55 protein-coding genes and 2 tRNA genes (1 of these 57 cut by a window edge) are annotated in these 53,929 nt (G+C 70.5%); 32 read left to right on the top strand and 25 right to left on the bottom strand.

Features of this window, described 5'->3' with window-relative positions:
• Positions 1–725: the 5' portion of an FIST N-terminal domain-containing protein gene (locus tag IT40_RS15645; protein WP_084197172.1), read on the bottom strand. The gene continues 457 nt to the left of window position 1, outside the view; only the first 725 of its 1,182 coding nucleotides appear in the window; its start codon is at positions 723–725; its stop codon lies beyond the left edge, outside the window.
• Entirely contained in the window at positions 722–1,432 is a 711-nt protein-coding gene (locus IT40_RS15640; RefSeq protein WP_036757120.1) for a response regulator transcription factor, read from the bottom strand. The genes IT40_RS15645 and IT40_RS15640 overlap by 4 nt, the downstream gene beginning before the upstream one ends.
• A gap of 190 nt (positions 1,433–1,622) precedes the next feature.
• Between IT40_RS15640 and IT40_RS15635 the strand changes: the two genes are divergently transcribed.
• The 3 genes from IT40_RS15635 to IT40_RS15625 are packed head-to-tail and all read left to right on the top strand — an operon-like array spanning position 1,623 to position 3,970.
• Positions 1,623–2,600 carry an ABC transporter substrate-binding protein gene (locus IT40_RS15635; protein WP_036757117.1) on the top strand — a complete coding sequence of 326 codons (978 nt, stop codon included), beginning with the start codon at positions 1,623–1,625 and terminating at the stop codon, positions 2,598–2,600.
• 7 nt (positions 2,601–2,607) lie between these two features.
• The gene (locus IT40_RS15630) at positions 2,608–3,390 is read left to right on the top strand and encodes an ABC transporter permease (RefSeq protein ID WP_116171084.1); all 783 of its coding nucleotides are present in this window, start codon (positions 2,608–2,610) and stop codon (positions 3,388–3,390) included.
• Positions 3,380–3,970 (top strand): ATP-binding cassette domain-containing protein, encoded by a 591-nt coding sequence (locus IT40_RS15625; protein WP_036757110.1) that lies wholly within the window; start codon positions 3,380–3,382, stop codon positions 3,968–3,970. Before IT40_RS15630 ends, IT40_RS15625 begins: the two co-directional genes overlap by 11 nt.
• Here the strand turns inward: IT40_RS15625 and IT40_RS15620 are convergent.
• The 6 genes from IT40_RS15620 to pqqA all read right to left on the bottom strand — a co-directional run bounded on the left by IT40_RS15620 (position 3,958) and on the right by pqqA (position 7,993).
• Positions 3,958–4,728 carry a quinoprotein dehydrogenase-associated SoxYZ-like carrier gene (locus IT40_RS15620; RefSeq protein ID WP_036757107.1) on the bottom strand — a complete coding sequence of 257 codons (771 nt, stop codon included), beginning with the start codon at positions 4,726–4,728 and terminating at the stop codon, positions 3,958–3,960. The two genes, IT40_RS15625 and IT40_RS15620, sit on opposite strands and share 13 nt — an antisense overlap.
• Positions 4,725–5,861 (bottom strand): pyrroloquinoline quinone biosynthesis protein PqqE, encoded by a 1,137-nt coding sequence (gene pqqE, locus IT40_RS15615; RefSeq protein WP_052096009.1) that lies wholly within the window; start codon positions 5,859–5,861, stop codon positions 4,725–4,727. The genes IT40_RS15620 and pqqE overlap by 4 nt, the downstream gene beginning before the upstream one ends.
• Positions 5,858–6,157: a pyrroloquinoline quinone biosynthesis peptide chaperone PqqD gene (pqqD, locus tag IT40_RS15610; RefSeq protein WP_036757092.1), complete on the bottom strand. Its 300-nt coding sequence runs from the start codon at positions 6,155–6,157 to the stop codon at positions 5,858–5,860. The genes pqqE and pqqD overlap by 4 nt, the downstream gene beginning before the upstream one ends.
• Positions 6,154–6,948, bottom strand: a complete 795-nt coding sequence (gene pqqC, locus IT40_RS15605; protein WP_036757088.1) for a pyrroloquinoline-quinone synthase PqqC — start codon at positions 6,946–6,948, stop codon at positions 6,154–6,156. Before pqqC ends, pqqD begins: the two co-directional genes overlap by 4 nt.
• Entirely contained in the window at positions 6,945–7,835 is an 891-nt protein-coding gene (gene pqqB / locus IT40_RS15600; protein ID WP_036757085.1) for a pyrroloquinoline quinone biosynthesis protein PqqB, read from the bottom strand. The genes pqqC and pqqB overlap by 4 nt, the downstream gene beginning before the upstream one ends.
• Positions 7,836–7,900: 65 nt before the next feature.
• Positions 7,901–7,993, bottom strand: coding sequence for a pyrroloquinoline quinone precursor peptide PqqA (pqqA, locus tag IT40_RS15595; RefSeq protein WP_036757082.1), 93 nt, complete (start codon positions 7,991–7,993; stop codon positions 7,901–7,903).
• Between the two features lie 138 nt (positions 7,994–8,131).
• Here pqqA and IT40_RS15590 point away from each other — a divergent pair, with 138 nt between their 5' ends.
• The 6 genes from IT40_RS15590 to IT40_RS15565 all read left to right on the top strand — a co-directional run bounded on the left by IT40_RS15590 (position 8,132) and on the right by IT40_RS15565 (position 18,993).
• Entirely contained in the window at positions 8,132–9,187 is a 1,056-nt protein-coding gene (locus IT40_RS15590) for a quinoprotein relay system zinc metallohydrolase 2 (RefSeq protein ID WP_036757079.1), read from the top strand.
• Positions 9,188–9,244: 57 nt separating this feature from the next.
• Positions 9,245–14,746, top strand: a complete 5,502-nt coding sequence (locus IT40_RS15585; RefSeq protein ID WP_052096008.1) for an alpha-2-macroglobulin family protein — start codon at positions 9,245–9,247, stop codon at positions 14,744–14,746.
• Between the two features lie 125 nt (positions 14,747–14,871).
• Entirely contained in the window at positions 14,872–15,870 is a 999-nt protein-coding gene (locus tag IT40_RS15580) for a helix-turn-helix domain-containing protein (protein WP_036757076.1), read from the top strand.
• A 106-nt stretch (positions 15,871–15,976) separates the two neighbouring features.
• Positions 15,977–17,503 (top strand): aldehyde dehydrogenase, encoded by a 1,527-nt coding sequence (gene adh / locus IT40_RS15575; protein ID WP_052096006.1) that lies wholly within the window; start codon positions 15,977–15,979, stop codon positions 17,501–17,503.
• A gap of 96 nt (positions 17,504–17,599) precedes the next feature.
• A complete protein-coding gene (adhP, locus tag IT40_RS15570) occupies positions 17,600–18,634 on the top strand; it encodes an alcohol dehydrogenase AdhP (RefSeq protein ID WP_036757073.1) in 1,035 nt (344 codons plus the stop codon).
• 2 nt (positions 18,635–18,636) lie between these two features.
• Positions 18,637–18,993 carry a DUF779 domain-containing protein gene (locus IT40_RS15565; RefSeq protein WP_036757070.1) on the top strand — a complete coding sequence of 119 codons (357 nt, stop codon included), beginning with the start codon at positions 18,637–18,639 and terminating at the stop codon, positions 18,991–18,993.
• Positions 18,994–19,268: 275 nt separating this feature from the next.
• On the opposite strand, the gene IT40_RS15560 is transcribed toward IT40_RS15565, so the two are convergent.
• The 3 genes from IT40_RS15560 to IT40_RS15550 form a co-directional block, all read right to left on the bottom strand.
• Positions 19,269–19,342: transfer RNA gene (locus IT40_RS15560), tRNA-Cys, on the bottom strand.
• A gap of 101 nt (positions 19,343–19,443) precedes the next feature.
• Positions 19,444–20,706 carry a class I SAM-dependent methyltransferase gene (locus IT40_RS15555; RefSeq protein WP_036757148.1) on the bottom strand — a complete coding sequence of 421 codons (1,263 nt, stop codon included), beginning with the start codon at positions 20,704–20,706 and terminating at the stop codon, positions 19,444–19,446.
• A 262-nt stretch (positions 20,707–20,968) separates the two neighbouring features.
• Positions 20,969–21,043: transfer RNA gene (locus IT40_RS15550), tRNA-Gly, on the bottom strand.
• Between the two features lie 199 nt (positions 21,044–21,242).
• On the opposite strand from IT40_RS15550, the gene IT40_RS15545 reads away from it, so the two are divergent.
• Entirely contained in the window at positions 21,243–21,863 is a 621-nt protein-coding gene (locus IT40_RS15545) for a DUF5671 domain-containing protein (protein ID WP_036757067.1), read from the top strand.
• Positions 21,856–22,308, top strand: a complete 453-nt coding sequence (locus IT40_RS15540) for a hypothetical protein (RefSeq protein ID WP_036757065.1) — start codon at positions 21,856–21,858, stop codon at positions 22,306–22,308. The genes IT40_RS15545 and IT40_RS15540 overlap by 8 nt, the downstream gene beginning before the upstream one ends.
• Here the strand turns inward: IT40_RS15540 and IT40_RS15535 are convergent.
• Together IT40_RS15535 and IT40_RS15530 are read right to left on the bottom strand one after the other, a co-directional pair.
• Positions 22,305–22,760 carry a GNAT family N-acetyltransferase gene (locus IT40_RS15535; protein ID WP_036757062.1) on the bottom strand — a complete coding sequence of 152 codons (456 nt, stop codon included), beginning with the start codon at positions 22,758–22,760 and terminating at the stop codon, positions 22,305–22,307. The two genes, IT40_RS15540 and IT40_RS15535, sit on opposite strands and share 4 nt — an antisense overlap.
• Positions 22,761–22,818: 58 nt before the next feature.
• A complete protein-coding gene (locus IT40_RS15530; protein WP_036757059.1) occupies positions 22,819–24,168 on the bottom strand; it encodes a condensation domain-containing protein in 1,350 nt (449 codons plus the stop codon).
• Between the two features lie 187 nt (positions 24,169–24,355).
• On the opposite strand from IT40_RS15530, the gene IT40_RS15525 reads away from it, so the two are divergent.
• Positions 24,356–25,978 (top strand): (2,3-dihydroxybenzoyl)adenylate synthase, encoded by a 1,623-nt coding sequence (locus IT40_RS15525; RefSeq protein WP_036757056.1) that lies wholly within the window; start codon positions 24,356–24,358, stop codon positions 25,976–25,978.
• Between the two features lie 11 nt (positions 25,979–25,989).
• Positions 25,990–26,232 carry a phosphopantetheine-binding protein gene (locus tag IT40_RS15520; protein WP_244274028.1) on the top strand — a complete coding sequence of 81 codons (243 nt, stop codon included), beginning with the start codon at positions 25,990–25,992 and terminating at the stop codon, positions 26,230–26,232.
• On the opposite strand, the gene IT40_RS15515 is transcribed toward IT40_RS15520, so the two are convergent.
• Genes IT40_RS15515 through IT40_RS15505 form a run of 3 tightly spaced genes read right to left on the bottom strand, consistent with a single transcriptional unit; the run spans position 26,229 to position 28,854 of the window.
• Positions 26,229–26,999: a 2,3-dihydro-2,3-dihydroxybenzoate dehydrogenase gene (locus IT40_RS15515; RefSeq protein WP_036757050.1), complete on the bottom strand. Its 771-nt coding sequence runs from the start codon at positions 26,997–26,999 to the stop codon at positions 26,229–26,231. The two genes, IT40_RS15520 and IT40_RS15515, sit on opposite strands and share 4 nt — an antisense overlap.
• Positions 26,990–27,646 (bottom strand): isochorismatase family protein, encoded by a 657-nt coding sequence (locus IT40_RS15510; RefSeq protein WP_036757047.1) that lies wholly within the window; start codon positions 27,644–27,646, stop codon positions 26,990–26,992. Before IT40_RS15510 ends, IT40_RS15515 begins: the two co-directional genes overlap by 10 nt.
• Positions 27,646–28,854: an isochorismate synthase gene (locus tag IT40_RS15505; RefSeq protein ID WP_243700156.1), complete on the bottom strand. Its 1,209-nt coding sequence runs from the start codon at positions 28,852–28,854 to the stop codon at positions 27,646–27,648. The genes IT40_RS15510 and IT40_RS15505 overlap by 1 nt, the downstream gene beginning before the upstream one ends.
• Before the next feature lie 377 nt (positions 28,855–29,231).
• On the opposite strand from IT40_RS15505, the gene IT40_RS15500 reads away from it, so the two are divergent.
• On the top strand, positions 29,232–30,194 hold the full coding sequence (locus tag IT40_RS15500; RefSeq protein ID WP_036757045.1) for a diacylglycerol/lipid kinase family protein: 963 nt from the start codon (positions 29,232–29,234) through the stop codon (positions 30,192–30,194).
• A complete protein-coding gene (locus IT40_RS15495) occupies positions 30,191–30,979 on the top strand; it encodes a metallophosphoesterase family protein (protein WP_036757042.1) in 789 nt (262 codons plus the stop codon). Before IT40_RS15500 ends, IT40_RS15495 begins: the two co-directional genes overlap by 4 nt.
• A 91-nt stretch (positions 30,980–31,070) precedes the next feature.
• On the opposite strand, the gene IT40_RS15490 is transcribed toward IT40_RS15495, so the two are convergent.
• Positions 31,071–31,865: a VOC family protein gene (locus tag IT40_RS15490; RefSeq protein ID WP_036757142.1), complete on the bottom strand. Its 795-nt coding sequence runs from the start codon at positions 31,863–31,865 to the stop codon at positions 31,071–31,073.
• 164 nt (positions 31,866–32,029) lie between these two features.
• Between IT40_RS15490 and IT40_RS15485 the strand changes: the two genes are divergently transcribed.
• Together IT40_RS15485 and IT40_RS15480 are read left to right on the top strand one after the other, a co-directional pair.
• Positions 32,030–33,229 carry a THUMP domain-containing class I SAM-dependent RNA methyltransferase gene (locus tag IT40_RS15485; RefSeq protein ID WP_084197176.1) on the top strand — a complete coding sequence of 400 codons (1,200 nt, stop codon included), beginning with the start codon at positions 32,030–32,032 and terminating at the stop codon, positions 33,227–33,229.
• A 97-nt stretch (positions 33,230–33,326) separates the two neighbouring features.
• Positions 33,327–34,076, top strand: a complete 750-nt coding sequence (locus IT40_RS15480; protein ID WP_036757039.1) for an SDR family NAD(P)-dependent oxidoreductase — start codon at positions 33,327–33,329, stop codon at positions 34,074–34,076.
• Positions 34,077–34,098: 22 nt separating this feature from the next.
• Here IT40_RS15480 and IT40_RS15475 read toward each other — a convergent pair whose 3' ends face one another.
• Positions 34,099–34,614: a L,D-transpeptidase family protein gene (locus IT40_RS15475; RefSeq protein WP_116171089.1), complete on the bottom strand. Its 516-nt coding sequence runs from the start codon at positions 34,612–34,614 to the stop codon at positions 34,099–34,101.
• 17 nt (positions 34,615–34,631) lie between these two features.
• Complete coding sequence (gene ribA, locus IT40_RS15470) at positions 34,632–35,693, bottom strand: GTP cyclohydrolase II (RefSeq protein WP_036757036.1); 1,062 nt, start codon at positions 35,691–35,693, stop codon at positions 34,632–34,634.
• 133 nt (positions 35,694–35,826) lie between these two features.
• On the opposite strand from ribA, the gene IT40_RS15465 reads away from it, so the two are divergent.
• The 9 genes from IT40_RS15465 to der all read left to right on the top strand — a co-directional run bounded on the left by IT40_RS15465 (position 35,827) and on the right by der (position 44,318).
• On the top strand, positions 35,827–36,513 hold the full coding sequence (locus tag IT40_RS15465) for a response regulator transcription factor (protein WP_036757032.1): 687 nt from the start codon (positions 35,827–35,829) through the stop codon (positions 36,511–36,513).
• Between the two features lie 318 nt (positions 36,514–36,831).
• Positions 36,832–37,617, top strand: coding sequence for an exodeoxyribonuclease III (locus IT40_RS15460; RefSeq protein WP_036757029.1), 786 nt, complete (start codon positions 36,832–36,834; stop codon positions 37,615–37,617).
• 109 nt (positions 37,618–37,726) lie between these two features.
• On the top strand, positions 37,727–38,638 hold the full coding sequence (locus IT40_RS15455) for a thioredoxin family protein (RefSeq protein ID WP_036757027.1): 912 nt from the start codon (positions 37,727–37,729) through the stop codon (positions 38,636–38,638).
• 1 nt (position 38,639) lies between these two features.
• Complete coding sequence (locus tag IT40_RS15450) at positions 38,640–39,278, top strand: LON peptidase substrate-binding domain-containing protein (protein WP_036757024.1); 639 nt, start codon at positions 38,640–38,642, stop codon at positions 39,276–39,278.
• Positions 39,279–39,313: 35 nt separating this feature from the next.
• Complete coding sequence (locus IT40_RS15445) at positions 39,314–39,469, top strand: Trm112 family protein (RefSeq protein ID WP_116171088.1); 156 nt, start codon at positions 39,314–39,316, stop codon at positions 39,467–39,469.
• 332 nt (positions 39,470–39,801) lie between these two features.
• Positions 39,802–40,713, top strand: a complete 912-nt coding sequence (rarD, locus tag IT40_RS15440; RefSeq protein ID WP_036757135.1) for an EamA family transporter RarD — start codon at positions 39,802–39,804, stop codon at positions 40,711–40,713.
• Positions 40,714–40,754: 41 nt separating this feature from the next.
• The gene (locus IT40_RS15435; RefSeq protein WP_036757017.1) at positions 40,755–41,450 is read left to right on the top strand and encodes a tetratricopeptide repeat protein; all 696 of its coding nucleotides are present in this window, start codon (positions 40,755–40,757) and stop codon (positions 41,448–41,450) included.
• Between the two features lie 82 nt (positions 41,451–41,532).
• The gene (locus IT40_RS15430) at positions 41,533–42,855 is read left to right on the top strand and encodes a PQQ-binding-like beta-propeller repeat protein (protein ID WP_036757013.1); all 1,323 of its coding nucleotides are present in this window, start codon (positions 41,533–41,535) and stop codon (positions 42,853–42,855) included.
• On the top strand, positions 42,852–44,318 hold the full coding sequence (gene der / locus IT40_RS15425) for a ribosome biogenesis GTPase Der (RefSeq protein ID WP_036757010.1): 1,467 nt from the start codon (positions 42,852–42,854) through the stop codon (positions 44,316–44,318). Before IT40_RS15430 ends, der begins: the two co-directional genes overlap by 4 nt.
• Positions 44,319–44,333: 15 nt before the next feature.
• Here the strand turns inward: der and IT40_RS15420 are convergent, their stop codons facing one another.
• The 3 genes from IT40_RS15420 to IT40_RS15410 form a co-directional block, all read right to left on the bottom strand.
• Complete coding sequence (locus tag IT40_RS15420) at positions 44,334–45,173, bottom strand: hypothetical protein (protein ID WP_243700154.1); 840 nt, start codon at positions 45,171–45,173, stop codon at positions 44,334–44,336.
• A 77-nt stretch (positions 45,174–45,250) separates the two neighbouring features.
• Positions 45,251–46,543, bottom strand: coding sequence for a serine--tRNA ligase (gene serS / locus IT40_RS15415; protein ID WP_036757004.1), 1,293 nt, complete (start codon positions 46,541–46,543; stop codon positions 45,251–45,253).
• Positions 46,544–46,618: 75 nt separating this feature from the next.
• Positions 46,619–46,978, bottom strand: a complete 360-nt coding sequence (locus tag IT40_RS15410) for a thioredoxin domain-containing protein (protein WP_036757001.1) — start codon at positions 46,976–46,978, stop codon at positions 46,619–46,621.
• A 139-nt stretch (positions 46,979–47,117) separates the two neighbouring features.
• On the opposite strand from IT40_RS15410, the gene meaB reads away from it, so the two are divergent.
• From meaB to IT40_RS15380, 6 genes are all read left to right on the top strand, one after another.
• Positions 47,118–48,128: a methylmalonyl Co-A mutase-associated GTPase MeaB gene (gene meaB / locus IT40_RS15405; protein ID WP_052096002.1), complete on the top strand. Its 1,011-nt coding sequence runs from the start codon at positions 47,118–47,120 to the stop codon at positions 48,126–48,128.
• Positions 48,125–48,715, top strand: coding sequence for a methylated-DNA--[protein]-cysteine S-methyltransferase (locus IT40_RS15400; protein ID WP_052096001.1), 591 nt, complete (start codon positions 48,125–48,127; stop codon positions 48,713–48,715). The genes meaB and IT40_RS15400 overlap by 4 nt, the downstream gene beginning before the upstream one ends.
• Before the next feature lie 155 nt (positions 48,716–48,870).
• Positions 48,871–49,146, top strand: coding sequence for a 50S ribosomal protein L28 (rpmB, locus tag IT40_RS15395; protein ID WP_011748713.1), 276 nt, complete (start codon positions 48,871–48,873; stop codon positions 49,144–49,146).
• A 259-nt stretch (positions 49,147–49,405) separates the two neighbouring features.
• The gene (locus IT40_RS15390) at positions 49,406–50,200 is read left to right on the top strand and encodes a hypothetical protein (RefSeq protein ID WP_036756997.1); all 795 of its coding nucleotides are present in this window, start codon (positions 49,406–49,408) and stop codon (positions 50,198–50,200) included.
• Between the two features lie 90 nt (positions 50,201–50,290).
• The gene (locus IT40_RS15385; protein WP_036756994.1) at positions 50,291–50,707 is read left to right on the top strand and encodes a DUF6484 domain-containing protein; all 417 of its coding nucleotides are present in this window, start codon (positions 50,291–50,293) and stop codon (positions 50,705–50,707) included.
• Positions 50,707–51,060 carry a hypothetical protein gene (locus IT40_RS15380; protein WP_036756991.1) on the top strand — a complete coding sequence of 118 codons (354 nt, stop codon included), beginning with the start codon at positions 50,707–50,709 and terminating at the stop codon, positions 51,058–51,060. The genes IT40_RS15385 and IT40_RS15380 overlap by 1 nt, the downstream gene beginning before the upstream one ends.
• Here IT40_RS15380 and IT40_RS15375 read toward each other — a convergent pair.
• The 3 genes from IT40_RS15375 to IT40_RS15365 form a co-directional block, all read right to left on the bottom strand.
• A complete protein-coding gene (locus IT40_RS15375) occupies positions 51,048–51,974 on the bottom strand; it encodes a beta propeller repeat protein (protein ID WP_036756988.1) in 927 nt (308 codons plus the stop codon). The two genes, IT40_RS15380 and IT40_RS15375, sit on opposite strands and share 13 nt — an antisense overlap.
• Before the next feature lie 15 nt (positions 51,975–51,989).
• The gene (locus IT40_RS15370) at positions 51,990–52,976 is read right to left on the bottom strand and encodes a DUF4150 domain-containing protein (protein WP_036756985.1); all 987 of its coding nucleotides are present in this window, start codon (positions 52,974–52,976) and stop codon (positions 51,990–51,992) included.
• The coding region (locus IT40_RS15365; protein ID WP_036756983.1) for a 3-oxoacyl-ACP synthase at positions 52,973–53,929 on the bottom strand (957 nt) is incomplete at its 5' end. The genes IT40_RS15370 and IT40_RS15365, both read right to left, overlap by 4 nt.

Genomic DNA, 53,929 nt, shown 5'->3' with positions numbered 1-53,929 from the left:
TCCAGGATGATGCGGTTGTGGCGGTCGGCGGCGGTGACGACCGCGCGCCGGTCGGTCGGGCTGAAATGCTGGAAGGAAACCTCGGCCGCCGCCAGGTCGGTCTCGACCAGCAGGAACAGCGCCGCGCCGGGATGGGCCACACCATCGACCATCTGGCAGGTCGGGCCGAAGCCCATGCCCTCGGCGCTGGAGCCGCCGACGATCGGCAGGCCGGGGATCGCCGCGTCCAGCGTCGCGGTCAGCACGTCCTCCTGCCGGGCCAGCGCATCGGCCAGCAGCACGCCGAAGCTGGAGCGGCGCAGGTCGGGGCGGAAATCGCCGTGAAAGCGGCGCAGCGTCGCCATCCATTCCGACACCGGCACCAGCGCCTGGTCGCGCAGCACGCAGACCCCGACCCGGAAGCTGGCCGAGGGGAACCCCAGCGCCGTCACCGTCTGCGCGCAATAGCCGCCGGGGCCGATCTCGCCGACCGAGGAACAGCCGACGATCCGGCAGCCCTGCCCCAGCGCCTCGCGCAGCGCGCCGCCCAGGGCGGGCAGCCCCTCGGCCGGCATGCCGAACAAAAGCACCAGCGCAGGGTCCAGCGGCGCCATGGCCGCGGCGATGCGCCGGGCGGTGTCGTCGCCGGCGGCCGGCACCGAGACGGCGACGGGCGCGGGCGGCGGCACGGCCGGCCGCGCCTCGGACCGCGCGCCGGGCCAGGGTTCGGGCGAGGCCGCGCTCATGCCGGTTCGAACAGCCTGACGCTATTGGCCAGCAGCACCGCCTGGGTGCGGCGGCGGGCGTTGATCTTGGACATGATCGCGGTGATGTGGGTCTTGACCGTCGCCTCGGCGATGGACAGCTCGTAGCTGATTTCCTTGTTCGCCTTGCCCTGGCAGATCAGCCGCAGGATCTTCATCTGCTGCGGCGTCAGCGTGGCGAAGCGGCGGGCCAGCTCGGCGCGGGCCGCGTCCTCGGCGCCGGCATGGTCGGGCTGGTAGCTGTCGGGCGTCACCCGCTCGCCCTCCCACATGCGGCGCAGGCTGTCCACCAGCGCCTCGCGGCCCAGCGACTTGCTGATATAGCCCTGCGCCCCCGCCGCCATCGCGGCCGAGATCATGGCGTTTTCCAGATCGGCCGAGATCATGGTGATCGGCACATCCGGGATCTGGCGGCGCAGCGTCACCAGCCCCTCGGCGCCCCTGGCATCGGGCAGGTTCAGGTCCAGGATCACCGCATCCGGCGCGCCCTGGTTGCGGATCTGTTCCAGCGCGGCGGCAAGGCTGCGGGCGGTGCGCACGTTCCTGAGCCCGAAGCTGATCTTCAGCGTCAGGGCCAGGGCGTCGCACATCAGCGGATGGTCGTCCACGATCAGGATCTCGCGGACGCGGTCGGCGGAAAGCCTTGGCGATGCGGCGCGGTCCTGCGACTGCATTTCGGCTGAGGCCATCGTTCTCCTCCCCAAGAAACGACAGGGGCCGGGGCCTTGGCGCTCCGGCCTTTATCCATCCATCTTAAGACCGCCGCCCGCCGGCGCAAGCCCGTTGGACGCCGGGGCGGGTTTCGGGCTACGACTTCGGTTGTATTGGCCGAAACCAAGGCACATGGCAATTTGACCGGGGCAAAGGGGGAAAATCACCATGCCGTTCAGCCGCAGAATCGCCCTGCTGGCGGGGGCCGCCGCCCTGGCCGGGCTGGCGCGGCCCGCCTTGGCCCAGACCCCCGCCATCCGCATCGGCACGCTGGAAAACGGCACCGTCACCTGGGAGATCGAGACGATCCGCAGGCGCGGCCTGGACACCGCCAACGGCTTTCGGCTGCAGCCGATGATCCTGGCCGGCAACCCCGCCACCCAGGTCGCCATGCAGGGGGCCGAAGTCGATACCATCGTCTCGGACTGGCTGTGGGTGGCGCAGCAGCGGGCGCGCGGCACGGGCTTTCGCTTCCTGCCCTATTCGACCGCCGTGGGCGGCGTGATGGTGCCGGCGCAAAGCCCGGTGCGGGTGCTGGCCGACCTCAGGGGCAAGAAGATCGGCATCGCCGGCGGGCCGGTGGACAAGAGCTGGCTGATCCTGCGCGCCTGGTCGCGCGAAAAGCTGGGCGAGGATCTGGCCGACGTGACGCAGCAGGTCTTCGGCGCGCCGCCGATGATCCTGAACGCCGCCGAGACCGGCGAGGTCGATGCCGCGATCAACTTCTGGCATTTCCAGGCCCGGATGCAGGCGCGCGGCATGCGCGAGATCATCTCGGTCGAGACGGCGGCGGGCGACCTGGGCCTCGACCCCTCGACGCCGCTTCTGGGCTATGTGCTGCGCGACGACTGGATCGCGGCCAACCCGGCGCTGGCGGCGGGGTTGGCGCGCGCATCCCGCGCGGCCAAGGATCTGCTGGCCCAGGACGATGCCGCCTGGGACGAGCTGCGCCCGATCATGCAGGCCGGTGACGAGGCCGAGTTCCAGGCGCTGAAGGCCGGCTGGCGCGCCGGCATCCCCGCCCCCGGCCCGGTCGATGCCGCGAACGCGCAAAGGATGTTCGCCACCATGGCGGAACTGGGCGGCGACGAATTGACCGGCGGCCTTTCCGCCCTGCCCGAGGGCCTGTTCTGGTGGCCGGAGTAGCCCCGCCTTGACCGGAGCGCCGAAACCCCCTGCGTTGCGTCCGGGCCTGGTGCCGGGGGTGCTGTCGATCCTGGCCATGCTGCTGGTCTGGACCCTGGCCTCGCAGCTGACCGACCGGCCGCAGACCCTGCCCGCGCCCTGGGACGTCGCCGCGCGCATCATGCGCCTGGCCGCGACCGGAGAGCTGTGGTTCAACGCCGGGATGACGATGTTCCGCGTCATCGCCAGCTTCGCGCTGGCCATGGCGGCGGGCATGGCGCTGGGGCTGTGGATGGGCCGCAGCCGCGGCGCCGACCAATGGCTGAACCCCGGCCTCATCATCCTGCTGAACGTGCCGGCGCTGGTGGTGATCGTGCTGTGCTATATCTGGATCGGGCTGAACGAGACCGCCGCCGTCCTGGCCGTCGCGCTGAACAAGATCCCGGTGGTCACGGTGATGATCCGCGAAGGCACGCGGGCGCTGCGCCCCGACCTGGACGACATGGCCCGCGCCTTTCGCATGCGGCCCTGGGCGCGGCTGCGCCATGTGGTGCTGCCGCAGCTGGCGCCGCATGTCGCCGCCTCGGCGCGGGCCGGGATCTCGCTGATCTGGAAGATCGTGCTGGTGGTCGAGTTCCTGGGCCGCTCGAACGGCGTCGGCTTCAAGATCCACCTGCTGTTTTCCAGCTTCGACGTGACCGGCGTGCTGGCCTGGGCGCTGGCCTTCGTCGCCGTCATGCTGGCCATCGACCTCATCCTGCTGCGGCCGTGGGAGCGCCGCGCCAACCGCTGGAGGCAGGATGCGGCTTGAGCTGGAGGCCAAGTCCTTCGGCCCGCGGCAGGTGCTGGGCCGGCTGGCGCTGGCGGTCGCGCGCGGCGAGCGGCTGGCGATCCTGGGCCCCTCGGGCATCGGCAAATCGACACTGCTGCGCATCCTGGCCGGGCTCGACGCGGACTATCGCGGCCGGCTGGAGGGCGCCGAGCGCCTTGCCGTGGTGTTCCAGGAGCCGGTGTTGCTGCCCTGGCGCGATGCGGTCGGCAACATCGCCATCCCGACAGGCTGCGACGCGGCCACGGCGCGGGACTGGCTGGCGCAGGTCGGGCTGGCGGGGCACGAGGCGAAGTTCCCGCGCCAGCTTTCGCTGGGCCAGCAGCGGCGGCTGGCGCTGGCCCGCGCCTTTGCCGCCGGGCCGGACATCCTGCTGATGGACGAGCCCTTCGCCTCGCTGGACGGGGACACGGCGGCGCGGATGCTGGCGCTGACCGATGCGCTGCTGACCCGCAGCGGCGCCGGGCTGGTGCTGGTCACGCATGACCCGGCCGAGGCGGCGGCGCTAGGCGCCCGCCCCCTGCATCTGGGCGGCGATCCGGCGCGGCTTCAGAAGGACTGATCCCAGACCCGGCCCTCGGTATCCTCGGCATGGACCGTCACCGGCCCCTCGCCCGGCGCATGGGCAAAGCGGAACACCGGGTCTTCGGAAATCGAGATCCCGGCCTCCATGGTGAACAGGGCCGCATCGCCCTGCCTGACCTCCAGCGTCTGGATGAACTCGGCCGGGATGGTCAGCAGCGTCACCTGGTCGCGTTGCAGGCCCGAGAAATTCGGGTGCCGGATCATCAGCGTGCCGACCTGCCGCCCCTCCTCCTCGGCCGCGCGAAAGCGCATCTCGCCCATGCTGGCGCGCACCTCGTCCATGCTTTTGCCGGCCGGGGCCGCGCAGCCGCCCGAGGCTTTCACGAAGCGGCCGGCCATGACCTTGCGCCCATCCGCCAGCGTGGCGATGGCGCGCAGGTCGGAATAATTGTCCACCCGCACCCGCACCTCGAAATCCAGCGGCATCAGCGCCTCGCCGAATGTGAACTCGGCCGCGACCGGCGCGGGATTGCCGTCCACCACCAGCGCCAGCGCCCGGATCGCCGGCGCGCCAGGCGGCTGGGTGATGCGCACCGGCACCAGCGCCGGGTTGTCGGCCCGCGGCGGCGCGTCGAGGTCGAAGACCGCCGGATCGACCGGCGGCTCCTCATCGGTGCCGATCACGGCAAGCCGCATGTCCTCCCACAGGGCCGAGGGCTGCATGGGATTGGCGACCTCGGCCGCCAGCGCCCCCGGCGCCAGCATCATCGCGGCAAGCAGGCAAGCCAGCCTCATCCCCGTTTCTCCCTTGTCATGCGGCGATAGACCAGCACGGTCGAATCGCTCGCCGCCTCGGCCTCGGCCGCCGCGCGCAACCGGGCGTGCAGGCTGGAGCGCGAACAGACCGGATCGGTCGCCCGCGCGTCGCCCGCCAGCGCCATCGCCTGGCAGCGGCAGCCGCCGAAGTCGATCTCGCGCCGCTCGCAGGAGGCGCAGGGCTCGGGCATCCAGCCGGTGCCGCGAAAGGCGTTGAAGGCCGCGCCGTCGTGCCAGATCCGGGCCAGCGGCACCGCGCGCACGTTCTCGAACGCCAGGCCCTTGATGGTCTGGGCGGCGTGGCAGGGCAGCACGGTGCCGTCCGGCGCCACGTTCAGCCCGGTCGAGCCCCAGCCGCCCATGCAGCTTTTCGGAAAGGCCGCCAAGTGGTCGGCGGGCACATAGTCGATGACCATGCGGCCTTGCAAGCGCAGGCGGGCGGCGTCCACCACCTCGCGCGCGCGGATCGCCTGGGCCTGGGTCGGCATCAGCGGCAGGCGGTTCAGCTCGGCCCAGCCATGGAACTGCACGGTCGCCACCTCGATGCGGCGGCAGCCGAGCCGCTCGGCCAGGTCGATCATCTCGGGCAGGCGGTCCAGGTTCTGGCGATGCACCACCGCGTTCAGCGTCAGCGGAAAGCCGATGGCGCGGACCCATTCCGCCACCTGCATCTTGCGCGCGAAACTGCCGCCATAGCCGCTGATCCAGTCGGCCATCTCGGCGTCGATGCCTTGCAGGGACAGCTGGACGTGATCGACCGCGCCGTCCAGCTCGCGCAGCCGCGACTCGGTCAGCCCGATGCCCGAGGTGATGAGGTTGACGTAAAGCCCGGCGTCGCGGGCCGCGGCGGCGATCTCGGCCAGGTCGCGGCGCGAGGCGGGCTCGCCGCCCGACAGATGCACCTGCAACACGCCCAGATCGGCGGCCTGGCGGAACACATCCGCCCATTCGGCCGCCTTCAGCTCGGCGCTGGCGCGGGTCAGCTCGACCGGGTTCGAGCAATAGGGGCAGGCCAGCGGGCAGCGATGCGTCAGTTCCGCCAGCATGGCCATGGGCAGGCCGACGCGGACCGGGTTGCCGTCGATGTCGCGGGGGGCGGGATCGTCTCTCATGCCGCCTCCCCCTCCAGGAACACCATGCGCCGGTCGATCAGGCCGCGCAGGAACTCCTGCACGTCGCCCTCGATCTGCTCGGCCGGCGCGTCGTAGCGGGTGCAGAGCGTCTCGATCACCTCGGCCAGGCTGCGCCTGCCGTCCAGTTCCGACAGGATCGCATGGCCCACCGGGTCGAGCTGGATCACCCGCTCGGGCGCCAGCAGCACGCGGATGCCGCGCACGCGGTCGTCGTGAAGCCGCACCCCGCGCGGCAGATAGGGCACCGCGGCGCCGCTGATGCGATCCGCGCTCATGAGGCCCCCGCGGCCTCGGGGGCCGGCTCGGGGATAGCCGCGTCCAGCAGCCCCTCGCCCGGACGCCAGGCGCCGGGGGGGATGTTGCCCTGCACATAGCCGTGCCACAGCGCGTCGAGCTGCGCCCAAAGCACGTCGGTCTTGAAGACCAGCGCCGCCGCCGCCGCGTCCTGCCGTTCCAGCGTATCGGCACGGTCCAGCACGTAGTTCAGCCCGAATTCCACGTCCTTCGGCGCCTCGGCCAGCCGGTTGCGGAAATAGGCGAGGCTGGCGTCGTCGGCGAAATCGTAATGCTTCAGCAACCCCTCGATCCGCTCGGCGTGGATCCTGGGCGCGAACATCTCGGTCAGGCTGGCGGCCACGGCATCCAGCAGCGGCATGTCGCGCACGAAGCGGACATAGGCATCGACGGCAAAGCGGGTCGCCGGCATCACGCCCACGCCGCTGGCGACGTAATCGGGGTCGAGGCCGACGGCGCGGGCCAGCGCCAGCCAGCGCCGGATGCCGCCGCCGTGATCGACGCCGCCGTCGTGATCCTCGATGCGACTGCGCCAGATGCGGCGCAGCTGCGGGTCTTCGACGCGGGACAGGAAGGCCGCGTCCTTCATCGGGATGCGCGACTGGTATTGCCAGCGGTTGACGACCCAGGCCCGCACCTCGTCGGGCGCGCATTCCCCGCCGTGCAGGCGTTTGTGGAACGGGTGGCGGTCGTGATAGCGCTCGGCGCCGATGCGACGCAGGCGCTCGTGGAACTCGGCGCGGGTCTGGGCGCGGTGGTCGGCAAGTTTCATGGCGCGATCTCCATTCCGTCATGGCCGACCTGCCAGCCCGCCGCCTGCGCCTGCGCACGCTCGGGGCTGGCCGGATCGACCAGCGGGTTCGAATTGTTCAGATGCACGTAGATGCGGGCACCCAGCGCCAGGTCGCGCAGCGCCTCCAGGCTGCCGCCGGGGCCCGAGACCGGCACATGGCCCATGCGCCGCCCGGTCTTGGCCCCAAGGCCCGCGCGCAGCATCTCGTCATCCGTCCACAGCGTGCCGTCGAAGAGCAGCGCATCCGCGCCGGCGATCCGGTCGCGCAGCCAGCCGGGGACCGAGGCGCAGCCGGGAATATAGAACACCCGCCGCCCGCCGGCGGCCAGTTCGACCCCCACGGTCTGCTCGCCCATCAGCTCGGTCTCGACCCGCTCGCCCTCCAGATAAAGCGGCACCTTGCCCGGCACGGCGAAAAGCCGCGCGACCAGGCCGGGCGCCAGGTCGAAGCCCTGCTCTAGCGCCACCGGGCGTCGGGCGACCAACCGCGGGTCCAGCGCGGCCAGCATCGGGTTGGCGGCCAGCACGTCATGGATCGCGGGCGTGGCGAACAGGTCGAACCCCTGCCCTTCGCGCAGGGTCAGCAGACCGGCGACATGGTCGATGTCGCCATTCGTCACCAGCACCGAGCGGATCGGTGAGCCGCGCAGCCCCCCAGGCCGCAGCGCCGGCGTCGCGGCCAGCTGCTGGCGCAGGTCGGGCGAGGCGTTGACCAGCGCCCAGTCCCGGCCATTCGCGGAAACGGCAATCCCGCTTTGGCTCATGGCGGGAATGCGTCCTGCGCGCGCGGCCTCGCAATTGCGGCAGCCACAGTTCCACTGCGGCACGCCGCCACCGGCGCCGCTGCCGAGAATCACGATACGCATGGGAAAGGCTCCGGCAGGCCCGGCCCCCGTCGGCCGGGGGCCGGGCCGGGGATATCGCCGGCGGGTTAGAACAGGACCGGCTCGTCCTCGGCCGGGGCATACATGTTGATTTCCATGCCGCAGGCGATTTCCCTCGGCGCGGGTTTGGTCCAGGCCATATAACCTCCTCCTCAAGACACCGCGGGAATGCGGCTGTTTCGATGCTAAGCCGACCGGGCCACCAGTCAACACGCCAAAGGTCGTAGATGGTCCCGGTCGCGGGCTTGTGTTAGCCTTGCGCCGCGAAAGGAAAGCGGATGTTCCATCTGGTCCTTGCCGCCTGCCTGGCGGCCCAGCCCGCCACCTGCCAGCCGCGCCTGCTGCCCGCCGGCGACGCCGCCACGCGCCAGGAATGCGAAGAGCGCGCCGCCCCCATCGCCCGCGACTGGCTGGCCCGGCATCCCGAACTGACCGGCGAGGGGCCGCGCTGCGTCGAGACCGCCGAACTGCCCGCCCTGAGCGTGCAGGAGGTGGCGGCGGGCGTGCATGTGCATCAGGGCGCGATGGCGCAGATATCAAGGCAGAACCGCGGGCGGATCGCCAACCTGTCCTTCGTCGTCGGCGATACCGTGGCGGTGATCGACGCCGGCGGCAGCCGCGCCGAGGCCGAGGCGCTTTACGCCACGATCCGCGGGATCACCGACAAGCCGGTCAGCCACCTGATCCTGACCCATATGCATCCCGACCACATCCTGGGCGCCGAGGTGTTTTCCGAGGCCGGCGCCACCATCGTCGCCGATGCCCGCCTGCCCGAGGCGGTGGCGCGGCGCGCGGAAAGCTGGATGCTGTCGACCCCGCGCCAGATCGGCGAGGATGCCTTTGCCGGCACGCGCATCGCCGGCGTGGACCAGACCGTCGCGGCGCCGCAGGTGCTGTCCTTGGGCGACCGGCAGCTGCGGCTGACGCCGGTGCCGCCGGCCCATACCGGCAGCGACATGACCGTGCTGGACGAGGAAACCGCCACGCTCTTCACCGGCGATCTGGTGTTTCTGGGCCTGACGCCCTCGCTCGACGGTTCGCTGGCCGGCTGGCTCGACTGGACCGGGCGCAAGCCCGACCCCGAGCCGGCGCTGATCGTGCCCGGCCATGGCCCGGTCGCGGAAAGCTGGGACGAGGCGGTGACGCCGACGCGGCAATACCTGACCGCGCTGCGCGACGCCACGCGCGAGGCGATCGGCGCCGGCCTGCCGCTGTCGCGGGCGATCCCGGCCATCGTCGCGGCGATGATGCCGGTATCCGAGGGCTGGGCCGATTTCCGCGACACCACGGCGCGCAATGCCGCCGCGGCCTATGCCGAGCTGGAATGGGAATAGATTGCCTCGCCCGCGCCCGGATGCCACAACTATGCCGAGCGCAGAAGGAGGAAGGCCATGGCACGTCCCGTCTGGCACGGTTTCATCGCGGCAGCCCTGGGCGGGCTTCTTATCGCGGGCGGCGCGCTGGCGCAGGACGACGCGCCCCTGCCCGAGCGGCGGCTGTCCCTGCAGGCCGATACCGACCTGCCCGGCGGCGACCTGGGCCCGATCTTCGACACCACGCTGCAAGCCTGCGTGCAGGCGTGCCTGGGCAACGACGACTGCCGCGCGCTGACCTATAACCAGCGCTCCCGCGCCTGCTTTCCCAAGGGCGGCGATGCGGGCGCGCCTTCGGCGTTCGCGGGCGCGATCTCGGGCCATGTCGCGACGGCTTCGGCCGAAGCGCGGCTGCGCGCCGAATCGCGCGCCGCCGCCGCACCCTTCGTCAGCGCGCAGGACCGCGAGGCGGCCCGGACCCAGGCGCGGCTGTTTCCCGCCATGCATCCGGCGCTGGGTCCGGGCGATGCTGGCGCCCAGGCCGCCGAGGCCGAACGGGCCGGCGACCTGGCCGGGGCGGCGCGGATCATGGCCTCGCTGGCGGCGCGCGACGACCGGGCCGAGGACTGGACCAACCTGGCGCGGCTGACGCTTTATGTCAGCGACCAGGACGACCGCGAGGCGTCGGCATCCATCGCCTCGATGGCGATCAACGGCTATCTGCGGGCGGGCGAGGATGCGGTGGCCGCCCGCGCGCTGTCCTGGCTGGCCATGGCGTGGGAGCGGCTGGACCGCGGCCGCGACGCGCTGCCGGCGCTGCGGCTGGCGGCGCAGCTTTCGCCGGGCGACAATGCCATCGCCCAGGCGCTGGAGGAATCGCAGGCCCGCAACGGGCTGCGCGTCACCGACACCCAAGTCGAATCCGAAGGCCGGATGCCGCGGTTCTGCGCGGTGATGTCGCGCAGCTTGGCCGAGGGCACCGATTACGCGCAATTCCTGCGCCTGCCCGGCCGCGACCTGACCGTCGAGGCCGATGGCGACCGGCTGTGCGTGGCCGGGCTGACCCATGGGCAAGAGGTCGAGCTGACCCTGCGCGCCGGCCTGCCCTCGGCCGATGGCGAGACGCTGGCCCGCGACGTGACGCTGAAAGGCTATGTCCGCGACCGCGCGCCCTCGGTCCGCTTTCCCGGCCGCGCCTATGTGCTGCCCGCCTCGGGCGACCAGCGGCTGGCGATGGTCACGGTCAATGCCGAGATGATCGACCTGCGGCTCCTGCGGATTTCCGACCGCAACCTGATCCGCGCCATGGCCGAGGACATGTTCGCCAAGCCCCTGGACAGCTGGCAGGCCGATTATTTCGGCGACCGCATGGCGCGCGAGGTCTGGAAGGGCACGGCGCAGGTGGCCCGGCCCATGGGGCAGGAGGTGCTGAACAAGGAACTGACCACCAGCCTTTCCATCCCGGCCAAGGCCGGCCCGCTGGAACCCGGCATCTATATCGTCGAGGCCGGGATCCAGAATCAGGACATCTCGGATACCGGGCTGGCGACGCAATGGTTCGTGATCTCGGATTTCGGGATCTCGACCCTCTCGGGCGCGGACGGGCTGACCGTCGCGGTGCGCAGCCTGGCCGATACCGCCGCCAAGGCGGGGGCCGAGGTGGCGCTGGTCAGCCGCTCGAACGAGGTGCTGGCCAGGGCCGTGACCGACGACCAGGGCCTGGCGCATTTCGCGCCGGGGCTTGCCATGGGCCGCGACGGCGCGGCGCCGGCGCTGGTCACGGTGACGGAATGGCAGGGCGAGGGCGCCGAGCGCGCACCGCGCGACATGGCCTTCCTGTCGCTGTCGGACCCCGAGTTCGACCTGTCGGACCGCGGCGTCGAGGGCCAGCCCCCCGCGCCGCCCATCGACCTGTTCGTGACCACCGACCGCGGCGCCTATCGCGTGGGCGAGACGGTGAACGCCACCGTGCTGGCCCGCGATGCCGATGCCCGCGCGCTGGAAAACCTGCCGCTGACCGCGGTGATCCTGCGCCCCGACGGGGTCGAGGCCACCCGCATGCCCGCAAGGGACGCGGGCGCCGGCGGCAGCGTGGTTTCCTGGCAGATCCCCGGCAACGCCCCGCGCGGCACCTGGCGCCTGGAGCTGCGCGCCGAGGCCGACGGCCCGGCGCTGGCCACCGCGCGGATGCTGGTCGAGGATTTCCTGCCCGAGCGCATCGACTTCACCCCGCGCCTGCCCGAAGGCCCGGCCCGCGCCGGCGCGACGCTGGAGCTGTCGCTTGACGCGCATTGGCTGTTCGGCGCCCCGGCCGCGAACCTGCCGGTCGAGGGGCAGTTGCGCCTGTCGCCGACCCGCAGCCTGAGCGGCTTCGACGGCTATGTCTTTGGCCGCCACGACGACGACAGCGCGCCGGTCACGGACAGCCTGCCCGCCGGCACCACCGATGCCAGGGGCCATTACCAGGCGCAGATCGACCTGCCGGAGGCCGCCCAGCTCGGCCCCCGTCCGGTCGAGGCCGAGGTGGTGCTGGACATCCGCGAAGGCGCCGGCCGCCCGGTCGAGCGCAGCGAGTCGCGCGTGGTCCTGCCCGAGGCCCCGGTCGCGGGCATCCGCCCGCTGTTCGAGGGCGACACGGTATCCGAAAACAGCGAGGCGCGTTTCGCGCTGGTCGCGGTCGGCCCGGACCTGAAGCCGGCGGCCGAGCCGCTGCGCTGGGTGCTGAACCGCATCGACACCGATTACCAATGGTATTCGCTGGGCGGGCAATGGAACTGGGAGGCGATCACCAGCCGCACCCGCATCGCCGAAGGCGTGGCCGAGCCGGGCGAGGCCCCGGCCGAGATCGCCGCCCCGGTCGAATGGGGCCAATACGAATTGGTGGCCGAGCCGGCATCGGGCCAGGGCGGGCAAAGCTCGGCGCAGTTCTATGCCGGCTGGGGCGCGGTCGCCAATGCGGGAACCGAGACGCCGGACCGGCTGCAGGTGGTGCTGGACAAGCCCGCCTATCGCAGCGGCGAGACGGCGCGAGTCCGGGTCGAGGCGGCGAGCGACGGGCTGGGCCTGGTCTCGGTGCTGTCGAACCGGCTGGTCTCGATGCAGACCATGGCGCTGAAGGCGGGCGAGAACCAGATCGACCTGCCCGTGACCGACGATTGGGGCGCCGGTGTCTATGTCACCGTCAGCGCCATCCGCCCCCTGGGCGAGGCGCGGCCGGGCGACCGCCAGCCGGTGCGCGCCCTGGGCCTGGCCCATGCCGCCGTCGATCCCGGCGACCGCAAGCTGACGGCCAGCATCACAGCCCCGGCCGAAACCCGCCCGCGCGGCACCGTCCCGGTCACGCTGAAGGTCGAGGGCGCGGCGGGCGAGACGGTCCACGCCACCGTCGCCGCCGTCGACCAGGGTATCCTGAACCTGACCCGCTTCCAGCCGCCGGACCCGTCGCAGCATTACTTCGGCCAGCGCCGGCTGGGCGTGGCGCTGCGCGACCTTTACGGCCGGCTGATCCTGCCGACCGGGGCGCCGGACGGCGCGCTGCGCGAGGGGGGCGATGCCAGCCTTGCCGGCAATGCCGAGGCGCCGCCGCCGACCGAAAAGCTGATGAGCTGGTTTTCCGGCCCGGTGACGCTGGGCGCGGACGGCACCGCCACCATCGAGGTGCCGGTGGGCGATTTCAACGGCGAGTTGCGGGTGATGGCCGTGGCCTGGTCGGAAAAGGGCGTGGGCCAGGCCGATGCCTCGGTGCTGGTGCGCGATCCGGTGGTGATGACCGTGACCGCCCCCGCCTTCCTTGCCCCGAACGACAGCGCCCGGCTGGGCCTGCGGCTGACCCATACCTCGGGCCCCGCCGGAGAGATGCGGCTGGCGCTGTCGCAGGTCGGCGGCGAGGGCGGGCTGACCTATTGGGTGGAGCCCCAGGTGCAGCTGGACGAAAAGGCCGAGGCGCAGGTGGACATCCCCGTCACCGCGACCGAGGCGCTTGGCACCGCCAACCTGCGGCTGGTGCTGACCACGCGCGATGGCGAGGAACTGACCAAGGACATCGCCGTCCCCGTCGCCCTGAACGAGGCCGACATCCAGCGCCAGGACCGGCTGGTCGTCGAGCCGGGACAAAGCCTGACCGTGCCCGCCAGCCTGACGCAGGGCCTGTTGCCGGGCGCCGAGGTGACGGCGGCGCTTGGCCCCTATGCCCGGCTGGACGTGGCCGGCGCGTTGATGCGGCTGGCGCGCTATCCCTATGGCTGCACCGAGCAGCTGGCCTCGGGCGCGATGCCGCTGATCTACCTGTCCGGCCTTGCCGCCGCCGAGGGGGTCGAGGGCGGCGATGCGGCCGAGCAGGTGGACAAGGCGATCACCCAGATCCTGACCCGGCAGGGCTCGAACGGCGGATTCGGGCTGTGGTCGGCCGATTCGGGCGACCTGTGGCTGGAAGCCTATGTCACCGACTTCCTGTCGCGGGCGCGGGCGGCGGGGCACCAGGTGCCCGAGACCGGCTTCCGCATGGCCATCGACAACCTGCGCAACCGCGCCAATTACGCCACCGAACCCGGCGCCGCCTCGGCCGAGGAAAACGCGGCGCTGGCCTATGCGCTGGCGGTGCTGGCGCGGGAACGGGCGGCGACGGTCGGCGATTTGCGCTATTACGCCGATACCGCCGCCGGGTCGTTCTCGACGCCGATGGGCGCGGCCAGCCTGGGGGCGGCGCTGGCCTCGTACGGCGACCAGGGGCGGGCGGACCGGATGTTTGCGCAGGCGCGCAACCTTCTGAACCTGGGCGCGCCCGAGCCCCATGCCTTCCGCGCCGATTACGGCACCCGGCTGCGCGACGCGACCGCCGTGCTGGCGTTGGCGGCCGAGGCGAGGACGCAGGCCGTCGATGCCACCGACCTGACCAGCCAGATCGCCGAGCGCATCGCGCAGGCCCAGCAGGACGGCCGCAGCCTGTCCACGCAGGAATCGGTCTGGACGGTGCTGGCGGCGCAGTCGCTGTTCGGCGCGGCCCCGCCCGCGACGCTGAACGGGGTGGCCCTGGCCCAGCCGGTCGCCAGCCTGCCCGCCGATGCCAGCATCGCCAATACCGGCGAGGACGCGCTGGAGGTGACGCTGACCGCGACCGGCAAGCCCTCGGGTCCGGTCGCGGCCGGGGGCAAGGGCTATGCCATCGCGCGGCGCTATTACAGCCTGCAGGGCGAGGCGCTGGACCCCGCGCAGCTGCGGCAGGGCACGCGCATGGTCGTGGTGCTGGAGATCGCGCCGCAATCCGAGGGCGGCGGCCGGCTGGTCGTCGCCGACCCCCTGCCTGCCGGGTGGGAGATCGACAACCCCAACCTGCTGCGCGCCGGCGACGTCTCGGCGCTGGACTGGCTGGAGGGCGAGACGGCGGCCGAAATGACCGAGTTCCGCGCCGACCGCTTTGCCGCGGCGCTGACCTGGACCTCGGCCGAAAGCTTCCGGCTGGCCTATATCGTCCGCGCGGTGACGCAGGGCGAGTTCCGCCACCCGGCCGCCAGCGTCGAGGACATGTATCGCCCCGAGTTCCGCGCCTGGTCGGACGGCGGCACCGTGACCGTCACGCCCTGAACCGTCGGCACCCCGGCCCCGAAGCGGCCGGGGTGTTTCGTCGCGGGCGCTTCACGAAAGCATTGCTTGCCCCGCAGCGCCGGGGCGGGCAATATCCCGCCATCGCGTAAGGAAGGGAGGACGCCTTGCCCGAGACCCGCCCGGCAACGCCCAGCGCAACCCGCCACGAAGATCGCGTGGTCCAGGCGTCGCAATCGCCCGGCGCCGTCACCCGGCTGGCGGCAAGCTGGCGCCGCTCGATGCTCAAGCACGGGCTGGACCCGACCCGGCCACCCGACCCCCGCCGCCTGACCGAGCGCGAACTGTCCGAGCGGGTCGAGCGCATGGACCGCTTCATCGCCGTCGCCCGGCCGCAGCTGGACCAGCTGTTCCAGCTGGTCTGCCCGACCGGCTGCAATCTGCTGCTGACCGACGCGCAGGGCATCGTGCTGGAACACCGCGTGAGCCAGGGCGACGCCGCCACCTTCCGCGGCTGGGGGCTGTGGCGCGGCATGGACTGGTCCGAGGAGGTGCAGGGCACCAACGGCATCGGCACCTGCCTGGCCGAGGGGCGGCAGGTCACGATCCACCGCGACGAGCATTTCTATGCCCGCAACACCGGGCTGTCCTGCATGGACGCGCCGATCTGGGGCCCGGACGGGCGGCTGATCGCGGCGCTGGACATCAGCTCTGCCCGCGCCGACCATACCGAGCGGTTGAACGCGCTGATCGCGGCGCAGGTCGCGCATAGCGCGCGGGCGATCGAAGCCGCCTTCTTCCGCGTCTCGTTCCCCGGCGCCCGCATCGTCACCCCCGAGGCCGTGGGGACCGAGGACGGCACGCTCTTGCTCGCCGTGGACAAGGACGACCTGGCCATCGGCGCCAACCGCGCCGCCCGCCGCGCCTTCGGCCTTGAGAAAGAGGGGCAGTTGCGCCCGCGCCCGGCCTCGGACCTGCTGGGCCGGCAGGACGAGGCGACCGGCTTCGAGCGCGCCGAACGCGCCGCCGTGATTCGCGCCCTGGCCAGGGCCGAGGGCAATGTCTCGGCCGCCGCCCGCGCGCTGGGGGTGGGACGCGCCACGCTATACCGCCGCATGGCGCGGCTGGGCATCGACGAAAATCCCGGCAAACTGTCTCGCCCCTGAAACACATCGGCCCCGCGGCGCGAAACCCCGCGTTGACCCCAGGGGGCCTCAGGGCACAGGCTCTTGTGCAACCGGCTGGAGGAGCCGGGCTGACAGGAGGAACATCATGCCGAACGATCAGACGCATCCTTTCCGGGGCGTGAACGCGCTGCCCTTCGAGGAACGCTATGACAATTTCATCGGCGGCGAATGGGTGGCGCCCGTCTCGGGCAAGTATTTCACCAACACCACCCCGATCACCGGCGCCGAGATCGGCCAGATCGCGCGCTCGGAGGCCGGCGACATCGAACTGGCGCTGGACGCCGCCCATGCCGCCAAGGACAAATGGGGCGCGACCAGCCCGGCCGAGCGCGCCAACATCATGCTGAAGATCGCCGACCGGATGGAGCGGAACCTGGAGCTGCTGGCCACCGCCGAGACCTGGGACAACGGCAAGCCGATCCGCGAGACCATGGCCGCCGACCTGCCGCTGGCCATCGACCATTTCCGCTATTTCGCCGGCGTGCTGCGCGCGCAGGAAGGCTCGATCAGCCAGATCGACAACGACACCGTCGCCTATCACTTCCACGAGCCGCTGGGCGTGGTGGGCCAGATCATTCCCTGGAACTTCCCGCTGCTGATGGCCTGCTGGAAGCTGGCGCCCGCGATTGCCGCCGGCAATTGCGTGGTGCTGAAACCGGCCGAGCAGACCCCGGCCGGCATCATGGTCTGGGCCAACCTGATCGGCGACCTTCTGCCGCCGGGCGTGCTGAACATCGTCAACGGCTTCGGGCTCGAGGCCGGCAAGCCCCTGGCCTCCAGCAACCGCATCTCGAAGATCGCCTTCACCGGCGAGACGACGACCGGCCGCCTCATCATGCAATATGCCAGCGAGAACCTGATCCCGGTGACGCTGGAGCTGGGCGGCAAGTCGCCGAACATCTTCTTTGCCGACGTGGCGCGCGAGGATGACGATTTCTTCGACAAGGCGCTGGAAGGCTTTGCCATGTTCGCGCTGAACCAGGGCGAGGTCTGCACCTGCCCGTCGCGCGTGCTGATCCAGGAATCGATCTACGACAAGTTCATGGAGCGCGCCGTGCAGCGCGTGCAGGCGATCAAGCAGGGCGACCCGCGCGAAAGCGACACCATGATCGGCGCCCAGGCGTCGAGCGAGCAGAAGGAAAAGATCCTCAGCTATCTCGACATCGGCAGGAAGGAAGGCGCCGAGGTTCTGACCGGCGGCAAGGCGGCCGACCTGGGCGGCGAGCTGTCGGGCGGCTATTACATCGAGCCGACGATCTTCCGCGGCCACAACAAGATGCGCATCTTCCAGGAGGAAATCTTCGGCCCCGTGGTCTCGGTCACGACCTTCAAGGACGAGGCCGAGGCGCTGGAGATCGCCAACGACACGCTTTACGGCCTGGGCGCCGGGGTGTGGTCGCGCGACGCCAACACCTGCTACCGGATGGGCCGCGGCATCAAGGCCGGCCGGGTCTGGACCAACTGCTACCACGCCTATCCGGCCCATGCGGCCTTCGGCGGCTACAAGCAGTCGGGCATCGGGCGCGAGACGCACAAGATGATGCTGGACCACTATCAGCAGACCAAGAACATGCTGGTCAGCTATTCCCCCAAGAAGCTGGGCTTCTTCTGAGGGAATGGCCGGGCGCGGGGTGACTCGCGCCCGGCACCCTTCCTCCCTCCCCCTCCCCTTTCCTCCCCCAAGAGCAACTGCAAGGAGTTCCCTCTCATGGCCAAGACCATGAAAGCCGCCGTCGTGCGCGCATTCGGCAAGCCGCTGACCATCGACGAGGTGCCGGTCCCCGAACCGGGACCCGGCATGATCCAGGTGAAGATCCAGGCATCCGGCGTCTGCCACACCGACCTGCACGCCGCCGAGGGCGACTGGCCGGTCAAGCCGAACCCGCCCTTCATTCCGGGGCACGAGGGCGTGGGCTTCGTCTCGGCCGTGGGCGCCGGGGTCAAGCACGTCAAGGAGGGCGACCGCGTCGGCGTGCCCTGGCTCTACACCGCCTGCGGCCATTGCCGCCATTGCCTGGGCGGCTGGGAGACGCTGTGCGAAAGCCAGCTCAACACCGGCTATTCGGTGAACGGCGGCTTTGCCGAATATGTCGTGGCCGATCCGAACTATGTCGGCCACCTGCCGAAGAACGTCGATTTCGTCGAGATCGCCCCGGTGCTTTGCGCGGGCGTCACGGTCTACAAGGGGCTGAAGGTCACCGATACCAAGCCCGGCGACTGGGTGGTGATCTCGGGCATCGGCGGGCTGGGCCACATGGCGGTGCAATATGCCAAGGCCATGGGGATGAACGTGGCCGCCGTGGACATCGACGACGAAAAGCTCGCGCTGGCGCGCAAGCTGGGCGCGACGGTGACGGTCAATGCCGCGACCGACCCCGACCCGGCCGCCGCGATCAAGCGCCAGACCGACGGCGGCGCACAGGGCGTGCTGGTCACCGCCGTGGGCCGCAAGGCGTTCGAGCAGGCCATCGGCATGGTCGCCCGCGGCGGCACCGTGGCGCTGAACGGCCTGCCGCCGGGCGACTTTCCGCTGGACATCTTCGGCATGGTGCTGAACGGCATCACCGTGCGCGGCTCGATCGTCGGCACCCGGCTGGACTTGCAGGAATCGCTGGATTTCGCCGGCGAGGGCAAGGTCAAGGCGACCGTGCATCGCGCCAAGCTCGAGGATATCAACGACATCTTCGGCCAGATGCACAAGGGCCAGATCGAGGGCCGCATGGTGCTGGACATGGCGGGCTGAACATGGAACCCGTCGCCAATCCCGAGGGGCTGGACCAGGTCGATGCCACCCCGGCCGCGCTGGCGCTTCTGGCCGAGATCGTCGCCGATCACGGGCCGGTGCTGTTCCACCAGTCCGGGGGCTGCTGCGACGGGTCTTCGCCCATGTGCTATCCGCAGGGCGATTTCCGCATCGGCCAGCATGACGTGAAGCTGGGCGAGATCGGCGGCATGCCGTTCTATATCTCGGCCAGCCAATACGAAGCCTGGAAGCACACCCGCCTGGTCATCGACGTGGTGCCCGGCCGCGGCGGCATGTTCAGCCTGGACAACGGGCGCGAGCGGCGCTTCCTGGTGCGGTCCGAGATCTGCCGGCTCTGACCGCGGCGCGGGCGCACGGCCTCCCCCAAGCCGTCCGTGCGCCCGCCCTGCCCCCCTGCCGCTTGCGGCAAGATCGGCAGCATGCAGGCACGCGCCCGCCCGTCCGGCGCCTGCGAATGTTCCATTCCTCCGGCCCAGGCCCGCCTTTTTCCGTCCCGGCCCCTGGGCGCTTGGCTGAAAGAAGGCGCGTTCGCGGCTGCGAAGGGGGCACCTTTCCGCAATGGCGGAAGGTGGCGCTTGCAGCAGCAAGAAAAACCCAAGAGCTTGAAAAGACTTGGAGGCGGGTACCGGAATCGAACCGGTCTTCACGGATTTGCAATCCGCTGCGTAACCTCTCCGCCAACCCGCCGGAGCCTTGCGTTTGCTAGGGTTTCCAAGGCGCGGGGTCAAGGGGGTTATTGCTGCGGCCGCCGCTTTCCCCCTTCGCCTGCGACCGGGTGACGGCCAGGATCAGCGATAGACATGGTCCCGGCGGAAGGGATAGGCGGATTGCGCCCCAGGCAGGTCCGGCGTCGCCAGCGCCGGGTCGGGATGGATCAGCAGGATCTGGTAAAGCGCCACCCAGCCCTGCTCGAAGGCCAGCGCGCAGCCTGCCAGATACAGCCGGTAGGCCTGCAACACCTCGGCCGCGCGATCGGGCGGCATCGAGCGCGCCAGCACTTGCTCGGCCTCGGGCAACTGCGCCTCCAGCGCGTCGGACCAGGCCCAGAGCGTGCGGGCGTAATGCGGGCGCAGGTTCTCGGTATCGACCATCTCCAGCCCGGATTGCGACAGGCTGCGGATGGCCTGGCTGACATGGACCAGCTCGCCGCCGGGAAAGATGTATTTCTCGATGAAATCGCCCAGGCCGCCGCCCACCATCGCGTCGTCCAAGCCCGAGGCGGCGATGCCGTGGTTCAGCGCCAGCCCGCCCGGCCGCAGCAGCCGGCGCAGCGTGTCGCAATAGATGCCCATCCGGGCGCGGCCGACATGTTCGAACATGCCCACCGACGCCAGCTTGTCGAAGGGCTGGTCGGGCACGAGGTCGCGATAGTCGCACAGCCGGATGCGCACCCGGTCGCCCAGGCCCTCCTCGGCGATGATCCGGCCGACATGGTCGAACTGGTTCTGCGACAGGGTGATGCCGGTGGCATCGACGCCGTAATGGCGCGCGGCATGCAGCAAGAGCCCGCCCCAGCCGGCGCCGATGTCGACGAAGCGCTCGCCGGGGCGCAGGTCCAGCTTGCGGCAGATCAGGTCCAGCTTGGCCTCTTGCGCCTGCGCCAGCGTCATCTGCGGCTCGGCGAAATAGGCGCAGGAATAGACCCGCCGCGGGTCGAGCCAGAGCGCATAGAACTCGTCCGAGACATCGTAATGCGCGCGGATCTGCCTTGCATCGCGGTCGCGGCTGTGGCGCAGCAGCGAATGCACGTGATAGAGCAGCCGCTGCCAGGGCTTGGGCTGGATCGGCTGGCCGTCGCTGGGCACCAGCGCCGCCACGATCCGCATCAGGTCGCGCATCGAGCCCTCGATGCGGGCGCGGCCGCGGACGATCTCGTCCCCCAGCCGGCCCAGCCGGGCCGAGGCCAGCGGCGCCAGCGCGCCCATGTCCTTGAAGGCGATGGTCACGCGCGCATCGGGCGGGCCCAGTTGCCGCCCCGAGGGCAGGCGGACCGCCAGCGGCACCGAGAGCTGTTGCAGTTTCCGTTCGATCAGAGCTTCCAGAGCCGGCATGATCACCTCACGCTTGGGCTGGCCGCGGTTCGGGGGATGCGTGGTTGCGAGGCGCGGCAGCTTGTTCCTGACGACTGTCCCGGACCTGGCTGCCGGGGCAACTCCGGTTGCCATACTAGCGCCGATTCGCCGAAAATGGCCAGAGGCAGGGTGAAGGGTCTGCCGCTGGTTGATCGCGCAGGGCCTTGGCCGGGCAAAACTTTGGCCCGAAAAGCCGAAAGCGGCCCGAAGGCCGCTTTTCGCCGTTCCCGAAGGAAGATTTTGGAGCGGGCGATGAGATTCGAACTCACGACCCTAACCTTGGCAAGGTTATGCTCTACCCCTGAGCTACGCCCGCGCTCCGTCCCGATGGCGCTTCGCCTTCGGTGAGGCGTCATTTATGGGAGCGCGCCGGGGGGTGCAAGGGGAAAAATCGCGCCGCCGGGAAAATTTTCGCAGGCGAGGCCCGGCGGGGAAAATTGCGCCCGGCTGCGGCCTTGGCGGGCTTGACCGCGCCGCCGGCTTGCCGAAACCTGCCGGCCAGACAGGGGGTGCCGATGAAACCGTCCGACCAGCTTTCCGAATATGTCCGCCGCGCCCTGGCACAGGGCGGCGAGCGCGAGGGCATCGCCCAGGCGCTGGCCCATGCCGGCTGGTCCGCGCCCGAGATCGACGAGGCGCTGGGGGGCTGGGAAACCGCGCCGGGCCTGCCGCCGGTGCCGCGGCCCCGCCCCTATGCCTCGGCGCAGGAGGCGCTGCTTTACGGCCTGCTGTTCCTGTCGCTGGGCATGATCGGCTGGCATGTCTGCGAATTGGGCATGGTGCTGATCGAGCGGCTGATCCCCGACCCGGCCGACAGCCGCTATTACGGACCGGGCAGCTCGACGCGCTGGTCCATCGCCTCGCTGATCGCCTTCGTGCCGCTGTTCATGATCCTCAACCGCAAGGTGGCGCGGATGAGCCTGGGCGACGGCGGCCGACGGCGGTCGCTGGTGCGCAAGTGGTTCGCCTCGGTGACTTTGCTGGTGGTGGCGCTGGTGTTCCTGGCGGACGGGATCTATGTCATCTACACGCTGCTCAACGGCGAGCTGACGGCGCGTTTCGCCGCCAAGGCGGCGCTGGTCGCCGGGGTCGCGGGGCTGGTCTTTGCCTATTACCGGGACGAACTGAATGATTAAGGGCTGGGCCACCATCGCCATCGCGCTGCTGGCCGCGGCGGCGGTCGTCGCCGGGCTGGCGCTGACCGGCGGCCCCGGCCATGCCCGCAAGGAGCGCCGCGACCGCGAGCGGGAAAGCGACCTGGCCAACCTGGCCCGGCTGGTGGTCTGCCTGGCGCGCGAGAACGGCGACCGCCTGCCCGAGACGCTGGCGACCACGCCGCAATGCGACTGGCAGGTGCGGCTGGCCGATCCCTTTACCGGCGCGCCCTATCGCTACGAGGTCACGGGGCCGCGCAGCTATCGGCTCTGCGCCGGGTTCGAACTGCCGCAGCCCCCGCGGTCCGGTCCTTGGGATCGCGACGCGGCGGGTTGCAGCACGCGCAGCTTCATCCCGACCGGGTCGCAGCGGCCGGGGGCCGAGGCGACGATTCCCTATCGCGACCAGGGCCCCTATCGCGACTAGGCCAGCGGCTTTTCCATATAGATGCGGTGCAGCCCGGCTTCGATCACCCGGCGGGTCTCGGCATAGCCGAGCCGGGCATAGATCGCCTGATTCTCGACCATGGCCACATGGGTGTAAAGCCGCAGCCGGGGCAGGCCAGCCGCGCGGGCGCGGGTTTCGGCGAAATCCATCAGCCGCCGGCCAAGCCCCAGCCCCTGCGCGGCGGGCGAGACGGCGACATTCTCGACCAGCAGCGCATCGGGCTGAGGGATCAGCACGATCAGGCCCAGCATCGCGCCATCCCGTTCCAGCAGATGCGTCTGCCCGGCCGCGATGCGCGCGGCATGGTCGTCCAGCATCGGTCCCGGCTTGCGGCCGATGCGGGCGATGTAATGCGCATAGGCGCTGTTCACCACTTCGTCGACCACGGCCAGGTCGCCGGCCGTGGCAAGGCGTATCACGTCGCTGTCCATCCCATCCCCTCCTGTCCGACGCAGGTTGCGCCGGGGGAAAGGGACCGGCAAGGGCATGTCAGCCCGGCAGGTCCGACAGCGGGCGCGACAGGTTCTCGGGCGCCAGCGCCGCGGCCAGGAAAAGCGGCAGGCCCTGGGCCAGCGCGGCGAAATCCTCGGGCGGGGTCAGGGTCGGGTCGGCCTCGACCAGCAGCTCCAGCCCGCGGGCCTCGCCATCGCCGCGGATGGTGATGTTGAACCCGTCGCCCGGCCCGTTCGACAGCACGTGCCGCGTCGTCTCGCAGCCGGCGAATCGCGCCTCGTCAAAGGGCAGCACGTTGATCAGCGGCGAGAAGAAGAAGCGGCTGCGCGGCTCCATGCCGTAATCCTCGGCGATCTGCTCGATGCGGTAGCGGCCATGGCGGCGCAGCTGGCGCAGCCGCCCGCCGAGCCGGGCCAGCGCCTCGCCCAGCGGCTCGCCCGGATGCAGCGTCACGTCCAGCGGCAGGATGTTCACCACCAGCGCCGGGACCGAGACGGCGACGCTGCCCATGCGGCTCATGTAGGGCAGCCAGACCGGCATCGCGATCCGGCCGCGGTCGTCGCACAGATGCGCGGCCGAGCCGTCGCGCAGATGCAAGGCCGCCCAGGCCGCGCAGATCACGGTCAGCAGGTCCGGCCAGCCCATGCCCGCCGCCTGCGCCTGCCGCATCAGCGCCGGGCGCAGGGCGGCAAGGTCGTGGGCGGCGCAAAGCGCCTCGGCCGGATAGTCCTCGGACCCCTTGCGCAGCACGCGCGGGCGGGGTTCGGCCGCCAGCACCCCGGCCCAATGGCGCGCGTCGGCGGCATGGCGCGGGCTGGCGCGATAGTCGGTTTCCTCGTTCAGATAGGCGGCCAGCGGGCGCAGCGGCTGGCCGGGATCGGCGCCCTCGGCCAGCGCGGCGTAAAGCTGGGCGCAGCGGCGTTCGACCAGGCCCATGGCATAGCCGTCCAGCGCGATGTGATGGCCGCGGTTGAACCACAGGTAATGCCCCTCGGCCAGCCGGACCAGCCATTGCGCCGCGATGGGCTGCTCCAGCAGGTCCAGCGCCGCATCGACATCCGCCTGCATCAGCGCAAAGGCATGTGCGCGCGCATCCGTGCGGTCCGACAGGTCGATGCGGCGCAGCGCGGGCCGCTCAGCGGGATCGACCCGCTGCACCGGCCGGCCGTCGGCGCCAAGGCCGAAGCGCAGCGCCATGATGTCGGTTTCGGCGATGGTGGCCTTTATGGCGCAGGCCAGCGCCTCGGGATCGGCAAGGCCGCGCAATTCGATGGCATGGGCGACGGTCGAGACCGCCTCGCCGGGATGGAACCGGAACTCTTCCCAGAAATCCAGCTGGGCCAGCGTCAGGGGCAACCACAACCCCTCGGCTTGATGATGCGTCATGAAATCCTTGTCCCTGTCGCAGGGTCTGGCATTCTGAACGAGAGAGGGCTGGCTTGGTTGCATCCGGCAAGGGACGCGGCTGGCTTGCTTCGAGAGAGAAAGCGGGATAAAAATACTCAACTATTGTCATCCGTCAAGGTGCCGCAAGCGCCTTGGGCGGCTCATTGCCGTAAAAGCAGGTATCCGCATGATTGAATTCAGCCCTTGGCCGCAAGACCTCGCCCGACGCTATCGCGAGGCCGGTTACTGGATCGACCAGCCGCTGACGCATATCCTGGACGCGCAGCTGGCCGCCAACCCCGAGGCCGAGGCGCTGGTCTGCGGTTCGCGCCGCTTCAGCTATGGCGACCTGGACCGGCTGTCGCGCAACCTGGCCGCGCGCCTGGCGCGGCAGGGGCTGGGCCATGGCGATACGGCGGTGGTGCAGTTGCCGAATGTGGCCGAGTTCTTCATCGCCTTCTTCGCGCTGTTGCGAATCGGGGTGGCGCCGGTGAACGCGCTCTACAGCCATCGCCGGCTGGAGCTGACCGAATACGTCCGCCAGATCGCGCCGCGGGTGGTCATCGCCGCGCGCGACCACGAACTGTTCCGCGACGACGCCTTTGCCGACGCGCTGCGCGCCGGCGGCGTCGCGCATCTGCTGCTTCTGGGCGAGGACGATCCCGCCCGCAGCCTGGCCCATTGGCTGACACCGGACGGCGACCTGCCCGAGGGCGCCGGGCCGACGCCTGCCGACCAGGTCGCCTTCTTCCAGCTGTCGGGCGGCAGCACCGGCACGCCCAAGCTGATCCCGCGCACGCATAACGATTACGACTACAGCATCCGCGCCAGCGTCCAGATCAGCGGCGTGACCTCTGCCACGCGGTTCCTGTGCGCCCTGCCGGCGGGGCACAACTTCACCATGAGTTCGCCCGGCACGCTGGGGGTGTTCCATGCCGGCGGCACCGTGGTCATGGCCCCCAGCCCCGAACCGCTGGGCTGTTTCCAGATCGTCGCGCGCGAGCGGATCACCATGGCGCCGCTGGTGCCGCCCGCCGTGGCCCTGTGGCTGCGCGCAGTCGAAGAAGATCCCGCCCGCCGCGCCATGCTGGACAGCCTGGAGCTGATGCTGGTCGGCGGTGCCAGCTTTGCCGAGGCGACCGCGCGGCGCGCGCCGGAACTGCTGGGCTGCCGCTTGCAACAGGTTTTCGGCATGGCCGAGGGGCTGGTGAACTATACCCGGCTGGACGATCCGCCCGAGGTGGTCTTTACCACCCAGGGCCGGCCGATCAGCCCGGACGACGAGGTGCGCATCGTCGACGAGGACGGCAACGACGTTCCCGACGGTACGCCCGGCGCGCTGGCGACGCGCGGCCCCTATACCTTCCGCGGCTATTACCGCAGCCCGGAACACAATGCGAAAGCCTTCGACGCCGAGGGGTTCTATTACTCGGGCGACGTGGTGGTGCGGCAGGGCGGCAACCTGCGCGTCGTGGGCCGCATCAAGGACCAGATCAACCGGGGCGGCGAAAAGATCGCCGCCGAAGAGATCGAGAACCTGCTGGTGCGCCATCCCGACATCACCCATGCCGCGCTGGTCGCCGCGCCGGACGCCCATCTGGGCGAGAAAAGCTGCGCATTCCTGGTGCTGCGCGAGGGGGCGGGCAAGCTTTCGCCGCCGGCGCTGCGCCGGCACCTGCTGGAGCTGGGCGTGGCCGAATACAAGCTGCCCGACCGCTTCCGCTTCGTGCCCGAACTGCCCTTGACGGCGGTGGGCAAGATCGACAAGCGCCGCCTGCGCGACAGCCTCGTGGCCGAAACCGCCGCCTGAAAGGACGAATGATGGATATTGCCGAAAAGACCGATCTCAGCCCCGAATGGCTGGCCGCCCGCGTGCGGAAGATGATCGAGGACGATTGCGAGATCGAGCCCGCCGAGAACCTCGTCCTCTACGGGCTCGACTCGATCGCGGTGATGACCTTTTCGTCCGAGCTGAAGCAGATGGGCGTCGAGGCCAGTTTCGAGGAACTGGCCCGCGAGCCGACGCTGGACAATTGGTGGGCGCTGATCGCGTCCCGGATCTAGGCGCGCAGCGTCGCGCCACCGTCGACGTAAAGGTCGGCCATGGTGACATGGCCCGCCTGGTCGGACAGCATGAACATCACCGCGCCGGCGATGTCCTCGGGCGTCGCCAGCTTCTTCAGCGGGATGCCGGTGCGATAGGCGTCCAGGCTGCCCTCGATCACCGCGCGCTCGCCGGCGCCGCCGTCCTCGGTCCACATGCCGGTCTGCATCGGCGTCAGGGTCGAGCCGGGGGCGACGATGTTGCAGCGCACGCCCTGCGCGGCAAGCTCCAGCCCCAGGCAGCGCACCAGCATGGTCGCCGCCGCCTTGGAGGCGGCATAGGCGCCCATGTTCAGCCGCGGAATCCCCGCCGCGTTCGAACTGACCGCGACGATGGCGCCGCCTGCGTTCCGCACCATGGCGCGGCCGAAAGCGCGGGTGACGTTGAAGGTGCCGCGGGCGTTGACGCCGATCACCCGCTCCCATTCCTCGGGCGCGAGGTCCAGCAGCGGCCCGATGGCCAGAACGCCGGCCGTATGGACGCCAAGGCCCAGCGGGCCATGCGTCGCCTCGACCTCGGCCACCAGCGCCTCGACGGCATCGCCGTCGCGCACGTCCAGCACCCGGTTCTCGGCCCCCGCGACGGGGTTGCCGGCCAGCGCGGATTCGGTGTCGGTGGCGACGACCCTGGCCCCCGCCTCCAGCAGCGCGGCGACCACGGCGCGGCCGATGCCGCCCGCCGCGCCGGTGACGATGGCGGTCCGGTCGTGGAATCCGGTCAGGCGCATGATTTCATCTCCTGCCCGCCAAGCGCCGCCAGCGCCTGCCGGGTGGACAGGGCCACGCCGCAGGTGGCGGCGATCCAGCCCATGGCCATGTCCTGCTTCTCGCGCGAGAAATCGGCCTGCGCATCGGCCACGGCAAAGGCCTCGATGTCGCGCTGGAACGCCTCGACGGCGGTGGCGAGGCAGCCGATATGGGCATAGACGCCGCAGATCATCAGCTGGTCGCGGCCGCGCGCCCGCATCAGATGCTCGAGGTTCGAGCGCTGGAAGGCGCTGTAGCGATGCTTCAGCAGCACGATGTCGCCCGTCGCCGGGGCCAGCTCGGGCAGGATCTCCTCATGCTCGGGGATGGCGCTCATCCCCGGCCCCCACAGGTCGGCCTGAAGCCCGCGATCCGGGCGGAACTGGTCGCCCTTCTGCGCGGTGTAAAAGATCGGAACGCCCGCCGCCCGCGCCGCGCCGATCAGCCGCGCGATATTGCCGACCACCGGCGCCAGGGGCGCGCCCTCGGGATAGATGCGGCAGAAATAGCGCTGCATGTCGTGGACCAGCAGCGCCAGCCGGTCGCGGCGGGGCTGCCAGGGACCGCGCGCCTTGGGCAGCTCGGCCTCGGTCGGGGGGACATAGGGGGCGATGCCGGGCAGGGCCATCAGGTCTCTCCGTTGCAGGGCACGCCCTGCAGGGCCGCATCCTGCGGCAGGCCAAGGGCGGCCAGAAGCGCGCCGAACTTGGCGCCGGTCTCGGCGGCCTCGGCCATCGGGTCCGAGCCGGGGACGATCCCCGCGCCCGCGTATAGCCGCGCCCGCCGGCCGCTGATCTCGGCGCAGCGGATGGCGACATGCCAGGCGCCGTCCCCGCTTGCGTCGCACCAGCCGACCGCGCCGGCATAGAAATCCCGCGCCACGGGTTCAAGGGCCTTGATGAAGCCGGCCGCCCGCGCCATCGGCACGCCGCAGACCGCCGGCGTCGGATGCAGCGCCGAGGCCAGCACGACCGAGGGCGTGTCCTCGTCCTTCAGCCGCCCCTCGATCCGGGTGCCCAGGTGCCACATGCTGCGGGTCGAGGTGATGCAGGTGCCCTCGGGGCAGCCCAGTTCGCGGCAATAGGGGGCCAGGATGTCCAGGATCGACTCGACCACCAGCGCATGTTCGCGGTGGTCCTTGGCCGAGCCGGACAGGGCCTGGGCGGCGGCGCGGTCGGCGGCCGCATCGGCCAGCCGCCGGGCCGAACCCGCCAGCGGATGCGAGGCGATGCGCCGGCCGCGCTTCTCGACCAGCAGCTCGGGCGTGGCGCCGCAAAGCGCGCGGCCCTGCGGATGCTCGGGCCCGGCGGGCAGCGCCACGCGAAAGGCGGTCACGCTGCGGTCGGCATGCAGCCGCGCCATCAGCGCCTCGACCGGGATCGGCGCGGTGGATTCGACCAGCAGCGTGCGAGCCAGCACGATCTTTTCCAGCGCGTCGCGGCTACCGGCCTCCTCGGCCATGATGCCAAGCGCGCGGGCGACGGCGCCGGCATAGTCGCGCGCGGCAGGCTCGGCCGTCAGGCGCCAGTCCGGCAGCGGCAGGCCCTGCGGCGCGGCGCCGCCGGACGCGGGCGCATCGCTGCGCCGGCATTGCCACAGGCAATCCCCGGCCTCGCGGTCAAAGGGCAAGGCGCCGCCGATCATCTCGTCCGGCGCCGCCCCGGCAAGGGCCGCGGCCACGCGCGTCTCCAGCGTCGCGGCACTGCCGGCGGCGATCCGCCGCGCGGGGCCGCGCCCCAGGATGCGCCCCGAAGGGCCGTCGAAACCGAAAAGAACCGGATCAGGCACGGGCGACGCCGTCTTGCTGGGCGCCTCGGAAAGGCGGATGTTCATCATGCATCTCGTTTCAAAGGAATTTCGTCCCCGATCCCGGCGGCGGCCAGCGGCTTTGGGACTGGCGCTGGCTGTGCAGACATGGATGATGCTGCGATCGTATCCGGGGCAGAACTCTCCTGCGCAGGGTTTGGCAACTGATGTCTCGGGTGGCGAACCGCCGCAATCCCCAAGGGGCACGGCCGGTCGGGCGGCGGTCTGGAAATCCCGCCCTTCAGCTTCCCGCCGGCAATCTGTCAAAGCGGGTCCAGAAAGGCAAGTAAAAAGATCAGGATTAGCGCCGGCCGGCGAATTGTCGCAACCCCGGCCCCGGCGAGAACCGGAACCGGGCGCCGGGGCCGCGGGTTCGGGGGGCGTGGCAATGCGGAAAGGACCAGGACATGAACGGCCAGGACGAGCCGGCAGCAAGCCCCGATTTCGACCTGGCCAGGGCGCGGGTCTGCGCTATCGTGAACATGGGCTCGGGGCGCGAGGCGGGCGACGACATCGCGGGCAAGCTGCGCGCGGCCTTGCAGGGCCGGGTGGCCGAGCTTCGGTTCCGCGGCACCGGCAAGGGTGCCGACCTGCCCGCCATGGCGCGCGAGGCGGTGGCCGAGGGGTTCGACCTGATCGTCGCCGCCGGCGGCGACGGCACCCAGGCGGCCGTGGCCGGCGCGGTTGCCGGCACCCCGGCGGCGATGGCGGTGATCCCCGGCGGCACCTTCAACTATTTCGCCCGCGACCTCGGCTCGGGCGAGACGGTCGAGGCGGCGCTGGCGATCTTCGACGCCCCCCGCATCCGCCGCGTCCATGTCGGCGAGATGAACGGCATGATCTTCCTGAACAATGTCAGCTTCGGCGCCTATCCCGAGATCCTGCGGCGCCGCGAAAGCATCTATCGGCGCTGGGGCCGGTCGCGGCTGGCGGCCTATTGGTCGGCGGTGGCGGCGCTGTGGACGCTGCGCCGCCCGCTGCGCCTAACCGTGCGCGCGAACGGCGAAGAGCGGCGCTTCACCACCGCCCTGGCCTTCGTGGCGAAAAGCGCCTACCAGCTCGACACCTTCGGGCTGGAAGGGGCCGATTGCGTGCGCCAGGGCCAGATGGCGCTGCTGCTGGCGCGGGCGAAGCGGCCGGGGCCGCTGGTGCGCTCGGCGCTGCGGCTGGCCCTGGGCAAGACGGCGCGCTATGCCGATTTCGACCTGATCTGCGCCGATGAATTCGAGCTGGAGACCGTGCCGCGCCATGAATATGTCGCCCATGACGGCGAAAAGACCTGGATGGATTCGCCCTTTCGCATCCGCGTGCGCCGGGGCGCGCTGAAGGTGCTGGTCCCGGCCGATAGCGGCGGGCGGGATGCCGGATGACGCGCATCCTGCATCTCTCGGACCTGCATTTCGGCTTGGAGCGCAAGCCGCTGGTCGAGCCGCTGATCGACCGCATCAACGCCGCCCGCGCCGATCTGGTGGTGGTGACGGGCGACCTGACCCATCGCGGCCGCTCGGCGCAATTCGCGCAGGCCGCGGCCTTCCTGCGCCGGATCGAGGCGCCGCTGCTGGCGGTGCCCGGCAACCACGACATCCCGCTCTACAAGCTGGCGGACCGGATGATGCGCCCCTGGCGCCGCTGGCGGCGCGCCATCGCCGAGAACCTCGAGCCCGTGGGCCATGTCGGCAACCTGCGGGTGCAGGGCATCAACAGCGTGGACCCGATGTCCTGGCAGCGCGGCATCGTCACGCCCGCGCAGGTGGCGCGGGTGATCGCCGGGCTGGACCCCGCCTGCATCAACATCGTCGCGCTGCACCACCCGATGCAGCAGCGCCCGCAGGTGGACAAGGCGCTGATGCAGGGCGCCGCCCCGGCGCTGGCCGGCTTTCAGGCCGAGGGCGTGCAGCTGGTCCTGACCGGCCACCTGCACCTGTGGTCGATCGGCGCCTTCCTGGGCGAACGGGGGCGGCCGATCCTGCAAGTCCAGGCCGGCACCGCGCTGTGCGACCGGCCCGGCGACCGGCAGAACGAATTCGCCGTGCTGGAGTTCGCCGGCCCCGACCTGCTGGTCGAGCGCCACGTCGCGCCCATGACCGAGCCCGGCTTCCGACCGCCCGAACAGCTGCGCTTCACCCGCCGCGAGGGGCTCTGGCGCCCGGCCTGATCTTCTTCGTTGCATGAATACCCTGGGGGAGCGCCTCCCGGACCCCATCGAGGGGTCCGGGAGGCGCGGGGGCAAAGCCCCCGGCCCCGGCTCAACCCTTGGGCTCGACGCGGAAGACGGTGCCCCAGGGATCGCGCAACGCCGCCGCTTCCAGCGCCCGCAGCCGGTCGGGATCGGCGGCCAGCACCACCTCGGCCAGCCCGGCCGAACCGGGGCTGCGCAACCCCGCGCCGCGGCTGTTCCAGACATTGCCCGCCAGATGGTGATGATAGCCGCCGGTGGCAAAGAAGCTCGCGCCGAAGCGATGCGCCATCCGCTCCATGCCCAGGCGGTTCATGCAGAAATCCTCGGCCGCGGCCACGTCGCCCACCTGCAGGTGGACATGGCCCACCACGCTTCCCTCCGGCGCGCCGGTCCAGGCGCCCGCATCCGCCGCCAGCAGGTCCGCCATGTCCAGCGCCAGCGCGTCCATCCGCACCTCGGCCCCGTCATGCTGCCAGGCGCTGCGGGGACGGTCGGCATAGACCTCGATGCCGTTGCCCTCGGGGTCGCGCAGATAGAGCGCCTCGCTAACCAGGTGGTCCGAGGCCCCGTCGAGCCCGATCCCGCGCCCGGCGACAAAGCGCAGCCAGCGTCCCAGCGCCGCGCGGTCGGGCAGAAGGAAGGCGGTATGGAAGAGCCCCGCCTCTTGCGGGCGCGGGCGGGCGGCCCGGTCGCGGCGCAGCTCCAGCAGCGGCTTGTCGCCCGCGCCCAGCACCAGCTCTTCGCCGCTGCCGGAAATCCGCTCCAGCCCGATCACCGAGCGGTAGAAATCCCCGACCCGGTCGAGGTCGTTGACGATCAGGGCCACCCGGCCGATCTGGATGGGGGCGTCACTCGTGGCCATCATGCTCTCCTTATATCCTGTTGCGCCCAAGATAGGGGCGATGCGCATGGCACGAAATGGCGCCAATCGGGGAATACTGCCGCCGCAACGGCGACAATGGCCACGGATTGCCTTCGCCCGCGCCCCGGCGCATGATGCGGGGCCCTTTCGCCAGCCGGAACCCGATGAAGCCCCGCACCACCAAGACCCAGCCCGCCAAGACCCGATCCGCCCCGACCCCGCCCCGGCCGCAGCCTGACGCCGCGCCGCTGGCCGCCGATCCGGCGCGGATGGAGATCTTCCTGGTCGCCACCCCCGGCCTTGAAGAACCGCTGGCGGCGGAAGCCCGCGCGCTCGGCTGGGACGCGCAGGCCCAGCCCGGCGGCGTCACGTTCACCGGCGGCTGGGCGGATGTCTGGCGGGCGAACCTGGAAATCCGCGGCGCGACCCGCGTCCTCGCGCGCATCGGCGCCTTTCGCGCCCTGCATCCGGCGCAGCTCGACAAGCGCGCGCGCCGCTTTCCCTGGGCCGACTGGTTGCGCCCGGACGTGCCCATCCGCATCGAGGCCAGCAGCCGCAAGTCCCGCATCTATCACGCCGGCGCCATCACCCAGCGCATCGAGGCCGCGATCCGCGACAGCCTGGGCGCCCCCGTGGCCGAGGACGCGCCGGTCACGCTGAAGATCCGCATCGAGGACGACCTTTGCACCATCAGCCTGGACACATCGGGCGAATCGCTGCACCGGCGCGGCCACAAGCAGGCGGTGGGCAAGGCGCCGATGCGCGAGACCATGGCGGCGATGTTCCTGCGCCAATGCGGCTTCGACGGGGCCGAGCCGGTGCTGGACCCGATGTGCGGCTCGGGCACCTTCGTCATCGAGGCGGCCGAGATCGCGGCGGGCCTCAGCCCCGGACGGATGCGGCCTTTCGCCTTCGAACGGCTGCCAAGCTTCGACGCGCAGGCATGGCAGGCGATGCGCAACGCCCCTGCCCCGCCCGCGCCGGCCGAGCCCCGCTACCACGGCAGCGACCGCGACCCCGGCGCGATCCGCATGAGCCGCGAAAACGCCGCCCGCGCCGGGCTGGACGGCTGGACCAGCTTCGAAAACCGCGCCATCGGCGATCTCCTCCGCCCCGAAGGCCCGCCGGGCCTGGTCATGGTCAACCCGCCCTATGGCGCGCGCATCGGCAACAAGGGTCCGCTTTTCGGCCTGCACGCGACGCTGGGCGAGGTGCTGCGCGAACGCTTCCGCGGCTGGCGCGTCGGCCTTGTCACCAGCGAGGCGCCGTTGGCCCGCGCCACCGGCCTGCCCTTTCGCGAACCGGGCCCCTACGTCGCCCATGGCGGGCTGAAGATCCGGCTGTGGCAGACCGGGCCGCTGTAACGGGAACCCAGGCCGCCGCCGCGCATTGATACGGTTGGTCGCAGGGACGGGTTCCCGGCGGATGATATGCTGTCCCGGAACCGCGCAGGAGAATCGCATGGATATTCGTTTCGACAACCAGATCGCCCTTGTCACCGGCGCCGGTTCGGGGCTGGGCGAGGCGATCGCGCTGGAACTGGCCGCCTCGGGCGCCACGGTGGTGGCGGCCGACCTGCACGAAGCGACGGCCCGCGCCACCGCCGAGCGGATCGTCGCCGCGGGCGGCCGGGCCGAGGCCGTGGCGGCCGACGTCTCGGACCCCGAGCAGGTGCGCAAGGCCGTCGAGGTCGCCAAGGGGCTGGGCGGGCTGCACCTGCTGGTGAACAATGCCGGCATCGGCGGCCCCAGCGCGCCGGTCGGGGAATACCCGCTGGACGGTTGGCAAAAGGTGATCGACGTCAACCTGAACGCGGTCTTCTATGGCATGCGCTACGGCATCCCGGCCATGCTGGAATCGGGCGGCGGGGCGATCGTGAACATGGCCTCGATCCTCGGCTCGGTCGGGTTCAACGGGGCCGGGGCCTATGTCTCGGCCAAGCATGCCGTGGTGGGCATGACCAAGAACGCGGCGCTGGAATATGCGGCGCAGGGCATCCGGGTGAACTCGGTCGGCCCGGCCTTCATCGACACGCCGCTGCTCGACCAGCTGGACCCGGAGGTCAAGCAGGCGCTGGTCGCCCGCCATCCCGTCGGCCGGCTGGGCCGGGCGGACGAGGTGGCGGGGCTTGTCCTGTTCCTGCTTTCGGAGCGCGCCAGCTTCATCACCGGCAGCTATCACCTGGTGGACGGCGGCTATACGGCGCTCTGACGCGCCTCAGCCCTTGCCGTCCTCAGTCCTTGCCGTGCCGCACCGTGGCCTTGCGCCCCGGCCAGCGCGGCAGGGCGGGGATGTCCAGCACATCCCCCGGCGCGACGGCCGAGGCGAGCCAGGCCAGGTCGCGCCGCGCCATGGCGATGCAGCCTGCGGTCGGAAACCCCGGCCGGCGCCATTGATGCAGGAAGATCGCGGACCCCGCGCCCGGCCGGGCATCGGGCCAGTTCCAATCCGTCACCAGCACGATGTCGTAAAGCGGATCGGGGCGCCGCATCGCCTCGTGGCTGGGGCCGAAGGGCGCGCGCACCGGATGGTTATAGGCCGGATGGTCTGATGCATCGCACCACAGGTCGCCCGGCAGGATCGGCCGCGCCCAGGCCGCCGGCCGCGTCACCCGGTCGGGACGATAGAGCAGCCCGACGATGCGGTGCCGGCCCACGGGCGTCGCGCCGTCGCCTTCGCGCTTGTCGGTGCGGATGCCGCCGCGCCCGACCGCGCAGGGAATGACCCGCGACCCCGCCCGCAGCCCCATGGGCGTCAGCAGCAACCTCACAGCAGATGGCCCGATTTCGCGGCCTTCACGTCCAGATAGCCGGTATTGTGGCGGTTGCGCGGCGTGATCAGCGGCACGCGCTCGGCCACGCGGATGCCGTGGCCCTCCAGCATGGCGACCTTTTTCGGATTGTTGGTCATCAGCCTCACCGCGCCGAAGCCCATCTTCTTCAGGATGCCGGCGCCGATGCGGAAATCGCGCTCGTCATCCTCGAACCCCAGGCGGTGATTGGCCTCGACCGTGTCGAAACCCTGGTTCTGCAGGGCATAGGCGCGCATCTTGTTGGCCAGGCCGATGCCGCGCCCCTCCTGGTTCAGGTAAAGCAGCACCCCCTCGCCCGCCTGGCCCATGGCGGCCAGGGCGGCATGCAGCTGCGGCCCGCAATCGCATTTCAGGCTGCCAAGCACGTCGCCGGTGAAGCAGGCCGAATGCAGCCGCGCCAGCACCGGCGCCGCGCGCGAGGGGGCGCCGATCTCGACAGCGTAATGCTCGGCCTCGCCGGTGTCGGGGCGGAAGATGTGCAGCTTGGAATTCTCGGCCGCCAGCAGCGGCAGGCGCGCGGCGGCGACGGGGGCCATCGCGGCCTCGGTCGCCATCTGCGCCAGCGCGGGACCGGGCGACAGCCGCGTCAGCCCCTCGGCCGGCCCGGCCGCCGGAACCACCAGAACGGCGGGCAGAAGCTGCGCCGATTTCGCCAGCGCGATGCCGGCGCGATGGGCGTCCACATCGCCGCCGCGCGGGCTGCGGAAGGGGCCCTTCATCGGCGTCATCAGGTCGCCCGCCGGATCGGCCACCGCGCGCAGCCAGGCCAGATCGGCATCGCCCGGCACCTCGATCCGCGCCAGGTCGCCGTCATAGACCCGGACCTTCAGCGTCTCGGCGCGCGGGCCGGTGATGGCCAGCACGGCCGGGCCAAGCGCGCGCATCGCCTCCAGCCGGGGGGCGGCCAGCGTCTCGGCCGCCGCGACAAGCTGGTCGCCGATCACCACGGGCAGGCCGATGCGCAGATCGGCGCGGGCGCGCGACAGGGTCTCGGTCAGGGTCGGGATCAGGGTCATCGGGCCAGCATGGTTGAAACAATCTGAAACATAGGGCGGATTTCCGACAACTCCATGTGAGAATTGCTGCAAACCGCTGGACGCCTGCCGCGCCGCGCCACAGTTTTCCGCCATAACGCCAAAGGAGGCAAGAATGGCCGGACTGAAAAAGATCCTGCTGGTCGATGACGAGGATGACCTGCGCGAGGCGCTGGCCGAGCAATTGGTCGCCACCGAGGATTTCGAGGTGTTCGAGGCGGGCTCGGGCCATGAGGCGGTCGAAAGGACCAAGGGCGCGATCTTCGACCTCGTGGTGCTGGACGTGGGCCTGCCCGATACCGACGGGCGCGAGCTGTGCAAGCGGCTGCGCAAGCAGGGGGTGAAATGCCCCATCGTCATGCTGACCGGCCACGACACCGATGCCGACACCATCCTGGGCCTGGATTCGGGGGCGAACGACTATATCACCAAGCCGTTCAAGTTCCCGGTGCTGCTGGCGCGGCTGCGCGCGCAGCTGCGCACGCATGAGCAGTCCGAGGACGCGATCTTCCAGCTTGGCCCCTATACGTTCAAGCCGGCGATGAAGATGCTGATCGACCAGAAGGACCGCAAGATCCGGCTGACGGAAAAGGAAACCAACATCCTGAAATTCCTGTATCGCGCCCAGGACGGGGTGGTGCCGCGCGACGTGCTCTTGCACGAGGTCTGGGGCTACAATGCCGGCGTGACCACGCATACGCTGGAAACCCATATCTACCGCCTGCGCCAGAAGATCGAGCCCGACCCCTCGAACGCGCGCCTGCTGGTCACGGAATCGGGCGGCTATCGCCTGGTCGCCTGATCCGCGCCGATCGGCGGAACCCGCACGCGGCTTGCGGGTTCTGCTTGCGAAGCCCGGTGGTCGGAGGATGCGGCCACATGATGACCCGGTCCCGGCCCAGCCCGGCGGCCGGGTTTTCCATGGGCGCCGTCCCGCGGGGGCGCTTCGCCCCCCGCACCCCCAGAGGATATTTTTCCACGAAAGAAGCAGCCTCTCGGTGCTGTTCTTCTGTGTCCAAATATCCCACGGGGGTCCGGGGGTGTGAAACCCCCGGCCCGGCAGCGATGGACAAGCCGGGCCTTGCCCCCTAGGGTCGCGCCCGGAATAAGGAGCCTGCCCGTGTTCACCATCGCCACCTGGAACATCAACTCGGTCCGCCTGCGCGAGGGCCTCGTCGCCCGCCTGCTGGCCGAGGAAGCCCCGGACATCCTGTGCCTGCAGGAGACCAAGAGCCCGGTCGAGAAGATCCCGCTGGAGGCGTTCCGGGCACTGGGCTACCACCATTTCGTCGCGCGCGGACAGAAGGGCTACAACGGCGTCGCCATCCTGTCGAAGCTGCCGATCGAGGATGCGGGCGACCGCGACTATGCCGGGCTCGGCCATGCCCGCCATGTCGCCGCGCGGCTGGAAAACGGCGTCACCATCCACAATTTCTATGTCCCGGCGGGCGGCGACATTCCCGACCGCGAGCAGAACGTCAAGTTCGGCCAGAAGCTGGATTTCCTGACCGAGATGCGCGACGTCTTCCATGCCGACCGGCCTGCGCGCTCGATCATGGTGGGCGACCTGAACATCGCCCCGCGCGAGGACGACGTCTGGAACCACAAGGCGCTGCTGAAGATCGTCAGCCACACCCCCGTCGAGGTCGAGCACCTGGGCGCGGCGCAGGATGCCGGCAAATGGGTGGACATCACCCGCAAGGACATCCCGCAGGGCCTGCTCTACAGCTGGTGGAGCTATCGCGCGCGCGACTGGGACGCGGCCGACAAGGGCCGGCGGCTGGACCATATCTGGGCCACGCCCGACATCGCCAATGCCGGCCACGACAGCCGCATCCTGCGGCCCCTGCGCGGCTGGCAGCAGCCCAGCGACCACGTCCCGGTGCTGGCCAGCTTCGATCTCTGACCCCTCCGCTGCGGCGCATCGCCGCAGGGGCGCGCGGGGCGCGGCCAATCTTGCATCGCGCCGATCGCTGCGCCATCTAGGAGGCGACCCTTTCGCATGAGGATACCCGATGCTCGAGCTTGGCTCCGCCCCCAAAGATGCCGCCCCTGCCGATTTCATCAAGGACGTGTCCGAGGCGACCTTCATGGCCGAGGTGGTCGAAGCCTCGATGCAGGTGCCGGTCATCGTCGATTTCTGGGCGCCCTGGTGCGGCCCCTGCAAGACGCTTGGCCCGCAGCTGGAGGCCGAGGTCGCCCGCCACAAGGGCCGCGTCCGCATGGCCAAGGTCAATGTGGACGAGAACCAGATGATCGCCGGCCAGTTGCGCGTGCAGTCGATCCCGACCGTCTATGCCTTCTTCCAGGGCCAGCCGGTCGACGGTTTCCAGGGCGCGATCCCGCAAAGCCAGATCAAGCAATTCGTCGAGAAGCTGGTGGCGCTTGGCGGCGATGACGGCGGGCTGGCCGAGGCGCTGGATGCCGCCGAGGCGATGATCGCCGAAGGCGCGGCCGAGGATGCCGCCGAGACCTTCTCGGCCATCCTGGGCGAGGAGCCCGAGAACGCCGCCGCCTGGGGCGGACTGATCCGCGCCCATCTGGCCGCCGGCCATGCCGACCGGGCCGAGGAAGCCCTGGCGCAGGTGCCCGCCGCCATCGCCAGTGCCGCGCCCGTCGAGGCGGCGCGCGCGCAGCTGCAGCTGGCGCGGCAGGCCGCGAGCGCCGGCCCCCTGGACGAGCTGCGCCAGAAGGTCGAGGCCGATCCCGCCGACCAGCAGGCGCGCTTCGACTATGCCACCGCGCTGCATGCCGCCGGCGAGGTCGAGGAGGCGATCGACCAGCTTCTGGAGGCCTTCCGCCGCGACCGCGACTGGAACGAGGGCGCGGCCAAGACGCAGCTTCTGACCATCTTCGATGCCATGAAGCCCACCGATCCGCTGGCGCAGAAGGGGCGCCGCCGCCTGTCCTCGCTGATCTTCGCCTGACATGGCGCGCGGCATCGACCTGCCCGAGACCGTCCCGCTGTTCCCGCTGCCGGGCGCGGTGCTGATGCCCCGCACCCGCCTGCCTCTGCAGATCTTCGAGCCGCGCTACCTGCAGATGGTCGAGGACGTGCTGAAGACCCCCTCGCGGCTGATCGGCATGATCCAGCCGGCCGAGGGCGGGCTCGATTCGCTGGCCTCGGTCGGCTGCGCGGGCCGGATCGTGGCCTTTTCCGAGTTGGATGACGGCCGGCTGATGATCTCGCTTCGGGCGCGTTCGCGGTTTCGGCTGAACGAGGTGCGGCCCGGCTTCACCCCCTATCTGCGCGGCCAGGTCGACTGGTCGGGCTATGAGGGCGACCTGGCCCTCCAGCCCGAGGAAGACCCGCGCTTCGACCGCAAGGGCTTCATGGCGCGGCTGGGCCGCTACATGGAGCAGCGCGGCCTGTCCACCGACTGGGATGCCGCCGAGGCTTCGGAGGCGGAGACGCTGGTCAATTCGCTGTCCATGCTGCTGCCCTTTGCCCCCGAGGAAAAGCAGGCCCTGCTGGAGGCGCCGGTGCTTGCCGGCCGCCGCGAACTGCTGGAGGGGCTGCTGGAATACGCCCTGCATGGCGGCGACAACGAGGAGACGATCCAGTGACCGACAACACCGCCGAACGCGGCTACGACCGCCACATGCTCGAGGCGCTGGTCTGCCCGGTGACGCATACGACGCTGCGTTATGACGCGCAGGCGCAGGAGCTGGTCTCGGAAGCGGCCGGGCTGGCCTTTCCGATCCGGGGCGGCATCCCGATCATGCTGCTGAACGAGGCGCGCCAGATCCGCGCCTGAGGGAAAGCCCGCGCGGCCGGCTGGCTGCATGTCCCCTGGGCCTCGCAACCGTGGATCGGGCCGGGCCTCGGCCTCCCTCCCTCGCGCCCGGCGAAGGCCGCGTGGCCTTGCGGGGCCAAGGCCCGGCGGGAAGCCAGGGGAACCGGCCCCGCGCACCCTTGCCCATGCGCTGCGGCCGCGGCGTCGGTCGCCGCCTGGCCAAGGCCCGGCCGGAAGCCTGCGCAACCGGCCTCTTGCCCGTCGGCGCGGCCGGCCCTGACCGGATCGTGGGGGCCCGGCCTTGCCCTTGCCGCGAATCGGACGCATGGCTGGCGGGACGAAAGGAATCGCGCATGAGCGAATGGACCAAGGGCTTCTGGGCGATGATCGCGGTCTGCGTGACCTGGGGCCTGTCGCCGATCTATTATCGCGCGCTGGCCGGCGTGCCCACCGTCGAGGTGCTGGCGCATCGCACCATCTGGTCGCTGGCGCTGTTCCTGGCCATCCTGGGCGTCCAGGGCCGGTTGGGCCAGCTGCGCGCCGCCCTGAGCGGCCGCCAGCTGGGGCGGATCGCCTTTGCGGCGCTGACCGTCTCGACCAACTGGGGCATGTTCATCTGGGCGGTGCAGTCCGGCCACGTCGTGCAAAGCTCGCTTGGCTATTACATCTTTCCCCTGGCCGCGGTGGTGATGGGGGTGCTGCTCTTCGGCGAAAGCCTGACCCGCGTGCAGGCGCTGGCGGTCCTGCTGGCGGCGCTGGCGGTGGCGCTGCTGACCTGGGGCCTGGGCGTCGCCCCCTGGATCAGCCTGGGGCTGGCGCTGACCTTCGTCCTCTACGGCGCGGTCAAGAAGGCGCTGCCGCTGGGGCCGGTGCTTTCCGTCGCGGCCGAGGTCGCGCTGCTGGCGCCGCTGGCGCTTGGCTGGCTGGTCGCCCAGTCGCTGGGCGCGATGCCCGCGCCTCTGGCCGAGCCGCTGGGCTTCGGCGCGAATCTGCCGGACACGCTGCTGCTGGTCGCCTCGGGCGCGGTGACGGCGGTGCCGCTGATCCTGTTCAGCTATGCCGCGCGGCGGGTGGGCATGGCCACGCTGGGGCTGATGTTCTACCTGAACCCGACGCTGCAATTCCTGTGCGCCGTGCTGCTTTTCGGCGAGCCCTTCACCGGCTGGCACATGATCGCCTTTGCGATGATCTGGGCGGCGCTGGCGATCTATTCCGCCTCGGCCCTGCGCCAGTCCCGGCACGCCCCGCCATTGGCAAACGGGTGAAACCGCGTATAGAACAGCGCGAAAGAACATCCGGGGGCGACATGGCCAATCAGAACGACAGCTTCATCGACGAGGTCACCGAGGATCTGCGCCGCGACCGGCTGTTCGCGCTGTTCCGCCGCTATGGCTGGATCGCGCTCCTGGTGATCCTGGGCATCGTCGGCGGCGCCGCCTGGCGGGAATATTCCGGCAGCCAGGCCGAAAGCCGGGCCGAGGCCTGGGGCGACGCCGTCCTGGCCGCGCGCCAGGGCCAGGATCCGATCGCCGCGCTTTCCGCCGTCGATCCCGCCGGCTCGGCCGGCCGCAAGCTGCTGGCCGAGATGCTGGCCGCCGGCGCAGAGGCCGAGGCCGGCCTGCCGCAGAAGGCCGCCGAGCGGCTGAAGGCCGCGGCCGAGGGGCTGCGCAACGATGCGGTGCTGCGCGATCTTGCGCTGCTCAAGGCGGTGATGGTGGCGGGCCCTGCGATGGATGCGGCCGAACGCGACCGGCTGCTGGCGGATCTCTCCAAGCCCGGCGCGCCCTTCGAGCTTCTGGCGCTGGAGCAGAAGGCGGTGGCGCTGATCGGCGCCGGCCGCACCGAGGATGCGGTGATGCTGATCGGCCAGATCCAGCAAAAGGACGGGCTGTCCGAGCCCTTGCGCCGCCGCCTGTCCGAGATGATGATCACCCTGGGGGTCGAGCCCGAGCCCGCCGAAGGCCCCGTGCCCCAGACCATGCCGGCCCCCGCCGCGAACTGATGGCCGGTCCCGCCGGCAAACCGAACCAACGCGCCCGCGGCCGAAACCCGATGTCACCCCGGCCCGGATAAAGGAGAAAGCGATGACGAGGCTGTCCCTGATCGCCGCTCTGGCTGGCCTGACCGCCCTTTCGGCCTGCGCCGAGCGCGACACCATCCTGCCCGGCGAACGGCTGGACCCGCGCGCCGTGCTGTCCCCCGACAGCCCCGCGACCGAGGGCGCGCAGGCGCCGACCACCGCCGCCCTGTCGCTGCCGCCGGTGCGCGCCAATGCCGACTGGCCGCAGCGCGCCGGCAATGCCGCCCATGCGCCGGGCAATGCCGCGCTTGGCGCCGGCACGCAGCGGATCTGGGCCGCGCCCATCGGCGCGGCCTCGGACAAGCGCCACCGCATCACCGCCGACCCGGTGGTCGCGGGCGGGCTGGTCTTTGCGCTGGACAGCCAATCCACCGTCACCGCCACCACCACCGGCGGCGGCCGGGTCTGGAGCGTGGACCTGCGCCCGGCCGGCGAAAGCGACCGCAGCGTCTCGGGCGGCGGGCTGGCCTTCGAGGGCAACCGCGTCTTCGCCTCGACCGGCTATGGCGAGCTGGTGGCGCTGGATGCCCGCACCGGCGGCGTCGCCTGGCGGCAGAAGGTCGGCTCGACCATCGGCGGCGCGCCCACGGTCGCGAATGGCGTGGTCTATGTGATGGACCGCGAACAGACCGGCTGGGCGGTGCGCGCCAATGACGGCAAGGTGCTGTGGCGCAGCTTCGGCAACAAGGACATGGCCGGGGTGATGGGCGCCCCCTCGCCCGCGGTCTCCGGCGGCACGGTGGTCTTTCCGTCGAACACCGGCGCGCTGGCGGGCGTCGACGCCGGCGACGGCAGCCAGCTTTGGGTCGCCAATGTCGGCGGCACCCGGCTGGGCCGCGCGGTCAGCTATTTCCGCGACATGACCGGCGACCCGGTCATCCTGGGCAATACGCTTTATGCCGGCACCAGCGCCGGCGGCGTCGGCGCCTATGACCTGACCACCGGCACGATGAAATGGCACGCGCGCGAGGGCGCGGCCAGCCCGGTGCTGGCCGCCGGCAACTCGGTCTTCCTGGTCAACGACCAGGCGCAGCTGATCCGGCTGGACGCGGCCAACGGCGGCCGGGTCTGGGCGCAGAAGCTGCCCTATTTCACCGAACAGGTCATCCGCAAGCAGGACCGGGTCTGGAACCATTACGGCCCGGTGCTGGCCGGTTCCAAGCTTTACCTTGCCTCGTCGGACGGCTATCTGCGCGTCTTCGATCCCGCCTCGGGCGCGCTGATCGGCACCGCCCAGATCCCCGGCGGCGGCGCGGCAGGCCCGGCCGTCGCGGGCCAGACCCTTTACGTCGTCACCCATGACGGCCAGTTGATCGCATACAGATGAGCTTTACCCTCGCCATTGTCGGGCGCCCCAATGTCGGCAAGTCCACGCTGTTCAACCGCCTTGTCGGCAAGCGCCTGGCATTGGTCGACGACCAGCCCGGCGTGACCCGCGACCTGCGCGAGGGCGCGGGACGGCTGGGCGACCTGCGCTTCATCGTGGTCGATTCGGCCGGGCTGGAGATCGCCGAGGACGACAGCCTGCAAGGCCGCATGCGCCGCCTGACCGAACGCGCGGTGGACGAGGCCGATGTCTGCCTGTTCGTGATCGACGCCCGCGTCGGCGTGACCGCGGCCGACGAATATTTCGCCGACATCCTGCGCAAGCGCGCGAAGCACGTCATCCTGGCCGCCAACAAGGCCGAGGGCCGTGCCGGCGAGGCGGGCGCGATGGAGGCCTATGCGCTTGGCCTGGGCGAGCCCCTGCGCATCTCGGCCGAGCATGGCGAGGGCATGGACGACCTCTACCGCGCGCTCTTGCCCCTGGCCGAGCAGTTCGAGGCGCAGAACGTCCAGCAGGCGCCGGAAACGGATGTCGCCGTCGAGGATGGCGACGAGGACGAGGACTGGCGCCCCAGCCCGCAGAAGCCCTTGCAGATCGCGGTGATCGGCCGGCCGAATGCCGGCAAGTCGACGCTCATCAACAAGATCCTGGGCGAGGACCGGCTGCTGACCGGCCCCGAGGCCGGCATCACCCGCGATTCGATCAGCGTCAGCACGAATTTCATGGGCACGCCGGTCCGCATCTTCGACACCGCCGGCATGCGCAAGAAGGCGCGCGTGACCGACAAGGTGGAAAAGCTTTCCGTCGCCGACGGCCTGCGCGCCGTGCGCTTTGCCGAGGTGGTGGTGGTGCTTCTGGACGTCGGCATCCCCTTCGAGCAGCAAGACCTGCGCATCGCCGATTTCGCCGAGACCGAGGGCCGCGCCGTGGTCGTCGCCGCCAACAAATGGGATCTGGAAGAGGACAAGCCCGAAAAGCTCAAGGAACTGCGCGAGGCCTTCGAGCGGCTCTTGCCGCAGCTGAAGGGCGCGCCCCTGGTCACGGTCTCGGCCCGCACCGGCAAGGGGCTGGACCGGCTGCACAACGCCATCCTGAAGGCGCATGAGGTCTGGAACCGCCGCATCCCCACCGCCCGGCTGAACCAGTGGCTTTCCGCCATGACCGAGGCGCATCCGCCGCCCGCGCCCGGCGGCCGCCGCATCCGCCTGCGCTATATCACCCAGGTCAAGACCCGGCCGCCGGCCTTCGTGGTCATGGCGACCCATACCGACAAGCTGCCCGACAGCTACCAGCGCTATCTCGTCAACGGGCTGCGGGCCGATTTCGACATGCCGGGCACGCCGATCCGGCTGACCTTCCGCGACCAGGGGACCAAGAACCCCTACAAGGACAAGGCCAGCAAGATCAGCCAGTCCGGCGCGCTCTCCAAGCACAGGCAGCGGCAAAAGCCCAAGGGCAGCTAGGCGGGCGGCCGCCGCCTAGGTCAACACCCGCACCAGCGCCACGGCAATGATGGCGATGGCGATGACGGTCATGGTGGCAATGGCCGCGGCGCTGGTGACGGTGGCCGCGGCGATGCCGATCAGCCCCCAGATCAGCGCCACGCTGAAGCCGATCCGCCGTCCCAGCCGCAACTGCACGCTGACGGCGGCGACCGAGCCGATCAGCAGCGCGACCACGGCCGCCACCTCCTGCGGCACGCCCAGCCGGTCGCGCAGCAGCCCGGCAAAGACGGCAAAGCTGACCAGCAGCCCCCAGCCCGCCACGAAGCCCAGCGCCGAGCTGCGCTGCACCAGGCTGCCGACCCGGACCCCCCGCAGCGCCGCCGCCAGGAAGCCCGCCAGCATGGCCGCCGACAGCAGGAAGGCGGCGACGGGATGGCTGCGCAGCAGCCAGGGCCAGACCGCGCCCGCCAGCAGCCCGACGATCAGCGGCGCATGTTCGGCCAGGCTGTCGTCATGGCGATGCAGCCGCAGCAGGTGGCCGGCGGTCGGCGGGCCCAGGCTTTGCGGCGGCAGCTCGCTTCCCTCTTCGGGCGCCGCCGCCTGCGCCAGGCGCATCCGCCGCAGCTCAAGCCAGCGCCGCCCGGCGTGATAGGCCAGCGCCAGCCAGGTCATGCCCAGCAACCCGGCCATGCCGGGGCCCCGAGGCTGCAGGAACAGCGCCGACAGATCGACCGAAGGGGCGGGAAAATCGCCCAGGCCCTGCCAGGGCGACAGGCCGTAGCCCCCATCCGCCAAGGCCGGCATCGGCGGGCCGGGCTGGACCGCATGCAGCAGCGTGCTGGCAATGAAGACCAGCACTGCCAGGATCAGCAACAGGGCGCCCGCGCGAGACATGGGCAGGAAACGCCGCCCGCTCGCGGCGGGTTTCGCGCGATCTATCTTTTGTTAATTCACGCCAGCACGCCGTCCGCGCCCAGCCGCGTCCGGCCGCCCAGATAGGGGTGCAGCGCCTCGGGCAGCAGGACCGAGCCGTCCGCCTGCTGGCCGTTCTCCAGCACCGCGATCAGCGTGCGCCCCACCGCCAGGCCCGAGCCGTTCAGCGTATGGACGAACTCGGGCTTGCCGCCGCCGGCCGGGCGATAGCGCGCATTCATCCGCCGCGCCTGGAAATCGCCGCAATAGCTGACCGAGGAAATCTCGCGATACCGGCCCTGCCCCGGCAGCCAGACTTCCAGGTCATGGGTGATGCGGGCGCCGAAGCCCATGTCGCCGCCGCACAGCACGATGGTGCGATAGGGCAGGCCCAGCCGCTCCAGCACCGTCTCGGCACAGCGGGTCATGCGGGCATGTTCCGCCACCCCCGATTCCGCATCGGTGATCGAGACCATCTCGACCTTCTCGAACTGGTGCTGGCGCAGCATTCCCGCGGTGTCGCGCCCGGCACTGCCGGCCTCGGACCGGAAGCACTGGCTATGCGCCACCAGGCGCCGCGGCAGGCTGGCATGATCGACCAGGTCGCCGTTCACGGTATTGGTCAGCGTGACCTCGGATGTCGGGATCAGCCACCAGCCCTCGCGGGTCTGATAGCTGTCCTCGCCGAATTTCGGCAATTGCCCGGTGCCCTCCATCATCTCGGACAGGACCAGCACCGGCGCCCAGGTCTCTTCCAGCCCATGCTCGGCGACATGCAGGTCCAGCATGAACTGCGCCAGCGCGCGATGGATGCGGGCGACGCCGCCCTTCAGCACCACGAAACGCGCGCCCGAAAGCTTGGCGGCGGTCTCGAAATCCATGCCGGGGCGGGCACCCGCGATCTCGAAATGCTCGCGCGGGGCAAAGTCGAAGGCACGCGGCTCGCCCCAGCGCCGGATCTCGACATTGTCATCCTCGTCCTGGCCCGCCGGCACGCTCTCCAGGGGCAGGTTCGGAACGGCCAGCAACAACTCGCGCAGTTTCGCGTCCAGCCCCGCGGCCTCGGCCTGCAGCCGGGCGGTCTCGTCCTTCTTGGCGCTCACCAGGGCGCGCAGCCGCTGGAACTCGGCATCATCGCCGCGGCCCTTGGCGGCGCCGGCCTCCTTGCTGGCCCGGTTCTGCTCGGCCTGCGCGGTCTCGGCGGCGGCGATGCGGGACCGGCGGTCGGCATCCAGCGACAGGATCTCGGGCGAAACCGGGGCCATGTTGCGCAAGCCAAGCGCAGCGTCGAAGGCGGCGGGGTTTTCGCGGATGGCGCGGATGTCGTGCATGGCCCATTCCTCTGGCAGGTTACGCGGCCCCGGATAACCCAAAGCGGCGCAAGGCGAAAGCCTCAGCCCGCCCCCTCAACCCGCCGCAGCCAGCATGTCGCGCAAGACCCCGAAGAACCGCTCCCGCCCCGGATAGCCCTCGACGCGCACCTGCTCGACCCCGCCTTGCAGCAGGATGAAGGTGGGCGTCAGCCAGGGCCGCCGCGCCAGCACCAGCCCGTCGGGCCAGGGCCCGTCCCGGTCGACCATCAGCAGCGGCGCCGCCCGCCCCTCGGGATGCCGCGCATAGACCGGAGCGATCTCGCGATCCCATTGCGCGCAATAGACGCAGCCCCGGCGCCGCACCATCAGCAACTGCAACCCGGCCGCCGCCGCCACCGGCCCCGCCGCCATCGCCGCCGCCATCCCGGCCAGAATCGCCCGCCGTGTCAGCATGACCCGCTCCGTTTCCCGCGCCAGACCTACCCCACGCACCCTTCCACCACAACGGCCCGGCGTTTACATGTCTTCCGTGTGGAAATATCCACGGGGGTGCGGGGGCAGTCGGCCCCCGCGTCGCAAGGATGCAGCCGGGATGGGCATGGACGAACTGACCGAACCCCTGACGCAGGGCAATCGCCGCGCGCTGTCCCGCGCGATCACGCTGATCGAAAGCACCCGCCCCGACCACCGCGCCCGCGCCGTCGCGCTGCTGGCCGCGCTGCCCGAGCGGCAGGCCCTGCGCATCGGCCTGTCGGGCACGCCGGGGGTCGGCAAGTCCACCTTCATCGAGGCCTTCGGCAAGATGCTGACCGCGCAGGGCCTCAAGGTCGCGGTCCTGGCCGTCGACCCCAGCTCGGCGCGCTCGGGCGGCTCGATCCTGGGCGACAAGACCCGGATGGAAACGCTCTCGCGCGACCCGAACGCCTTCATCCGCCCCTCGCCCTCGCGCGCGGAGCTCGGCGGCGTCGCCCGGCGCACCCGCGAAACCGTGCGGCTCTGCGAGGCGGCCGGCTTCGACGTGGTGCTGATCGAGACGGTGGGCGTCGGGCAAAGCGAAACCCTGGTGGCCGAGATGTCGGACCTGTTCATCCTGCTGCTCGCCCCCGCCGGCGGCGACGAGCTGCAGGGCGTCAAGCGCGGCATCATGGAGATCGCCGACATCATCCTGGTCAACAAGGCCGACGGCGATCTGCGCGAGACCGCGATGCGCACGGTGGCCGATTACGCCGGCGCGCTGCGGCTCTTGCGCAAGCGCCCCTACGACCCCGAGGGGTTCCCCAAGGCGCTGCCGGTTTCCGCCTATACCGGCGAGGGGCTGGAAAAGGCCTGGGCCAACATGACCTGGCTGGCCGACTGGCGGCGCGAGCACGGGCATTTCGACGCCCGCCGGGCCGAGCAGGCGCGGCACTGGTTCCTGTCCGAGCTGCGCGCCGGGCTCCTGGCGCGGCTCGACCGGCCCGAGGTGCGCGCCCGGCTGCGCGAGATGGGCGACGCGGTGGCGCGGGGCGAAAGCGACCCCGATTCGGCGGCGGCGCAGATTCTGGACTGGCTGGCCGCGCCCGAGGCCGGATCGTCCCGCCCCCGGTCGCTGCAGGGCGCATGAGCGCCGCGCTGGAAGACGCGCAGGATTTCCGCCAGGCCCTGCCGGCACTGCTGGGCCAGGCCCCGGCGCCGGATGCCCGGCTGCTGGCGGGCTGGATCGATACGCCCCTGGGCGGCATGGTCGCCCTGGCCGACGACGCGCACCTGCACCTGCTGGAATTTGCCGACCCCGCCCGGCTCGGGGCGGGGCTGCGCCGGGCGGCACGGCGCGCGAGGGCCGCGATCGGCTGCGGCCGCACCGCCGTCACCGACCGCGCCCAGGCGCAGCTTTCGGCCTATTTCTCGGGCCGTTGCGCCGGGTTCGAGCTGCCGCTGGCGCTGTCCGGCACCCCTTTCCAGAACCGGGTCTGGCAGGATCTGCAACAGATCCCCGCAGGCCGGACCATCAGCTATGCCGAGCTGGCGCGGCGCATCGGCCGGCCCACGGCCATCCGCGCCGTGGCGCGGGCCAACGGCGCCAACCCCTTCGCGGTGGTGATTCCCTGCCACCGGGTGATCGGCTCGGACGGCGCCCTGACCGGCTATGGCGGCGGGCTGTGGCGCAAGCAGGCGCTGATCGCGCATGAATCCACGCATTTCGCCGCATGAAGCGCCGCGGCGGCAGCGGACGGCCCGGCGAAAACGCTTGACGCGCCCCCCGTCTCGCTTTATTCCGCGCAAACGGATTTCCGGGCGCTGCCACGCGGCGCCCTTTCATATTGCGGGCAGCCGCCCGTGCAGGATCGAATCGAAGGAACAAGATCATGTCGCGCGTTTGCGAACTGACCGGCAAGGGCCCGATGAGCGGCAACAACGTCTCCCACGCCAACAACAAGACCCGCCGCCGGTTTCTGCCCAACCTGAACGAAGTCTCGCTGCTGTCGGAAAAGCTGGGCCGCAGCTACCAGCTGCGCATCTCGGCCGCGGCCCTGCGCTCGGTCGATCACCGCGGCGGCCTGGACGCCTTCCTGGCGAAGGCCAAGGACGCGGAACTGTCCGACCGCGCGCTGAAGATCAAGCGCGAACTGGCGAAAGCCTGATCCCCTTCGACCGTGGCGCCGATTCGGGGCCGGTCCCATGCGATGCGCCCTGCCGGCAACGGCGGGGCCTTTGCATATGCCCCGGCCCGGCATCGGAACGCGCCACAGCCGCCCCGTCGCGGATGGGCGGCATCGTCCCGCACGATGTCCCGCGCGGTCCCCAGGGTCGGCGGGCACATCCTGTCCGGCCCTGTCCCGCCCGGCATCGACGGCGGCCGGGGCATGAAACGGCAAGCAGGCTTTTCCAGACGAGGCCGCGATGGGTGATCCGGTTCGGGAACACAAGATCGGCTCCCTGACCGTCTTTTCCAATCATCCCGTCCTCGATCAGTTCGCCCGCGACATGCTGGCCGGCATCCGGGCGGAAAACCTTCCCGCCGCCCGGATCAACATCTATGTCGGCATCCATCGGAAATTCGGCCCCGCCCTGTTCCGCAGGGGGCTGCGGCTCGGCATCCAGACCGAACATTACTTCGACGAAGACGGCCGTGCGATGTGGAGAAAGCCTCGCCCACGGCGGTTGCTGAAACAACTGCTGTTCTATCACCTCATCCTGGACCTCAGCCCCGCCAACGCCCCCTATTACCGATGGCTTCCCGGCTTTCTGCGGCGCCGGGTGCTGTTCGGCCCGCATGTCTTTCCCTGCCGGCCGGTGCCCTATCGGGCCGGGCAACGCCCGCCGGTGTTCTTCGGCGCCCTCAACGACCGCAGGGCCAAGATCCTGGCCCGGCTGCCCAAGGATCATTGCCACGTGCTGTCCGAGACCTATGGCGCAGACCTGCACAAGGCCGTCTGCGACAGCCGCGGCGTGGTCAACATCCATTTCGCCGATGGCATCTATACCGAATATCCGCGGCTGCTGTCCTCGTATCTCGCCGGCAAGCCCGTCCTGTCCGAAAAGCTCGGCACGGAGCTGGTGGAGGGGCGGGATTACGGCACGCTGGGTCAGGACCACAGCGATCAGCAGCTCCGCGCGATCTTTTCGTCCTTCTGCGGCGGTTTCGCCGCCCGCCACCGGCTGACGGATTTCCTGCGCCGCATCGCCGGGCCATAGCCCCTCGCACAGGCGGGCCAGGCCGCGAAAGCCGGTGAACTCGGGCCCCGGCCATGCTATCATCGCCGCAGCCGGGGCGGAGGGCTGGGCATGATCGGCGAGGATGTTCGCGGCGGCGTGGTGATCGGCATGCTGCTGGGCCTGGAAAAGGGGCGGCCGCTGGTGGTCTTTCCCGGCAATCCCTCGGCCCAGGCGGTCCCGGCGCGCAGCCTGGTGCGTTTCGATCCGGGCGACATCGGCATCGAGCTTGCCATCCTGTTCGAGGATGGCGACGCGGCCCGGCCGCTGGTGATCGGCCGCATCGTCTCGGCCATGCCCGCCGGGCCGGTGGCGGTGGCCGATGGCGAGCCCTTGCGCATCACCGCCCGGCAACGGATCGAATTGCGCTGCGGCAAGGCCTCGATCGTGATGGAGGCGGACGGCCATATCACCATCCGCGGCACCTATCTGGTCAGCCACGCCTCGGCGGCGAACCGCATCCGGGGCGGCTCGATCAACCTGAACTGATGTATCCGCCCGCCCCCGCCCTGCCCGAGATCCTGCGCCAGCACGCCGAGCAGGCGGCCTTCCTGTGGACGCTCTACGACCGGGCGATGCTTTTCCCCGAGGAAAACCCCGAGATGGACGCCCTGCGCATCGCCCGCCTGCTGGAGCGGCTGGAGGCGCATCTGGACGGGCTGCGCCTGGCCGGCGCCGAGGGGCTGCGCATGGCCGAGGCGCGCATGGCCGAATATCCCGAACCGGGCGAGTTGTTCGTGCTGCGCATGCTGCAACCCGGCGCCGAGGGGCTGCGGGTGGCCGCGCTGGACCTGGACAAGGTCAGGGCCTATCTGGCCGGCCGGCTGGGTCAGCCGCCATAATCCGCCATGTCGAGCCGGCGCAGGAAGATATTGCCGTCATAGCCCATCTCGAACCCCTCCCAGTTCTCGCCGTCGAAGATGAAGATTTCCTTCCAACCCGAGATCACCAGCTTTTCGGCCGAGGCGTGCATGTAGAAGGCATAGCGCAGCTCTCGGAACGGCACGATGCTGTCGCCCTCCTGTATGTTCAGCCCCCAGTTGGCGTCGCTCCAATAGCGGCGGCCCTTGAAGCTGCGAATGCCGAAAAAGTCGCGCGCCGGCGCGGCAAGCTCGACCAGTTCGTCATCGCGAAGCGCAAGCGCAAGCCCGTCGGGACCACCGATGTGGATATGCCCCGAATCGGCCACCTCCAGGGCGGTGAAGTCGCGCTGATCAGGCATCTCGATGGCCTCCCATTGGCGGTCACGCAGGCGCAGAAGCGTGCCGGCGTTGCCGCAAGCATGGATCAACTCGGGATGCGGCCCGTGGATGTCCCGCAGAGCACGATCCGTCAAGGGCGGCACTTCCTGCCAACCCTCGCGGTCGCGCAGGTAGCAGACGCCACCATCGCCCACCACATATTGCGGGCCGCCATCGATATGGAAGATCCGCCGCAGGACGCCGTTGGGCAGGAAGGTCATCCCATCGCCTTCGGGCGTAAGGTCATACATCCGCCCGCCCAGCCGAAGCACCAGATGGCGGTCGTCGCCAAGGCTGGCATGCGACATGATGGTATTCTCGACCTGCTGACGGATCGAGAAGGTCAGGGTTTCGCCGCAATCGACCTCAAGCAGGAACGAGCGCGCGAATTCGCTGTTCTGGTCGCTCAACTCAAAGCTGGCGGAATAGCGGGTGCCCCCCAGATGGAACCCTTCGATCGCCTCGATATGCACCTCTTCGGGGGAAAGTTCGTCGAACGGATATTCGGATTCCACGGCCAGCCTCCTGGTTCAATAGACCTTCGTCGTGTCTCTCAGCGTCGTGCCGCGCATTTCCGCATGGGTGGGCGGGCGCGATTTGCCGTCTTCGCCCTCGACCTCTTCGGCAACCGACTGCAAATAGACCAGCAGAATAAGCTCCAGACATTCCAGAGCTTGCTCTTTCTTCTCCTCCGACGCCTTCTTGAGCCTTGGATCGTGCTCTCCATAGGCTTTTTTCGTCTCGTCGATCGCCTCGCCCAGTGTCGGATTCGGCTTCTTCTCAAGAAAGTCGCGCATGGCGGTGGTCTTGAGATTATGCGGCGTTCCCTTCTTGGGGCCGTCCTTGCCGGCGGGTGTCGAATGATCGGTCCTGTGCCAGGACTGCATGCAGACGCAAGGCGCGCCCTTGGTCGAATAGTTCTTCCAGGGCTTGTAGTTCCTGCCATCCTTGCGCTTCGTCTGCATCATCTGGTTTTCGAAATAATGCTCGGATTCATTGGGATTCTCGCAAGGGGACTTGCCGTGCTCGTGCAATTGCATCCCGAGTTCGTTCAGCAGCGTCACGCAATCGGCAAAAGCCTGGTTCGCCGCGCAGATCTCGGGGAAAGGCGGCGTCTGCCCGCCGGGCGAGGCATGGTTGTGCGTGGCAAGGTCGGAAAAGCGGATCACCGGCTCGCCGTCGAATTTCACGTCGTTCGACCACGAGGTGAAGTATTTCTTGCCGGTGTTCTTCGAGGTGATGATGCCCTTTTTCGCCGCGCAACCCGCCTCGGTCCCCGAGGTGCGGCTGACGTCGGACTTGTTCTTGATGTTCACCGTCTTGCCGCAGATGAACACCGTCCCGGTGCCGTTTTCCGTGTCCGAGGCCATGCCGAAGCTGGGATAGGGCACCGGCACGCCCGGCGGCGTCGCCGGGTTCTCGGGCGGGGTGAAGCAGGTGTCGGGAAAGGCGGCGATGGTCTGGGCGTTGACCGCCTTGCCGCTGATCTCCAGCCCGTTGGCGAAAACCCCGCTCATCGCGCCGCCCCCGTGGCAAAGCGATCCTCGGCCGAGACGCGCCGGGCGGCGCCGCGCGCCTCGTGCAGCACCGCCGCCCCGCAGGCGCCGTCGTCGCCCGAGGCATCGACCAGCACCGGCGAGCCCGGCGCATAGCCCCTGCGCACGGCCGCCAGCGCCATGCCCAGCATGGCGGGCACCACGGCCGCGCCGATATTGCCCAGGCTCTCGGCCGGGCTCCACAGGTCCTGGAAGGCCGAGCGGCCGCGTTCCAGCCGCAAGGTCATCAGCGCCGCCTGGCGGAAGAAATGCTGCTCGCCCGGCAGGTCCGAGATGCGGTATTCGACATGGGCAAGGTCGGTCTCGGCCTCGGCCAGGGCGGCGCGATAGGCCGCGGCCATGCCGTCGCCGCGCAGGGGCAGGTCCGCGCCCCCCTCGCCCCGGCCGTTGCCCAGGAAGGCCACCTCGCGCGCCAGGCCCAGCCCGGTCAGCCGCAGGGCGCCGCCCGGCCCCAGCAGCACCGCCGCCGCCGCCTCGCCGGGGATGAAGCCGTCGGCGTTGCCGTCCTGGAGCAGCCGCTCCAGCCCCGCGTAATGCGCCAGCGCCGGCCCGGTCAGGTAGCTGTCGAGCCCCAGCAGGATCACCCGCCCCGCCTGCCCCGCCGCGATCATGCGCCGCGCCCGCTCCAGCCCGACGAAGCCCGAGGGCCGGCCATGCGCCACCACATGCGCCCGCCGCTCGGGCAGGCCAAGGATCTGCGACAGCATCCGCAGCAGCGCCGAGGGATCGGGCACCGGGCGGCCGGGGCGGCCCTCCTCGGCCAGGCACAGGATCAGCGCGGCCTCGGCCGCGGCGGGTTCCTGGCGCAAGATGTCGGCCAAGGCGCCGGCGGCCAGATGCGCCATGCGCCGCTGGCCGATCCAGTTGCGTGGCAGCGGCACCGGCGCGCCGATACGCCAGCCGCCGGGGGCGGT

Origin of the sequence: Paracoccus versutus (assembly GCF_000763885.1) — a bacterium.
GTDB classification, from domain to species: domain Bacteria; phylum Pseudomonadota; class Alphaproteobacteria; order Rhodobacterales; family Rhodobacteraceae; genus Paracoccus; species Paracoccus versutus.
This window is presented reverse-complemented; position numbering and strand designations above follow the sequence as displayed.

Bases quoted from the DNA above. Each gene is read 5' to 3' on its own strand.
- IT40_RS15455 (WP_036757027.1), top strand. From the start codon at position 37,727: ATGCTCGAGCTTGGCTCCGCCCCCAAAGATGCCGCCCCTGCCGATTTC.
- ribA (WP_036757036.1), bottom strand. From the start codon at position 35,693: ATGACCCTGATCCCGACCCTGACCGAGACCCTGTCGCGCGCCCGCGCC.
- IT40_RS15510 (WP_036757047.1), bottom strand. From the start codon at position 27,646: ATGGCCCTGCCCGGCATCGCCCCCTATGTCCCCCCGACCGAGGCCGAG.
- IT40_RS15515 (WP_036757050.1), bottom strand. From the start codon at position 26,999: ATGCGCCTGACCGGATTCCACGACCGGACCGCCATCGTCACCGGCGCG.
- IT40_RS15590 (WP_036757079.1), top strand. From the start codon at position 8,132: ATGTTCCATCTGGTCCTTGCCGCCTGCCTGGCGGCCCAGCCCGCCACC.
- IT40_RS15520 (WP_244274028.1), top strand. From the start codon at position 25,990: ATGGATATTGCCGAAAAGACCGATCTCAGCCCCGAATGGCTGGCCGCC.
- IT40_RS15505 (WP_243700156.1), bottom strand. From the start codon at position 28,854: ATGATGAACATCCGCCTTTCCGAGGCGCCCAGCAAGACGGCGTCGCCC.
- adh (WP_052096006.1), top strand. From the start codon at position 15,977: ATGCCGAACGATCAGACGCATCCTTTCCGGGGCGTGAACGCGCTGCCC.
- serS (WP_036757004.1), bottom strand. From the start codon at position 46,543: ATGCACGACATCCGCGCCATCCGCGAAAACCCCGCCGCCTTCGACGCT.
- meaB (WP_052096002.1), top strand. From the start codon at position 47,118: ATGGGCATGGACGAACTGACCGAACCCCTGACGCAGGGCAATCGCCGC.
- IT40_RS15380 (WP_036756991.1), top strand. From the start codon at position 50,707: ATGTATCCGCCCGCCCCCGCCCTGCCCGAGATCCTGCGCCAGCACGCC.
- IT40_RS15490 (WP_036757142.1), bottom strand. From the start codon at position 31,865: ATGGCCACGAGTGACGCCCCCATCCAGATCGGCCGGGTGGCCCTGATC.
- IT40_RS15525 (WP_036757056.1), top strand. From the start codon at position 24,356: ATGATTGAATTCAGCCCTTGGCCGCAAGACCTCGCCCGACGCTATCGC.
- IT40_RS15625 (WP_036757110.1), top strand. From the start codon at position 3,380: ATGCGGCTTGAGCTGGAGGCCAAGTCCTTCGGCCCGCGGCAGGTGCTG.
- der (WP_036757010.1), top strand. From the start codon at position 42,852: ATGAGCTTTACCCTCGCCATTGTCGGGCGCCCCAATGTCGGCAAGTCC.
- IT40_RS15500 (WP_036757045.1), top strand. From the start codon at position 29,232: ATGAACGGCCAGGACGAGCCGGCAGCAAGCCCCGATTTCGACCTGGCC.
- IT40_RS15410 (WP_036757001.1), bottom strand. From the start codon at position 46,978: ATGCTGACACGGCGGGCGATTCTGGCCGGGATGGCGGCGGCGATGGCG.
- IT40_RS15640 (WP_036757120.1), bottom strand. From the start codon at position 1,432: ATGGCCTCAGCCGAAATGCAGTCGCAGGACCGCGCCGCATCGCCAAGG.
- IT40_RS15540 (WP_036757065.1), top strand. From the start codon at position 21,856: ATGATTAAGGGCTGGGCCACCATCGCCATCGCGCTGCTGGCCGCGGCG.
- IT40_RS15565 (WP_036757070.1), top strand. From the start codon at position 18,637: ATGGAACCCGTCGCCAATCCCGAGGGGCTGGACCAGGTCGATGCCACC.
- IT40_RS15585 (WP_052096008.1), top strand. From the start codon at position 9,245: ATGGCACGTCCCGTCTGGCACGGTTTCATCGCGGCAGCCCTGGGCGGG.
- IT40_RS15495 (WP_036757042.1), top strand. From the start codon at position 30,191: ATGACGCGCATCCTGCATCTCTCGGACCTGCATTTCGGCTTGGAGCGC.
- IT40_RS15535 (WP_036757062.1), bottom strand. From the start codon at position 22,760: ATGGACAGCGACGTGATACGCCTTGCCACGGCCGGCGACCTGGCCGTG.
- IT40_RS15545 (WP_036757067.1), top strand. From the start codon at position 21,243: ATGAAACCGTCCGACCAGCTTTCCGAATATGTCCGCCGCGCCCTGGCA.
- rpmB (WP_011748713.1), top strand. From the start codon at position 48,871: ATGTCGCGCGTTTGCGAACTGACCGGCAAGGGCCCGATGAGCGGCAAC.
- IT40_RS15635 (WP_036757117.1), top strand. From the start codon at position 1,623: ATGCCGTTCAGCCGCAGAATCGCCCTGCTGGCGGGGGCCGCCGCCCTG.
- IT40_RS15620 (WP_036757107.1), bottom strand. From the start codon at position 4,728: ATGAGGCTGGCTTGCCTGCTTGCCGCGATGATGCTGGCGCCGGGGGCG.
- IT40_RS15475 (WP_116171089.1), bottom strand. From the start codon at position 34,614: ATGGGGCTGCGGGCGGGGTCGCGGGTCATTCCCTGCGCGGTCGGGCGC.
- IT40_RS15450 (WP_036757024.1), top strand. From the start codon at position 38,640: ATGGCGCGCGGCATCGACCTGCCCGAGACCGTCCCGCTGTTCCCGCTG.
- IT40_RS15385 (WP_036756994.1), top strand. From the start codon at position 50,291: ATGATCGGCGAGGATGTTCGCGGCGGCGTGGTGATCGGCATGCTGCTG.
- pqqC (WP_036757088.1), bottom strand. From the start codon at position 6,948: ATGAAACTTGCCGACCACCGCGCCCAGACCCGCGCCGAGTTCCACGAG.
- rarD (WP_036757135.1), top strand. From the start codon at position 39,802: ATGAGCGAATGGACCAAGGGCTTCTGGGCGATGATCGCGGTCTGCGTG.
- IT40_RS15370 (WP_036756985.1), bottom strand. From the start codon at position 52,976: ATGAGCGGGGTTTTCGCCAACGGGCTGGAGATCAGCGGCAAGGCGGTC.
- pqqB (WP_036757085.1), bottom strand. From the start codon at position 7,835: ATGCGTATCGTGATTCTCGGCAGCGGCGCCGGTGGCGGCGTGCCGCAG.
- IT40_RS15435 (WP_036757017.1), top strand. From the start codon at position 40,755: ATGGCCAATCAGAACGACAGCTTCATCGACGAGGTCACCGAGGATCTG.
- pqqA (WP_036757082.1), bottom strand. From the start codon at position 7,993: ATGGCCTGGACCAAACCCGCGCCGAGGGAAATCGCCTGCGGCATGGAA.
- pqqE (WP_052096009.1), bottom strand. From the start codon at position 5,861: ATGAGAGACGATCCCGCCCCCCGCGACATCGACGGCAACCCGGTCCGC.
- IT40_RS15465 (WP_036757032.1), top strand. From the start codon at position 35,827: ATGGCCGGACTGAAAAAGATCCTGCTGGTCGATGACGAGGATGACCTG.
- adhP (WP_036757073.1), top strand. From the start codon at position 17,600: ATGGCCAAGACCATGAAAGCCGCCGTCGTGCGCGCATTCGGCAAGCCG.
- IT40_RS15445 (WP_116171088.1), top strand. From the start codon at position 39,314: ATGCTCGAGGCGCTGGTCTGCCCGGTGACGCATACGACGCTGCGTTAT.
- IT40_RS15390 (WP_036756997.1), top strand. From the start codon at position 49,406: ATGGGTGATCCGGTTCGGGAACACAAGATCGGCTCCCTGACCGTCTTT.
- IT40_RS15430 (WP_036757013.1), top strand. From the start codon at position 41,533: ATGACGAGGCTGTCCCTGATCGCCGCTCTGGCTGGCCTGACCGCCCTT.
- IT40_RS15480 (WP_036757039.1), top strand. From the start codon at position 33,327: ATGGATATTCGTTTCGACAACCAGATCGCCCTTGTCACCGGCGCCGGT.
- IT40_RS15555 (WP_036757148.1), bottom strand. From the start codon at position 20,706: ATGCCGGCTCTGGAAGCTCTGATCGAACGGAAACTGCAACAGCTCTCG.
- IT40_RS15530 (WP_036757059.1), bottom strand. From the start codon at position 24,168: ATGACGCATCATCAAGCCGAGGGGTTGTGGTTGCCCCTGACGCTGGCC.
- IT40_RS15400 (WP_052096001.1), top strand. From the start codon at position 48,125: ATGAGCGCCGCGCTGGAAGACGCGCAGGATTTCCGCCAGGCCCTGCCG.
- IT40_RS15485 (WP_084197176.1), top strand. From the start codon at position 32,030: ATGAAGCCCCGCACCACCAAGACCCAGCCCGCCAAGACCCGATCCGCC.
- pqqD (WP_036757092.1), bottom strand. From the start codon at position 6,157: ATGAGCGCGGATCGCATCAGCGGCGCCGCGGTGCCCTATCTGCCGCGC.